At 58.5% G+C, this 57,671-nt stretch carries 53 protein-coding genes and 6 tRNA genes (1 of these 59 running past the window's edge); 36 read left to right on the top strand and 23 right to left on the bottom strand.

Annotated features, from left to right (window positions below):
• From H5T64_08910 to H5T64_08855, 12 genes are all read left to right on the top strand, one after another.
• A protein-coding gene (locus H5T64_08910; protein ID MBC7264459.1) for a hypothetical protein crosses the window boundary here: on the top strand, nt 1 shows a 1-nt sliver of it. The gene continues 365 nt to the left of window position 1, outside the view; just 1 of its 366 coding nucleotides falls inside the window; the start codon falls outside the window, past its left edge; only part of the stop codon is in view: it crosses the left edge, with 1 base visible at nt 1.
• Between the two features lie 99 nt (nt 2-100).
• Nucleotides 101-388 carry a ferredoxin family protein gene (locus H5T64_08905; GenBank protein MBC7264458.1) on the top strand — a complete coding sequence of 96 codons (288 nt, stop codon included), beginning with the start codon at nt 101-103 and terminating at the stop codon, nt 386-388.
• Nucleotides 389-478: 90 nt separating this feature from the next.
• Complete coding sequence (locus H5T64_08900) at nt 479-2,395, top strand: hypothetical protein (protein MBC7264457.1); 1,917 nt, start codon at nt 479-481, stop codon at nt 2,393-2,395.
• A gap of 15 nt (nt 2,396-2,410) precedes the next feature.
• Complete coding sequence (locus H5T64_08895) at nt 2,411-2,575, top strand: hypothetical protein (protein MBC7264456.1); 165 nt, start codon at nt 2,411-2,413, stop codon at nt 2,573-2,575.
• Nucleotides 2,576-2,608: 33 nt separating this feature from the next.
• The gene (locus H5T64_08890; GenBank protein MBC7264455.1) at nt 2,609-3,220 is read left to right on the top strand and encodes a hypothetical protein; all 612 of its coding nucleotides are present in this window, start codon (nt 2,609-2,611) and stop codon (nt 3,218-3,220) included.
• Between the two features lie 69 nt (nt 3,221-3,289).
• Nucleotides 3,290-4,051 (top strand): hypothetical protein, encoded by a 762-nt coding sequence (locus H5T64_08885; GenBank protein MBC7264454.1) that lies wholly within the window; start codon nt 3,290-3,292, stop codon nt 4,049-4,051.
• Between the two features lie 57 nt (nt 4,052-4,108).
• On the top strand, nt 4,109-4,642 hold the full coding sequence (locus H5T64_08880; GenBank protein ID MBC7264453.1) for a Fe-S cluster protein: 534 nt from the start codon (nt 4,109-4,111) through the stop codon (nt 4,640-4,642).
• A 43-nt stretch (nt 4,643-4,685) separates the two neighbouring features.
• The gene (locus H5T64_08875) at nt 4,686-5,195 is read left to right on the top strand and encodes a hypothetical protein (protein MBC7264452.1); all 510 of its coding nucleotides are present in this window, start codon (nt 4,686-4,688) and stop codon (nt 5,193-5,195) included.
• Between the two features lie 65 nt (nt 5,196-5,260).
• The gene (locus tag H5T64_08870) at nt 5,261-5,974 is read left to right on the top strand and encodes a DUF72 domain-containing protein (GenBank protein ID MBC7264451.1); all 714 of its coding nucleotides are present in this window, start codon (nt 5,261-5,263) and stop codon (nt 5,972-5,974) included.
• Between the two features lie 79 nt (nt 5,975-6,053).
• A tRNA-His gene (locus H5T64_08865) sits at nt 6,054-6,129 on the top strand.
• 40 nt (nt 6,130-6,169) lie between these two features.
• The gene (locus H5T64_08860; GenBank protein MBC7264450.1) at nt 6,170-7,525 is read left to right on the top strand and encodes a protein-glutamate O-methyltransferase family protein; all 1,356 of its coding nucleotides are present in this window, start codon (nt 6,170-6,172) and stop codon (nt 7,523-7,525) included.
• The gene (locus H5T64_08855) at nt 7,519-7,764 is read left to right on the top strand and encodes a hypothetical protein (GenBank protein ID MBC7264449.1); all 246 of its coding nucleotides are present in this window, start codon (nt 7,519-7,521) and stop codon (nt 7,762-7,764) included. The genes H5T64_08860 and H5T64_08855 overlap by 7 nt, the downstream gene beginning before the upstream one ends.
• A 67-nt stretch (nt 7,765-7,831) precedes the next feature.
• On the opposite strand, the gene H5T64_08850 is transcribed toward H5T64_08855, so the two are convergent.
• Both H5T64_08850 and H5T64_08845 read right to left on the bottom strand, forming a co-directional pair.
• Nucleotides 7,832-8,890 (bottom strand): C1 family peptidase, encoded by a 1,059-nt coding sequence (locus H5T64_08850; GenBank protein MBC7264448.1) that lies wholly within the window; start codon nt 8,888-8,890, stop codon nt 7,832-7,834.
• Nucleotides 8,891-8,924: 34 nt separating this feature from the next.
• The gene (locus H5T64_08845) at nt 8,925-9,212 is read right to left on the bottom strand and encodes a hypothetical protein (protein MBC7264447.1); all 288 of its coding nucleotides are present in this window, start codon (nt 9,210-9,212) and stop codon (nt 8,925-8,927) included.
• Between the two features lie 253 nt (nt 9,213-9,465).
• On the opposite strand from H5T64_08845, the gene H5T64_08840 reads away from it, so the two are divergent.
• From H5T64_08840 to H5T64_08780, 13 genes are all read left to right on the top strand, one after another.
• Nucleotides 9,466-11,415 carry a hypothetical protein gene (locus H5T64_08840; GenBank protein MBC7264446.1) on the top strand — a complete coding sequence of 650 codons (1,950 nt, stop codon included), beginning with the start codon at nt 9,466-9,468 and terminating at the stop codon, nt 11,413-11,415.
• A 146-nt stretch (nt 11,416-11,561) separates the two neighbouring features.
• On the top strand, nt 11,562-14,615 hold the full coding sequence (locus tag H5T64_08835; GenBank protein MBC7264445.1) for a S8 family serine peptidase: 3,054 nt from the start codon (nt 11,562-11,564) through the stop codon (nt 14,613-14,615).
• Between the two features lie 119 nt (nt 14,616-14,734).
• Nucleotides 14,735-15,541: a tRNA (adenine-N1)-methyltransferase gene (locus tag H5T64_08830; GenBank protein ID MBC7264444.1), complete on the top strand. Its 807-nt coding sequence runs from the start codon at nt 14,735-14,737 to the stop codon at nt 15,539-15,541.
• A 136-nt stretch (nt 15,542-15,677) separates the two neighbouring features.
• A complete protein-coding gene (locus tag H5T64_08825; GenBank protein ID MBC7264443.1) occupies nt 15,678-15,971 on the top strand; it encodes a hypothetical protein in 294 nt (97 codons plus the stop codon).
• Between the two features lie 33 nt (nt 15,972-16,004).
• Entirely contained in the window at nt 16,005-17,294 is a 1,290-nt protein-coding gene (locus tag H5T64_08820; protein MBC7264442.1) for a DUF58 domain-containing protein, read from the top strand.
• A gap of 5 nt (nt 17,295-17,299) precedes the next feature.
• Nucleotides 17,300-17,839, top strand: coding sequence for a GNAT family N-acetyltransferase (locus tag H5T64_08815; protein MBC7264441.1), 540 nt, complete (start codon nt 17,300-17,302; stop codon nt 17,837-17,839).
• A 512-nt stretch (nt 17,840-18,351) separates the two neighbouring features.
• Complete coding sequence (locus H5T64_08810; GenBank protein MBC7264440.1) at nt 18,352-18,807, top strand: PTS sugar transporter subunit IIA; 456 nt, start codon at nt 18,352-18,354, stop codon at nt 18,805-18,807.
• 65 nt (nt 18,808-18,872) lie between these two features.
• Nucleotides 18,873-20,156 (top strand): ribulose 1,5-bisphosphate carboxylase, encoded by a 1,284-nt coding sequence (locus H5T64_08805; protein ID MBC7264439.1) that lies wholly within the window; start codon nt 18,873-18,875, stop codon nt 20,154-20,156.
• Between the two features lie 36 nt (nt 20,157-20,192).
• On the top strand, nt 20,193-21,251 hold the full coding sequence (locus H5T64_08800; GenBank protein MBC7264438.1) for an alcohol dehydrogenase catalytic domain-containing protein: 1,059 nt from the start codon (nt 20,193-20,195) through the stop codon (nt 21,249-21,251).
• A gap of 109 nt (nt 21,252-21,360) precedes the next feature.
• Nucleotides 21,361-22,743: a PTS galactitol transporter subunit IIC gene (locus tag H5T64_08795; GenBank protein ID MBC7264437.1), complete on the top strand. Its 1,383-nt coding sequence runs from the start codon at nt 21,361-21,363 to the stop codon at nt 22,741-22,743.
• A 213-nt stretch (nt 22,744-22,956) separates the two neighbouring features.
• Entirely contained in the window at nt 22,957-23,556 is a 600-nt protein-coding gene (locus tag H5T64_08790; protein MBC7264436.1) for a class II aldolase/adducin family protein, read from the top strand.
• 27 nt (nt 23,557-23,583) lie between these two features.
• Nucleotides 23,584-23,871 carry a PTS sugar transporter subunit IIB gene (locus tag H5T64_08785; protein MBC7264435.1) on the top strand — a complete coding sequence of 96 codons (288 nt, stop codon included), beginning with the start codon at nt 23,584-23,586 and terminating at the stop codon, nt 23,869-23,871.
• Nucleotides 23,872-24,223: 352 nt separating this feature from the next.
• Complete coding sequence (locus tag H5T64_08780) at nt 24,224-24,688, top strand: hypothetical protein (GenBank protein MBC7264434.1); 465 nt, start codon at nt 24,224-24,226, stop codon at nt 24,686-24,688.
• An 86-nt stretch (nt 24,689-24,774) separates the two neighbouring features.
• Here the strand turns inward: H5T64_08780 and H5T64_08775 are convergent, their stop codons facing one another.
• The 7 genes from H5T64_08775 to H5T64_08745 form a co-directional block, all read right to left on the bottom strand.
• Entirely contained in the window at nt 24,775-26,859 is a 2,085-nt protein-coding gene (locus H5T64_08775) for a BglG family transcription antiterminator (GenBank protein ID MBC7264433.1), read from the bottom strand.
• Between the two features lie 79 nt (nt 26,860-26,938).
• Nucleotides 26,939-28,897, bottom strand: coding sequence for an aldehyde ferredoxin oxidoreductase family protein (locus H5T64_08770; protein ID MBC7264432.1), 1,959 nt, complete (start codon nt 28,895-28,897; stop codon nt 26,939-26,941).
• Between the two features lie 20 nt (nt 28,898-28,917).
• On the bottom strand, nt 28,918-29,553 hold the full coding sequence (locus H5T64_08765) for a class II aldolase/adducin family protein (protein ID MBC7264431.1): 636 nt from the start codon (nt 29,551-29,553) through the stop codon (nt 28,918-28,920).
• A 49-nt stretch (nt 29,554-29,602) separates the two neighbouring features.
• Nucleotides 29,603-31,108, bottom strand: a complete 1,506-nt coding sequence (locus tag H5T64_08760) for an FGGY-family carbohydrate kinase (protein MBC7264430.1) — start codon at nt 31,106-31,108, stop codon at nt 29,603-29,605.
• 31 nt (nt 31,109-31,139) lie between these two features.
• Nucleotides 31,140-32,153 (bottom strand): 3-phosphoglycerate dehydrogenase, encoded by a 1,014-nt coding sequence (locus H5T64_08755; protein MBC7264429.1) that lies wholly within the window; start codon nt 32,151-32,153, stop codon nt 31,140-31,142.
• A complete protein-coding gene (locus H5T64_08750) occupies nt 32,146-32,535 on the bottom strand; it encodes an SCP2 sterol-binding domain-containing protein (protein ID MBC7264428.1) in 390 nt (129 codons plus the stop codon). Before H5T64_08750 ends, H5T64_08755 begins: the two co-directional genes overlap by 8 nt.
• 26 nt (nt 32,536-32,561) lie before the next feature.
• Complete coding sequence (locus H5T64_08745; GenBank protein ID MBC7264427.1) at nt 32,562-33,326, bottom strand: GntR family transcriptional regulator; 765 nt, start codon at nt 33,324-33,326, stop codon at nt 32,562-32,564.
• 224 nt (nt 33,327-33,550) lie between these two features.
• Here H5T64_08745 and H5T64_08740 point away from each other — a divergent pair, with 224 nt between their 5' ends.
• On the top strand, nt 33,551-33,817 hold the full coding sequence (locus tag H5T64_08740; protein ID MBC7264426.1) for a hypothetical protein: 267 nt from the start codon (nt 33,551-33,553) through the stop codon (nt 33,815-33,817).
• 37 nt (nt 33,818-33,854) lie between these two features.
• Here H5T64_08740 and H5T64_08735 read toward each other — a convergent pair whose 3' ends face one another.
• From H5T64_08735 to H5T64_08710, 6 genes are all read right to left on the bottom strand, one after another.
• Nucleotides 33,855-35,741, bottom strand: a complete 1,887-nt coding sequence (locus H5T64_08735) for a hypothetical protein (GenBank protein MBC7264425.1) — start codon at nt 35,739-35,741, stop codon at nt 33,855-33,857.
• 218 nt (nt 35,742-35,959) lie between these two features.
• Nucleotides 35,960-36,032 (bottom strand) — tRNA-Arg (locus H5T64_08730).
• A gap of 8 nt (nt 36,033-36,040) precedes the next feature.
• Nucleotides 36,041-36,131 (bottom strand) — tRNA-Ser (locus H5T64_08725).
• A 30-nt stretch (nt 36,132-36,161) separates the two neighbouring features.
• Nucleotides 36,162-36,246, bottom strand: a tRNA-Ser gene (locus H5T64_08720).
• 39 nt (nt 36,247-36,285) lie between these two features.
• Nucleotides 36,286-36,732 (bottom strand): site-specific integrase, encoded by a 447-nt coding sequence (locus tag H5T64_08715; protein ID MBC7264424.1) that lies wholly within the window; start codon nt 36,730-36,732, stop codon nt 36,286-36,288.
• 70 nt (nt 36,733-36,802) lie between these two features.
• A tRNA-Lys gene (locus tag H5T64_08710) sits at nt 36,803-36,875 on the bottom strand.
• 211 nt (nt 36,876-37,086) lie between these two features.
• Here H5T64_08710 and hydA point away from each other — a divergent pair.
• The 6 genes from hydA to H5T64_08680 are packed head-to-tail and all read left to right on the top strand — an operon-like array spanning nt 37,087 to nt 42,984.
• Nucleotides 37,087-38,457 carry a dihydropyrimidinase gene (hydA, locus tag H5T64_08705; GenBank protein MBC7264423.1) on the top strand — a complete coding sequence of 457 codons (1,371 nt, stop codon included), beginning with the start codon at nt 37,087-37,089 and terminating at the stop codon, nt 38,455-38,457.
• A complete protein-coding gene (locus tag H5T64_08700; GenBank protein ID MBC7264422.1) occupies nt 38,454-39,257 on the top strand; it encodes an energy-coupling factor transporter transmembrane protein EcfT in 804 nt (267 codons plus the stop codon). The genes hydA and H5T64_08700 overlap by 4 nt, the downstream gene beginning before the upstream one ends.
• A gap of 19 nt (nt 39,258-39,276) precedes the next feature.
• Nucleotides 39,277-40,209 (top strand): ATP-binding cassette domain-containing protein, encoded by a 933-nt coding sequence (locus H5T64_08695; GenBank protein MBC7264421.1) that lies wholly within the window; start codon nt 39,277-39,279, stop codon nt 40,207-40,209.
• Complete coding sequence (locus tag H5T64_08690; protein MBC7264420.1) at nt 40,169-41,068, top strand: ATP-binding cassette domain-containing protein; 900 nt, start codon at nt 40,169-40,171, stop codon at nt 41,066-41,068. Before H5T64_08695 ends, H5T64_08690 begins: the two co-directional genes overlap by 41 nt.
• Nucleotides 41,043-42,269 (top strand): amidohydrolase, encoded by a 1,227-nt coding sequence (locus H5T64_08685; GenBank protein MBC7264419.1) that lies wholly within the window; start codon nt 41,043-41,045, stop codon nt 42,267-42,269. Before H5T64_08690 ends, H5T64_08685 begins: the two co-directional genes overlap by 26 nt.
• A gap of 1 nt (nt 42,270) precedes the next feature.
• The gene (locus H5T64_08680) at nt 42,271-42,984 is read left to right on the top strand and encodes a hypothetical protein (protein MBC7264418.1); all 714 of its coding nucleotides are present in this window, start codon (nt 42,271-42,273) and stop codon (nt 42,982-42,984) included.
• Between the two features lie 134 nt (nt 42,985-43,118).
• Here H5T64_08680 and H5T64_08675 read toward each other — a convergent pair whose 3' ends face one another.
• From H5T64_08675 to H5T64_08640, 8 genes are all read right to left on the bottom strand, one after another.
• Nucleotides 43,119-43,418, bottom strand: coding sequence for a hypothetical protein (locus tag H5T64_08675; protein MBC7264417.1), 300 nt, complete (start codon nt 43,416-43,418; stop codon nt 43,119-43,121).
• Nucleotides 43,415-44,578: a M48 family metallopeptidase gene (locus tag H5T64_08670; protein MBC7264416.1), complete on the bottom strand. Its 1,164-nt coding sequence runs from the start codon at nt 44,576-44,578 to the stop codon at nt 43,415-43,417. Before H5T64_08670 ends, H5T64_08675 begins: the two co-directional genes overlap by 4 nt.
• 17 nt (nt 44,579-44,595) lie before the next feature.
• Nucleotides 44,596-46,395, bottom strand: a complete 1,800-nt coding sequence (locus tag H5T64_08665; protein MBC7264415.1) for a hypothetical protein — start codon at nt 46,393-46,395, stop codon at nt 44,596-44,598.
• Nucleotides 46,396-46,405: 10 nt separating this feature from the next.
• Nucleotides 46,406-46,933 carry a nucleic acid-binding protein gene (locus H5T64_08660; GenBank protein ID MBC7264414.1) on the bottom strand — a complete coding sequence of 176 codons (528 nt, stop codon included), beginning with the start codon at nt 46,931-46,933 and terminating at the stop codon, nt 46,406-46,408.
• Nucleotides 46,915-47,163, bottom strand: coding sequence for a hypothetical protein (locus H5T64_08655; protein ID MBC7264413.1), 249 nt, complete (start codon nt 47,161-47,163; stop codon nt 46,915-46,917). Before H5T64_08655 ends, H5T64_08660 begins: the two co-directional genes overlap by 19 nt.
• Before the next feature lie 581 nt (nt 47,164-47,744).
• Nucleotides 47,745-47,963: a type II toxin-antitoxin system HicB family antitoxin gene (locus tag H5T64_08650; GenBank protein ID MBC7264412.1), complete on the bottom strand. Its 219-nt coding sequence runs from the start codon at nt 47,961-47,963 to the stop codon at nt 47,745-47,747.
• Between the two features lie 175 nt (nt 47,964-48,138).
• Nucleotides 48,139-50,226 (bottom strand): penicillin-binding protein 2, encoded by a 2,088-nt coding sequence (mrdA, locus tag H5T64_08645; protein MBC7264411.1) that lies wholly within the window; start codon nt 50,224-50,226, stop codon nt 48,139-48,141.
• A gap of 83 nt (nt 50,227-50,309) precedes the next feature.
• Nucleotides 50,310-50,382 (bottom strand) — tRNA-Arg (locus H5T64_08640).
• A gap of 216 nt (nt 50,383-50,598) precedes the next feature.
• On the opposite strand from H5T64_08640, the gene H5T64_08635 reads away from it, so the two are divergent.
• The 4 genes from H5T64_08635 to H5T64_08620 form a co-directional block, all read left to right on the top strand.
• Complete coding sequence (locus H5T64_08635; protein ID MBC7264410.1) at nt 50,599-52,326, top strand: YncE family protein; 1,728 nt, start codon at nt 50,599-50,601, stop codon at nt 52,324-52,326.
• A 231-nt stretch (nt 52,327-52,557) separates the two neighbouring features.
• Entirely contained in the window at nt 52,558-53,964 is a 1,407-nt protein-coding gene (locus H5T64_08630) for an MBL fold metallo-hydrolase (GenBank protein ID MBC7264409.1), read from the top strand.
• A gap of 374 nt (nt 53,965-54,338) precedes the next feature.
• Nucleotides 54,339-55,088, top strand: a complete 750-nt coding sequence (locus H5T64_08625) for a lysoplasmalogenase (GenBank protein ID MBC7264408.1) — start codon at nt 54,339-54,341, stop codon at nt 55,086-55,088.
• Nucleotides 55,089-55,137: 49 nt separating this feature from the next.
• Nucleotides 55,138-57,671: N-6 DNA methylase (locus tag H5T64_08620; GenBank protein ID MBC7264407.1), on the top strand; the 2,534-nt coding region annotated here is incomplete at its 3' end.

The raw sequence follows: 57,671 nt of genomic DNA, 5'->3' as shown, positions 1-57,671 counted from the left end.
GGTCCACAAGCACTACCAAGTTCTAAGCAACTGCGCCTGGTGGGAATACAAAGCCCGCCAGGCGCACAAAACAGCAATCAACCTGGAGGTTAATACTGTCATGAGTTCGAGAATCCCGAGAGAGAAAATCCCTTGGTATCCGACCATTGACTACGAAGTATGTGTCGGGTGCCAAGAATGCTTTAACTTCTGCGGAAATGGCGTCTTCGAATGGGATGATGATGAAAGTCATCCCCTTGTTACCAACCCGTACAACTGTGTAGTGGGATGTAGCGCCTGCGCCAACCTGTGCGAGGCTGGTGCCATCCACTTCCCGACCAAAGAGGAATTGGTGGCCGCCATGCGCGCAGCAGCGCAGGAGGTCTCGGCTGATCATTCTGGTGCGTAAAAGTGCTTGGAGCACGGACAAGCCATTCGTTGGTGTATGCCTGGCTCCAGCGGCAAACGGTAGATACGGGAACAGGAAGATGAACCTCAAATGAATCGTGTGGCAACTGGTGTGATCGTTCTCGCGATAGCGGGGCTTGTTTTCTGCAACTCTGTATTGGCTGACGAGCCGGTTGTGCGGGCGCTTCTTTTCTACGCTGAAGACTGTCCTCACTGCCAACGCGTCTTGCAAGAGATTGTGCCGCAACTTCAAATGGAGTATGGAGACCGGCTTGCAATCAAACTGTTGGAGATTTCCGACCCTGAAGTCTATTCGCAACTGCTGGCGCTGGAAGCCATCTACGGTGTGACCCCGGATATAGCCACGATCCCTGAGATGTTCGTGGGCGATACGGTTCTGCTTGGCGAAGAGGATATTCGCGCCCGGGCCGGCCAGGTGATCGCTGCCTATTTCGAAGCAGGGGGCACGGATTTCCCCGACCCTACCGCGTCCCCAGTTGCCACTCCGACTGCCCAGCCTGAATCCATTGTGCACCTGCGCTTCTTTTACAGCAGGAAGTGTCCGGAGTGTGCGGTTATCCGCGAGGAGGTGATCGGCGTCCTCCAAAGCCAGTACGGCGCGCGATTGGCAGTGATGGAGCACGATGTCGAGACATCGGTGGAGAACTACCGCTTGATCCGCGCATTGGAGGAAGCATACGGCGTCAAAAAGCCCTCTATGCCGGAAGTTTTCATCGGCAAACACGCGCTGATCGGGGAAGCAGAGATCAGAGAGAGGCTGCCTTTCCTGGTGTCGCAGTATCTTGAGTCCGGGGGTGCCCCATTGCCGACTCCAGATGAAATAGAGACGGTTACTGAGACCCCGTCGCGAGTCGAGGAGCGTTTCGAACGGCTGCCCGAAGAGGGGTGTCGGTGGTGCGGTTCCAGCGAAAGCGCAGGGTTGCCTCTTATCTACCTCGCCTATTTCTACCAGCCGGGTTGTCAGGAATGTGACCGGGCAGAACTAGATCTAAGATTTCTGAAAACTCGATATCCCCAACTGGTGGTAGTGTCCTTCGATGCCCGGGCTGAGGCTGCGCTGCTCGAATGGCTCGGCGAAGCCACTGCCGTTCCCGAAGAGAAGCGGCTGACTGCGCCGGCTGTTTTCGTGGGGAAGGATGCCTTAGTTGGCCAAGACGTAAATGCTCGAGAGATAGAATCGCTGTTGGCACGTTATGTGGCCACAGGTGCGGACCCGATCTGGCGCGATTTCGATCCCAACGCCTCCACCGAGAGCATTATCCGGCGCTTCCGATCGTTGGGGGTGCTCACCGTCATTGGGGCAGGGTTGCTGGACGGTGTGAACCCCTGCGCTTTCACAACCATCGTCTTCTTCATCTCCTACCTGGCTTTTATCGGACGCAAAGGGCGCGATATCATACTGGTGGGTGCGGCTTTCACCCTGGGCGTGTTCCTCACCTACCTACTAGTCGGTCTGGGAGCATTGAAATTCATCACCTCGCTGGCCTTCTTGAGCATTCTGTCCCGCCTGGTCTACTTGGCGACGGCACTCTTATGTGCTGCTTTCGCTATACTCAGCGCCTATGATTTCATCCAGGCTCGGCGCGGCCGCCCGGAAGAAATGCGTCTGCGGCTGCCCAAACGCGTTCACCAGCAGATACACCATACCATCCGCACCCAATCGCGATTGAGCGGTTTTGTGTGGGGAGCATTGGGAACGGGTGTCGTCGTCTCGTTATTGGAGTTGGCCTGCACTGGCCAGGTGTATTTGCCCACTATCATCTTTGTGGCTGGCGTGGCGGAGTTACGTGCTTACGGAGTCTTGTACTTGGTGCTGTATAATTTAATGTTTATTGCGCCATTGGTGATAGTTTTCTTGCTCGCCTTTTACGGCACTACGTCGCGGCAATTGGGATCTTTCCTGGAGCAGCACGTGGCCCCCGTCAAATTGCTCACCGCCATCCTCTTTGCTGCACTGGCCGTTTGGCTTTTCAGTAGTCTGCTTTAAGTAAAAGAGTGTGACGTGAGTCACGAATACGAGCGTGAAATAGAAATACATAGACCCAAGCAAGTCGTGTTTTGGATATCAGTGCTCATCCTTGTGGCTCTGTTTGCCTTGGCTTCTGAAGTGAAAGCCGACAGCCCACGCGCTGTGCTGTTCGAGCACTTCTGTTGGTACACTACTTGAGGGCCCTGTCCGAGTCCGTCCGCGGGTCGGGCGGTGGAACGTCTGGGAGCGGAATATTCGCGCCAACAATTGTTGATCTTGGAGTATGATCTGGCTTTCAATTACCAGTTGGGGCAGTCACGATTGGCCTACTATGCTGGATCATTTGACTGGCCTAACGTGATGGTGGATGGATTTTCTGGTCACATCACGGGTTACCAGCCTGACTATTACGCGGCCTATCGCCCGCTGATAGAAGCCGAACTCAGCAGGCCCAGCCCTATGGATATAGCTGCTACACGGACCTGGGAAGGCAACCAGTTGGCCCTTTCTGTGATCATTACACCTACGTGTTCCTCCACGATCGAAAATGCCCAGGTTTTCTTCGCCATATATACGCAGCGCAAGGTGGCTATGACCCCCTTCTACGCCCTACAGGTCATTGGCCCCCTTCCTGCCGGTAGTCTAGTGCCGGGACTGCGCAACACGTACTCGGCTTTGTCAGAACCAGTATCCGCCGAGGATCGTAGTTTGGTCGAGGCTATCGCCTTCGTACAAGATCCTGTGGGAGCACAGAAGGAAGTCTATCAGGCAACGATGGCGTTTGAAGCGCCACCTCGCTTCGTGGTTTGTCTGCCGGTTGTGATGAAGGGCAGCGCCTCGTAGGAATCGCGCTATGACAGCGGAACTCGGAAAACGGCAGCGAATGACCCCTCGGAAGGGGGTTTTGGAAATATGTCGCGTCCTAGCCTTGGCAGTATGTGCAATGGGGCTATATTGTGGTGGAACCGTGGGGACGAGAGCACAACCACCGGGACAGTGACCGACTGCTATCCCGACGCCGTGCGCGCCGACTGCCACACCCGAGCCAACAGCCACCGAGATTCCTTCGCCCACACTGTTAGTCTCGCCAACGGAACCACCTGCCTCTCCCACTGCTACCGAGGTGCCACCGACGGAAACGCTCTCGCCCACCACGGCAGCATCGCCTACGCCATCGCTGGCTCTTCCTACGGCCACCCAAGCACCGCCGACCGATGTCCCTTCGCCTACCAAGACGGTGTCGCCAACGAGAACATCGGTGCATCCCACGGCTACCAAGTTGCCGCCGGCGAAGGCACCGTCGAGCACGACGACGATGACGCCACCGGAAACCTGGACTGTAACGGCTACCAACACCGCTACTGCTACCGCCACGACAGCACCTACCAAAACGCCTACTATTACTCCCACGGTTACAATGTCGGTTACGAGTGTGCCAACCAGGATACCGAGCCTGGGCGTGATAACAGCAATGCCTACTCAGACCAAAACTGCACCTCCTACGGCAGAATTTACATCCACCCCAATACCAGGGCCTTCACACGCGCCGACCGAGACAATCGGGCAAACGGCAACCTTGGCAGAAGGGTTCTTTTTGCCTCTCGGGCTGAGTATCGTGGTCTTGCTGATGATCGTTCTGTGGCGTTCCCGGAAATCCAGATGATCGGAGGGTGACTGATGTCGAGCGTCGCTGCTTGCAGCCCGCTGTGTAAGAACTGAGAGGTATTTCATATGTTGATCGAAGGCTATGAGTTAACAGTCACGTCCCCGCCTTGTGATCCGGGTAGTGAGCGATGGAGTGCCTTCGCAGACCTATCTGTGGACATTGCGGAGGTCTTGCCCTATTTGAATGCAACCCTCAAAGGCGCGATCTACGATCACAAGGCGCAAATACTCACCTGGCGTATGGGCGGACGCGCAGTCTCCATCCGGCCGCGTCAGATCGCGGTCAGCAATCTGGAGGACCGCGAAGAGGCCCGAGCCGTGGTGGACCGCTTAGTGGAGATGGTGAACCGCACCTGGGAGAAGCGAGGAGAGATTGAACCCCGCTACGAGCGACGGGAGCCACCCAAGGCTTTAGATGTGTACCGCTTGCTGCCCGGTGAGAATTGCAAGGCCTGTGGGCAGCCCACCTGTTTCGTCTTTGCTCTGAAACTGGTCGCCGGGCAAGCCCACCTGAATCAGTGCCCACCGCTGTATACAGAGAAATATCGCCAATCACTTCATAAACTGGCCGAACTCTTTGGGGAGATGCCATCGTCATGATAGGCCAGGCAAAATACACTATTAACTTAGAGTGAAATCGGAGATGACAAACTCATCGGATTATCGGCAAATTCGGGTTGGCCACATGGTAGTCGGAATGACCGGGCTAACCGACATTTTCAAGAGCCTGCGGGATTCCGGCCGTGTGCCAACCGATGATCTCAAAAGCGAACTGCTTACCCTGGCTCGAAAGCACAACTACATCCCTGCTGCCGCAGAGAATGAATACGCCGAGGCATTGCTACGGGAGTACAACGCATTCTGCAGGAAAGGGGAGGGCGAGAGAGCCGCTCCTCAATACAAACCTTGGCGCGGCATACCCCGCGAACAAGTCCCTTGGTATCCCGTCATCCATGAAGAGCAGTGCGATGGCTGTGGCAAATGCCTGAAGTTCTGTTCCTTCGGCGTATATGCTTGGAACGAAGCCCAAGATAAGGTAGTGGTCGCCGAACCCTTCAACTGCATGGTAGGTTGCAACGCTTGTGCCGCCACCTGCGACCGCGATGCCATCTTTTTCCCGCCCCGCTCGATGTTGGAGGGTTTGAAGAAATAAAAGGTCAGTTGTTACGGCTGCGGGATCAGTGGCTCCTGTGGTATAATTTTCACCGGAGTTGATGGATGATCTTGGTTGGCTGTTGCGGATGGGCTGCGGCACGGGCTCGCTATGTCGAGCGCTTCGGGCTGGTAGAAATACAGCAGACATTCTACAAACCTCCCCAGGCGGCGACTGCCCAGCGCTGGCGAGAGGAAGTGCCATCCGACTTCCGCTTCACCATCAAGGCTTGGCAACTGATCACCCATGACCCGTCCAGCCCCACCTATCGCAAGGCTGGTGTACAAGTACCAGTCGACCAAGCCAGCCGATACGGCTTTTTCCGGCCAACGCCCGAGGTGGACGCCGCTTGGGAGCACACCTTGGAGATCGCCCGGGCGCTACGAGCCGATGTGGTCCTCTTCCAGTGTCCCGCCCGCTTCACCCCCACCGACGAACACGTCGCCGACCTACGAGCCTTCTTTCGGCGCATTGACCGCGCTGGGTTTGCTCTGGCCTGGGAGCCGCGCGGCGACTGGTCCGACGAGATAGTGCGCGCCCTCTGCCAGGAACTGGATCTTCTCCACGCCACCGACCCTTTTGTCCGTCCCTGTTTGCACGGTCGACCAGCCTACTTTCGCCTTCACGGGCGTGCAGGGTACCGCTACCGTTATACCGACGATGATCTGGCCCAACTAGCCCAGTGGAGTCGGGCTGCTGGCGATGCCTACGTTCTCTTCAACAATGTATCTATGTGGGAGGATGCTGGGCGGTTTCAGGCCTTGCTTGGTGATGGGTGATCTTCGCCGTTGCCCGCACGAAGGCTTTTGGGCGTTTTGCACCTTTGCCATTTTGCGCTATAATATCTTTTGAGAAATGGTGAGCGTAGCCGAGCGGTTAAGGCTCCTGGTTGTGGCCCAGGCGATCGAGGGTTCGAATCCCTCCGCTCACCCCAATTGATTGGCCTGCCCCGCCTATACGGGCGCAGGCCATTTATGTGGCACCGCGAATCATTGACATCTACCCTCACCTATGGTAGAATCCCACCTACCATGTCACTCCAGAGAGTTCTCGAGGATGCCAGGCGCTACCCCACTATAGAAGAACTCAACTGCTTAGTGGGCTCCGATGACCCCACACTTCCACCGCCTCTCCTGATTGCGGAATTGGGTTCCTTTGCCTATGATACCGTGCGCCAGCGTATCCCCCGCCTCATCCGCGACGTGGTGGCCCACAATGCCTTCCCCTCCTCCATTGCTCGCCGCATACTGGCCATTGAACGGGAGATCACAGGCCGGCATCCCGTCCGCCCGCTCACAGAAGATGCTCCCGATCGCGCTCTCTGGGACTGGGCCTGGACTCCCCATCGGGGCAAAAGTTGGTTTGAATTGCCTTGGTATTTCGCCGAGGCTTACCTGCACCGGCGCATTCTGGAGGCCACGGGGTACTTTCAGCCAGGGCCTTGGCAGGGTTTCGATCCTTACGCGGTCATTAAACGCGCTCATTACACCGAACCCAGTGGGGCCATCACTCAATTCACACCAGTCTATGAGTCGTTGGCCAGCCTGGACCGCGCCGACGCCCTTACCGCCCTCCTGCACTACAACCTGTGGAGCAACCGCGCGGACCTAAGTTACCGGGCTGTGGCCGAGCGAGCCAAAGGGGTGCCGGACATCGTTCGCGAACGCCAGAACTTGCTGATTGACGACACGCCCCGTGCTGTCGCTACCCTATCGGGTGGCCGACATCGGCGGGTGGACATTATCGCCGATAACGCCGGTCTGGAGCTACTCTATGACCTGGCCCTGGCCGATGCCTTGATACACCGCGCGGGAGTGCACGAGGTGGCGTTCCACCTGAAGGCACAGCCGTTTTACATCTCCGATGCGATGGTGGCCGACGTGTATGAGGCGCTGGAATTCCTGGCCGGGGCGGAGAGCACTGCAGTGCAAGCGCTGACGGCGGCCGTGCAGGATTACATTGCTGCTGGACGTGTGTGCTTGTTGGACCACTGGTTCTGGACCAGTCCGTTCTGCTATCCTGCGCTGTGGCCATCGCTACGGCAGGAACTGGGGCAGGCTGATCTCGTTGTGCTCAAGGGGGATCTCAACTATCGCCGGCTGGTGGGCGACCGGCATTGGCCCTGCACCACGCGTCTATCCGAGGTGGCGGCCTATTTCCCCGCTCCTTTCCTGTCCCTGCGCACGATGAAAGCGGAAGTGATACTGGACTTAACCCCGGAGCGAGTGAACCGATTATTTGAAGAGGATCCAAATTGGATGGTAAATGGGCAACGTGGGCTTATCCAGTTGGTGGAGCCCCAAAAGCAAACGGAGGGTAAGCAATGCTGAGAAAAGCAGTCATCGCTTTGGGAATCAGCGCAGTGATCACACTGTTCACTGGCCTGTTCGATGTGCGCCACTTATTAGGGGCGACGAACCGCGGCCTGCCTTTCACCTGGTTGACTCGCGTTGTCTACCCAGGTGCAGACTGGACGGTGAATTGGGTCAATCTGGTGCTGAATATCGTTATTTGGTTCGTGCTGGCATTCGTCGTTGGGCAGGTCTTGACCAGAGGTCCATCAACCTAAGCGCCCATCTACCGATTTCTGGCGGTATCTCTTGCACTGCGCGAGTAGGAGGAGCAGAGCCCTTTCCTCAGTCGTTACAGCTGAAAGCCTCCCAGCCGTAGTAGCGGATATAGTTGTAGGGGAGCGTCCCATAGCCGACGCCGAAGGGGCTTTCCACGCCCCAGCGCGTCCCCCAACTATTGCGCACGATAAAATAACCGCCGCCGGCAAATTCCGGGTCTGCGCCAAACCCCACGATGAGCACAGCATGACCACCACTGGCCCGCGTCCCAGGGACGGGCATCTGGATGTTGCCAGTGCGCCGCACCACGGGGTTCAGCAACCAACTCCTGTAGGCGGGAATGCTGACCGCCACTGGATAACCGTTCTCCAGCCGCTCCTGGATGTCCTCCACCGAACGCGGGTCTAAGACAAGCCCCTGCCGAACCTTGTATCGCGAGGCCTCTTCCATTGCCCCCTCTGGCGGTGGCCCCTGGCCTTCGTTGTCTTCCATAGGTTCAGGGTTATAAGGCCAGGTGGTGGCCAAACATATTCCGAATCGCACCGCGATGGGCACGGCGATCATGGCGAAAGTGCCATGGGACCGCGGGCGGTTATCGTTCTCCTTGCACAACCAGTAAAGGAACTGCTCTGAAAGGGCGACTTCCTCGCCGTTCTTGAGTTTGTAAGCGTACTCGCGCATCGCGACCACCGCGTAGGCCACACAAGTGCCGCGGCGCCCCTGATCCCGTACGGGTGGAAAATGGGCTACCAAATTCACTGCCCGTTCGCCCTGCGCTTCGGCCAGAGCAGCATTCGGCTGCTCCGGGATGAAGAACTGGGCTTCCATGTGAGCCAGTTGGCGTCGAGGCGGCAGCGCACCCATCGCATATTCCTCGGCTGCAAGGTCCACCTCTGCGGCTTCGGTGCCTGTCTCTGCGGCGACTTCCATCTGCGGAGGGGTTTGTGCACTCACCCACTTCTTCACTTTGGCAAAATCTGGGATATAGGGTGCTAATTTGTTTAGATAATAGGGAGGCAGGCCGAGCAACTCCTCGACCCGGGTGATGGAAAGCGCCTCTAGTGCCCGAATTTGATCTGGACTCAAGTCTGTCTGGCTCAATGGGGTTCCGATCTCTTTGACCACGCTCAATGCTCCTTTCTGGGACGGTTGTGTTGGACTAACGGTCTGCTTTGGTAGGCGGCAGCGCGCCGGTGACAAACTCCTCCTTCGGCGCTTTTAGGATGCGGCTGAGTTGCGACTCTGGGATCTCGGCGGTAGCCTCCTTCTTCAAGGTTCGTAACTCGCGGGTTTTGATGCCCAGATAACGCGCCAGATTGCGGGAGTCGAAATGCGCCAGGGCGATGAATTCCGGAACCGTGGTGATGGAGATTTCGGCAAGTTTTCTTTTCTGATCTATGGAGAGCCAACTCACGTTGGCAAGTCTTTTGCCCGTTTTCAGGTTCATACCTTCACCCCTTGACTGCTCTATCTCCTCGCTTGGTCTTCCACATTATCCATTGTACCCCATGAGGGCGGGGATGTCAAATGTCCTCGCTGGTTTCCCATCTTTTGGTGATTTGCCGATGGAATACCGAGGCAGTACAGAGCAAGGAAGTTCCACTCAGGTGCATGATGTAGACGATTTGTATCTTTTTTGTAACTGTGCTATAATAAATTTGTACCTCACCTCTACGTGAGGGCATAGCCTGGGGAGTGAAATGTCCACACGCTGTCGTTTAAGCACTCTCAAATTCGCGCTCGCCCTGGCCATAGCCCTGTCTCTGCTATGGTTTGCCCCCTGCCTAAGCCCCGCTGGAACTCGTTGCACCGTTGCAAGTGCAGAGCCTATTCATGCTGAGGCAGATTTCTATTACTTCTCCTTGCTTGACCTGACTGCCACCGGCACGTCATCTGCTTGGCTTCGTCTCCAATCCGGCGCAACGGTGGCTGCCGTCATTGTGCTCAACTGGAGCGGTGACGCCGACGTGCTCGTGGATGAGAGCAGTGGCGTTGGCTTAGCCCTTGCCAGTAATGGCACAATGGAAACGGTAACGGCTTCCGTCCGCGCTCTGATGCTCATTCAGTCCTTTGCCGGCACGACCGTTACCTTCGCCGTCGAGCAATCGTCTGGCGGCGACGTCACCGCCTGCATCGCCAATGGCAACGGACCTCAGGAAAATTGTGTTGCCACTATCCACACTGCTTCCAGCACCACCTTCACCGTGAACAGTGCCGACTTGGTGATCGGCGGACCCGTGCAGGCCGATTTGGACGACCTTCGCGCCACAAGGGGTCGCGCTGATCCAGTTCCCCCCGGGCCGCAGTTCCCTGAAGGCGTGGTGCGCACGCGAGTGGAAGTACACAGCACCTCCACCTGGGCCTCAGTCACGCTGGTACAGGGGGCGAAGATCCTGGCGGTGTACTTGGTGTCTGTGAACGGGTCAGGGGCCACAACCTCCGGCCATATCCTCTACCAAAGCGGGCCTAATGCACGGACTACCGCCAACCCAGAGCAGACAGCAGTGGTAGATGCCGTGTTCAGCAATGTAAGCATCACCGGCACCGTGGAGTGGCAGATAGAGCAGGGTAACGGCGGAACCACCCGCGTGGCAGTGTTCAACTACAACGGAGACCAACCTGTCCTCGTGGGTGAGATAGAGGTATCGAATACCACTCCACGAATTCTGGAAGTTGCAGGCGAGTTGCTATTGGCTTCTGGGCCAGTATCCCTGGATGAAGCACGGCGCGATGTGCCTCGCCTGACCTGGGCCACCTATCACGCGGATTATCAGCGCCTCGCCGATTGGGACAGCGAGATCTACGTTGATCGCCCCGCGTCACGCTATATCTCCAGCGACCCTGATGCTATTGCCCGACACGTGGCTCAGGCCAAAGCGGCGTTCCTAGACGGTTTCGTGTTGGCCAATTGGTCCCCAGGAAATGGAGCCGATTCCGTTTTGCCCCTCCTCCTAACCGAAGCCGAACGACAGGGGTTCTACGTGAGTGTATCGCTGGCGGGTCAATCTAACGCTTCGGGCCAGGTCAACATTGCTGGTGTGACCAGCGACTTGCGCTATCTACTCGATAACTACGGTGGCCACCCTGCCTATTATCGCCTGGGCGGGTTACCGGTAGTATGGGTCAGTGCAGCGGACAAGGTCTCGCCTGCCTTATGGGATTATATCTTCGAGCAGTTGTGGACCGAAGGCCGCGGAGCACTCTATATCGCCGATAGCACCAACCCAGATATATTGACTGCCTTCGATGGACTTATGCAAGAGGCGGTCTATCTTTATCATACGCTGCCGTCGGCAAATCAGCGATGGATGGTGGGAGTACGGGCCAATTCGGCTGTGGCGCCGAGGAGGCCTGCACGTCTGTGGGTGGCGACCCTGTCTCCGGGCAGTGACCAGCGGCGCATTGGTTACCCGGGCCAATATCGGCCTCGGCTGAATGGCGCTACTTACACGCTGTGCTACGAGGCAGCGCTTGCCAGCGCAGCAGATTGGCTGGTGATCAACTCGTGGAACGATTTCCGGAGCAACACCCACATCGAGCCCAGCGAGAATTACGCCCGCCAGTATTTGGACATCACAACAGGGATGATCGCTCGTTGGGGTAGACCATACCGGCTGTATTTCCCGATAATGGCTTGGCGAAGGTCGTGAAACTGTGGCCAGGTTTGCGATTGGGCGAAGGCGGCTGACAAACCGTGGAATACCGCGACAGCCTACCTTTTCTCCATTACCCAATTCGTTGACAGCCCCCGTTCCCTGTGCTAAAATCCCCATTGAACACCCCTGGAGGGAAGCCCGTGCGTCTGTCTGTGTTCAGCCGCATTGCGTTATCCTTGGCGTTGGCACTTACCGTGGCAGCGACCCTCTCCGCTGCCTCGCCACTTCCATCTGGGCATCCTCTTCCACCACCCCCTGTCTCGCCTGCCAAACACCCTCGCCTGGCGTCGTCCCTGGTAGCCCTGGCTGATGCTTACTCCCGCCAGGGCTTGCCTGGCGCAAGAGCCCTCGCCGCCCAGTCGGGTTTAGTGTTGCGAGATGCTACGGTCGAGGTGGTTGTGGAAACTGACCTCGACGCGATGGATGCCATCACCGCAAAGGCTCCCCTCGGCGCAACCGTTCAGGCCACATACGACAATCTAGTACAAATGTCCGTTCCCCTATCAGCACTCGCCGAACTGGCAGATCTGCCGGGTGTGCAGTACGTCCGCCCCCCAGCGCGCCCGGTGGTCAACGCCATCACCAGCGAGGGCGTGGCCCTCTCCAATGCCAACGCCTGGCATACTGCCGGCCACAAAGGCAGCGGGGTGAAAATCGCCGTTCTCGACGTGGGTTTCACCGGCTACCAGGGCTTGTTGGGCACTGAACTCCCACCTACCGTAACCGTTCGCTCCTTCACTTCCAGCGGTGATATCGGTGGCGGCGGTGAGGACCACGGCACTGCCTGCGCCGAGATCGTCCACGATATGGCCCCCCAGGCGTCGCTCTATCTGGTGAACTATGACTCCGACGTTTTCTTCTTGAACGCCGTGGACTGGCTCATCGCCCAGGGAGTGAGCATCATTTCCCATTCCGCCGGCCTACCCCGCGGTGGATCTGGCGATGGCACTGGTCTCATCTGCGACGCAGTTGCCCGAGCCACCAATGCGGGCATACTATGGGTGAACTCCGCCGGCAACTATGCGCAGCGCCACTACGACCTGATCTGGAGCGACCCCGAGGGCAACGGTTGGCTGAACTGGGCCATGGGCGATGAGACCAACGAGTTCGACGCCTCCGTCGGCGAGCCTATATACCTTTTCTTGCGCTGGGATGATCCTTGGGGCGGGGCAGGGAATGACTATGACCTATACCTCTACCGACAAACTGGCAGTGGGGAGCGAGTGCTCGTGGCCTCATCCACCAATAGCCAGAACGGCGACCCCGGCCACCAGCCTTGGGAAGAGATCACCATCACTGCCCCAGCGTCGGGCCGTTATCACGTGGCGGTGTGGAGAGTGCATAGTTCTCGTAATCCCAACTTCGACCTGTTCTTGTTCAACCCCACGGGCCGGATTCTGGAACACGTCACCGCGCGAAGCAGCCTGATCGTGCCCGCTGATGCACCTGCTTCCTTCACCGTCGGGGCAGTGCCTGTCTCCAATCCGGCCACCAGCGAGCCCTTCAGTTCCCGTGGGCCCACCCGAAGTGGCCTGATCAAGCCGGACATTGCCGCCTACAGTGGCGTCTCCACCAACCGCTATGGGTACAACGGCTTCGTCGGCACTTCTGCGGCCTGCCCGCATGTGGCGGGCGCAGCGGCGCTGGTGAGGGGCGCTAACCCAACCCGCCCCATGACTTACGTCCGCCAGTGCTTGGAGGACAATGCCAAAGACCTGGGCGCACCGGGCAAGGATAACGTGTTCGGCAGGGGGCGGCTCTATCTGGGTGCGCCGTTCACTTTGGTCACGCCGACGCCCACTCCTACAGTGACACCCCCACTACCTCCGACTGGCGACGAACGGGCCTATAACTGCGGTGGCCCGGCCTACACTGCTCCCAATGGCCTCACCTGGCTGGCCGATCAACCCTATGCACCCGGCAGTTGGGGTTTTATCGGTGGCGGGTCAGTCTCCACTACCGAACCCATCACCCTGACCGAGGAAGACCCCCTCTATCAGACCCAACGCGTCGGGATGTCGGGCTATGCCTTTGATCTGCCCAACGGCAACTATCTGATCGAACTGCGCTTCGCCGAATTGACCATCACCGAGATGCACCAGCGCGTGTTTGATGTGCGCGTGGAGGGTCAGACCATCCTGCGTTACATGGACATCTTCGCCCTGGCTGGGAACAAGACCGCCTACGCTCGCCAGTTGCTGGCAACGGTGAGCGACGGGCAGTTGAACATTGACTTTCCGCCTGTCATCGGCCAGGCTATGGTGAACGCCATCCTGATCCGCTCGGCCCCTACCATAACACCTACGCCGACGCTGCCTAACTGGTACGGCAACCTGTACATGCCCATCGTCCTGAAGTATTATCCGCCCCTGCCTGCCACGCCTATGTTGAACCCCATTGATAACGCCGACGGCGACAACCGCTACACCGTCTCCTGGACAACTGCGGCATGGGCCACCTCATACCACCTCCAAGAGGACGATAACAGTGCCTTCTCCTCGCCCCACGTTGTTTACAACGGCCCCGATACCAGCGTCGAGTTGACGGACCGCCCGCTGGGAGTTACTTATTACTACCGCGTCCGGGCCGAGAACGCCTACGGCAACAGTGCCTGGAGCAACATTCGCTCAGTGTACGTGCCCGGCTGTCCGGCCAAGCCGACCCTGAACGAGATCAGCGACCCCGAGGGAGATGGCAACTACACTGTCTCGTGGAGCGCCGACCTGAACGCCGAGACCTATACCCTCGAAGAGGACGACCACGTGCCCTTTACTAGCCCGGCGCAGGTGTACTCGGGGCCGGCCACCAGTGTCGCTCTCGCAGGGCGCAATCCTCTGGCCACCTATTTCTACCGCGTGCGGGCAACGGGTCATGGCTGCACCAGCCCCTGGAGCGACCTGAAGTCGCTCCCGCCCAACCGCGGCACCTGGCAGATTAACAACGAGACGGGTGGTGTGCTGACATTGGAGATCATCGGCCTGGGGGCGCGCAGTTTCAGTCCCGGCACGCATTACTGGAACCTGGCTCCCGGCATGTACACCTATAACGCGCGCTCCTGGTGTGGCACCCGCACAGGGCTGACCCTCCAGATCACTGCCTACCAGACCTCCGGCGCAAGCGAAGTCTGGACGTGCCAGGGAGGGGAGGAAAGTTCTTTGGTTCTCACCCTTTCTTTCTCTCTCAGTGGGAGGTGAGCTCTGGCCGGTTATTGCAATTCCATGATTTCGGCTTATACTTTTCGTGAACCCGTTCGCACCCCATTTCCATTTGGAGGACTGGCTGGCACTGTAGTGTCAGCCCTGTGGAGAACACCATGGCCCTGGCCCGCGAAAGCGATCTTCTCCTGATCCTAGCCAAAGACGGCAAGCGTTTCATCGTCCGGCTGGAGCGAGGGCAATTGCTCCACACCCACCGCGGCATCATCGCCCACGACGACCTGATCGGCGCGCCCCTGGGCCAGGTGCGCCAGACTCACTTGGGCTACCCCTACGTGGCCCTGCGGCCCTCCATCCACGACCTGGTGATGGACATCAAGCGCGCCTCGCAGATCGTCTATCCCAAAGAGGCGGGCTACATCCTGTTGAAACTGAACGTGGGACCTGGCAGCCGCGTTGTGGAGGGTGGGACGGGTAGCGGCGCGCTGACTATGGTGCTGGCCCATGCCGTGCGCCCCGACGGGCGGGTTTATACCTACGAGTCCCGCGAGGACATGTGCCGTCTGGCGGCCAAGAACCTGGCCAATGTGGGGCTGGCAGACGTGGTGGAGATCAAACAGCGCGACATCGCCACCGGCTTCGACGAGCGCGATGCGGACGCTGTGTTTTTGGATGTGCGCACACCCTGGCTCTACCTGGATCAGGCCCGCGAGGCGCTCTCGGACGGCGGTTTCTTCGGTGCCATCGTGCCCACAGCCAATCAGGTGAGCGAACTGATAGATGTATTGGGGCGCAAGGAGTTTATGGATATCGAGGTCTGCGAGATCCTGCTGCGTTCGTACAAGCCTGTCCCCACCCGCCTGCGCCCTGTCGATCGGATGGTGGCCCACACCGGCTACTTGGTCTTCGCCCGCAAATCGGAGAGCGTGAGGGAAGTTTTTCCAGAAGGTGCAGACGAGACATAAGGCCCGCGATTCGTTGCGCTAACATGAACGCTGCGTTTTTTGGCATTTGAGGTCGGGCGTGTTATACTTGAACCTGTAAACCGCACAGCGCCAGCCTCAGGGCGCTGTTACCTGAACCGAAGGAGGACATTTCATCATGGCGCACCGAGACCACGCCCACCCCAGGCGTTTGCTCTTAGCGGCCTTGGCGCTCGGCTTGATCCTGATCATCGCAGCGGGTTGCAGGATCGAGCGCGTGACCCCAGAACCGCAGGCTACTCACACGCCCGTTGTCCTGGCGACGGATACAGTGCCCCCGCCGCCCACAGGCCCAATTCGCATTATGACTGCCACACCCGAAACCCCACAAACCCCACTTCCACCGCCCACGGAAGGACCATACCCCGGCCCTCAACCCACCCCGACCGTCGGGCCGTATCCATCAGGGTAAAGCCTCCGCCCTGCAGAATAGGGTGAAATCGCGGTGAGAAGGAGTTGGGTCGCGCTGGCTATACTGGGGCTGGCGTTGCTCCTGGGCCTCGCCGCCCGGTCGAGCATGTCGCCGGTTGGCCAGCGCATCTGGTTTAGTATCTCTTATCTGTTCATCATCCTTTTTGTGCTCTCGTACTTCTGGACTTGGGTCAATGTGAACGGCGTGGAGATCATTCGCCAGACCCACGCAGAGCACACGCAGGTGGGCGGAGTGGTGGAAGAGCGCTTCGTGGTGCACAATGCCACCTTTCTGCCCAAACTCTGGCTGGAGGTACGCGACCACTCCACCTTGCCCCATCATCACACCAGCCGGGTCATCGCTTCTCTGGGCTCGCGGCAGCGACGCGGCTGGACAGTGAGGACCTTTTGCCGGCGACGGGGCCGCTTCATCCTCGGGCCCCTCACCATCATCAGCGGCGATCCCTTTGGCCTGTTTGAGCGGCGGCGCGAACTGAGCGACACTTCTACCATCGTCGTTTACCCCGCGACGGTAGACTTGCCCCGCTTTGCCATACCAATCGGCGATTTGCCCGGGGGCGGGACGATGCGTCGCCGCACCCACTATGTGACTACCAATGTCGCCGGTGTGCGCGATTACTACCCCGGGGATAGTTTCCACCGCATTCACTGGCCCTCCACAGCACGCACCGGACGCCTCATCGTCAAAGAGTTCGAACTAGACCCCACTGCAGATGTGTGGCTCTTCGTAGATATGCAGAGCCGCGTGCACTTCGGCTTGGTCACCGAAGAGATCGAGGTACCCGAACCCGCGCTGCTGGCGAAGAAACCGACTTCGCTGATGGACCCTACCACCGAAGAATATACCGTCACCATTGCGGCGTCCCTTGCCAAACACTTCCTCTCAGAGAACCGGGCAGTAGGGCTGGTGGCCTATGCGCAACAGCGCCAAGTGCTCCCTGCCGACCGAGGGGAGCGGCAGTTGAGCAAGATCCTGGAGATGTTAGCCGTTACTCGCGCCCAAGGTACCATCCCACTGGCTACTATCTTGTCAGCAGAAGGGGCTATGCTGGGACGAAATACCTCTGTCGTGGCCATTACGCCCTCCGCTGAAGTGGAGTGGGTCGAGGTCTTGCGAGATCTCAGCCGGCGAGACATCCGCGGGGTGGCCGTTGTGATCGATCCCGAGAGTTTCGGTGGACCAGTGGGCACAGAGCCGCTTCTCGCCGTCCTTGCGCAGAATGGGCTCCCCGCCTATCGGGTTCGTCAAGGAGACGATCTGAGGGTCGTGCTGAGTCAGCGCGCCTGGTGGGAAGGGGTATAGGCGCTATGAATTCCGAACTGTTTATCCGCAACGCTGTGTTGAAGGATCTGGAAGACTGTGCCTCTCTCGATGCTTCTGGTGAGACCGAACACGTCTGGCAGATGCGCTTGGGCGAGGTGGAGGGACAGTTGGAGATCACGTTCGTCCGCGTCCGGCTACCCTGGCCGATGGATGTGGCCTACCCTCGAGATTCCAGCGATCTTCTGGGAGATTTCCGCCGCCGAGAGTGCTTCCTGGTGGCCACAGACCGCCAGGCGGTGCGCGGCTTCATCACTCTGATGACTATTGGATGGAACAAGACAGCGTGGATCCATCACTTGGTGGTGGATAAAGCCTGGCGGCGGCGGGGGATTGGTTCCACGCTGCTCAATCGGGCGCTGGAGTGGGCCTCAGGCCAGCGGCTGCGGATGGTAACTGCCGAGGCGCAGACTAAAAACGACCCAGCCATCCAGTTCTACCAGAAGCACGGCTTCACCTTCTGCGGGTTCAACGACGATTATTACCCCAGCGGGGACATTGCCCTGTTCTATGCCAGGAAGTTGTGATGGCGGATGCCTCCGCGAGCCTGATCCGCGTCTTTATGGTGCGTATCCGTGGCTACGGTACCACTCCACTGCCTTACGCAACGCCAGCAAGTCCATGGTTTACACAAAGGGCGTTTGGATTGCGACGGCGCGTAAACCATGCCGCTCGATTGGCACACCCGGGTGCGGTATAGCGTGGCAGACAGAGGGGCTACCAAGCCGCTCAAGGTGCGCCCACCGTCCACGGTGGGCGCACTGAGTTTGCCGGAATTAGTATAGTTTTGTAACAACCCCTTGCGCGCAAAAACAGTAGATTTAGGCTTAACCGACTGGCGTTTTTGTGGTATCCTTTAGTATAGAATAACTTGTCTTTCATTTACTCAGAACTAGCAGACGGTATTGATAAATTCTGAGCGACTACCAACCTGTAAGTGGGAAAAAACATCGCAGCGATTGTGATTACGTTTTTTTCCTGGAAGTCCTAATTAACTCTTTTGGACCGAAGGTGAATGATGCCTGATGGACGTGAAGTGATGATTGAGGAGGACTTGGTCTTTATTGATCTTGAGGCCAGAAACAGGGAGGAAGTGATTGGGAAAATGGCGGGAAGTTTAGTGAAAAAAGGCTATGTTACTGACGGATTTGTTGAGGCCGTGTTAGAAAGAGAGTGTAAGTTCCCTACAGGTTTGCCTAGTGCCATTCCGGTGGCTATACCCCATGAGGATGCGAAGTACTGTAAGCGGTCTGCACTTGCAGTCGCTACTCTCAAAGAGCCCGTCGCGTTCCGAGAGATGGGTAATCCCGAAAATGAACTTCCGGTCCGGCTCGTATTCTTATTTGCCTTGAATGACCCGGATATGCAAGTAACCTGGTTGCAGAAATTGTCTACACTTTTAGGGTGCACGCACTTTCTTGAGAGGGTCCTGTCGACGACAGAGCGCCGGGCTTTGGTCATGGAGCTCGAAAAAGCCTTGGGGAAAGGAGAATAAGAACGGAATTCCGCACACCTTTTCCTTCTCGAGTTGCTGTGAGCAGAAAGGAGGAAACTACCTTAATGAAAACGCTATATGACCCGAATATCTTTGAAAACACCATGGAGGGTATCACTCCAGAAGATTATATAATAGCTACCTATTATTTTGAACAGGAAGCGTACGAGCACTTAGAGGTTGTGGGTTATATGGCACTCGAAGCCTCGACGGGGGGATGGATTGACTTTCCGGGCGAGACGCCGCAAGTGAGAGAGGCGCTCAGCGCCCGGGTTGTTGGCTATTATCCCGTTGAAAGCCAACACGAGGGTTGGCAGGCTGCTGTCGTACGGCTGGCATTTCCCATGCGCGGGCCCACAGGGTATTTAGGTAGCACTGCTGCTATGCTGACTGGGATTGGCGGGAATATCTTGGGCATGCCAGGGGAAATTAAACTATTAGATATAGACCTGCCTGCCGCCTTCGTCAAGCAACTTCCTGGCCCGAAGTTCGGGGTTTCTGGGATACGCAAATTGCTTGAAGTCCCCCAACGCCCTCTTGTAAACTGCATGATCAAACCAAAAGTCGGACTGACGCCTAAACAAATTGGCAATCTTTGTTATGAGGTTGCTGTGGCCGGTGTAGACACTATCAAAGACGACGAAATGATTAGTGAAACCTACAACTGTAGTTTCAGGGAGCGGCTTATGGAGGTCATGGCTGCTCTGAAGCGAGCCGAAGAGGAAACGGGCAAGAAAGTGCTCTATTTTATTAGCACGACAGATACGGTTCGCAAGCAACTTGAGAAAGCCAAATGGGCAGTTGAGCATGGCGCCAATGCATTGATGGTCAACTTCATCTCTGGCATCGAGATGCTCAGAGCTGTTGCCGAAGATCCCAATATCAATGTGCCACTGCTGTTCCATCCTTGTGGTATGTCAGGCTACACTGGCATAAGCCCTATGGTGTGGAACAAGCTCGCTAGGTTCGCTGGTGCGGATGTGGCTCTATCAGGTGGTACCTGGGGAAAGTGGGGAGAGGGTGGAGCCTTTGCCCCAACAATTCGAAGCAAGCACATTCTGCAGGCGCCTATACCGGGCATAGAACGCATATTCATTCTTTCCTCGGCCGTACCAGGCTTAGTACCCACTGTCATTGAGAGTTACGGTCTGGATGTCATGGTGGGGGGGGGGGGGGCGGTGCATGGCCATCCCTCCGGGTCTGCGGCGGGAGTCAAAGCGCTTCGGCAAGCAATTGATGCTGTCATGTCTGATATTCCGCTCGAGGAAGCGGCTAAAGAACATAAAGAACTGGGCGAAGCAGTTGCACTATGGGGCATCTATAAGAGGCCTGCAACGAAGCGATACTAAAGACTAGTCCCAACCACGGAGAGGAAGAGATTTGTCATGGGCAAAACCTTTCGACGTGCTCTAGTATACGGCGAGGGGGATGTGCGAATTGTAGAACTACCAATGATTGTCCCTAAGGATGACGAAGTGTTGATTCGCGTGAAAGAAGCGTCTGTTTGCCCCAGCGATTTGAGAATCTTCCGTGGGCTAGTTAAAGCTCCTCCTCCTGACAAACCCCAGCACCCAGGCCATGAGTATGCTGGTATTGTTGAAGCAGTGGGCAAAAATGTGAAGAGAATTAAACCGGGCATGCGCGTTGTACCCCAGTCGTGGACGCCGTGCTTTCAGTGTGAGAACTGCCGGGAGTTTCTATACTCTCACTGCGAGAACTTACAGAATAATCACGGCGGATTTGGTGAGTACGCCGTGGTAAAAGAGAGTTCTGTTTTGGAGATCCCGGAGGGGACATCGTTCGGCGATGCTTCGGTCACGGAGCCACTAGCGAGCATATTCAGGGCTGACCAGGAGAGAAGTAAAGTCACTCTAGGTAAGAAGGTGGTTGTGATAGGGCTTGGGCCTATGGGCTGTATGCATGTGCAGGTATGCCATCTATTAGGTGCCCAGGTGATGGGCATTGATTTGATCCAAAGTCGGTGTGATATAGCCAAGGAGATGGGTGCTGACATAGTGATAAATGCTTCGAAGACCGATCCCATCGAAGCGGTCAGGCATTGGACGAAATGGGCGCCGGGCCCATCCGGGCGCGGCGCGGACGTGGTTATAGTCACTGTGGGCGGCAGTGCTCAAGCTGCTGCGACAGAACAAGCTTTACAGATGGCCGGCGTATACTCCATTGTCAATATTTATGCTGGCACTTATCCTGAGGACTTGAGAATCACCGTAGAACCTAATACGATTCACTATCGAGAGATTCATCTGACCGGCACGCGCAGCTACAGCCCTAAGTACTTCAAGCGCGCGCTCGAGTTGATCAACAGTGGTCGAGTTCAAGTATCTAAGATTCGCCGGCCAGTGCTACCTTTTGAGGAGATTGATAGGGCTTTCCGCATCCATGGGACACCGGAAGCAATGAAAGTGGGATTGATCATGTCATAAGCAAAACCGAGCTTTTGGCGTTGTGTAAGGAGGTGATGCAATTCGACAAATAACGGGTTATTTGATTTTTGGCAAGACGATTTCTACAATTTGAGAGGAGGGTAGATCGATGGAAGCGGTAAGAACTGTCGTAAAATGGCTACTGGATGCAGGGGCTCCAGTGATGATGCCCATTGTGATCACCGTCTTTGGCCTTGTTATGCGCCAGGGATTTGGCCGATCATTCAAGGCTGGTCTCATGACCGGGATGGGTTTGATCGGCATCAGTACTATCGTCTCACTAATCACAGGAAGTATGGGGCCTGCGGCCAAGGCCATGGTAGATAACTTGCACTTACAATTCAAGGCCCTGGATATCGGCGGCCTCGCGGCAATGACCTGGGCGGTTCCTACCTCGATGTTTATCATACCCCTAATTCTAGTAGTGAACCTCATTATGTTAGCCCTTAACCTTACCAAGACTTTCCACATTGACATCTGGAATTACTGGCACTTTGCTTTTGCTGCTGCAGTCCCTTACCTGTTGACCCAGAATGTTCCGCTTTCCCTCGCCATTGCCGTTTTGACTGCTTACGTTACTTACAAGTTGGCTGACTGGGCTTACCCGGCGTGTGCCGACCCTCAAACTTTTAACATCCCTGGCATCACACTCGCGCATTCTGGCACGATTGCTTGGGCGCCTTATGTCTACGCTATCAATAAGGTGTTGGATAAGATCCCAGGTGTCAGGGACTGGAAGGCAACCCCAGAGGATCTTGCGAAGCGCTTCGGCGTATTCGGCGAACCCTCGGTTATTGGTTTGATTATGGGCATCGTCATTGGTGCTCTGGCTAGGTACAACTTGCAGGGAATCTTGAAACTGGGTGTGACTATGGCCGCTGGTCTGATCATCATGCCCAGAGTGATCAGCCTAATTGTAGAGGGGCTGATCCCCTTGGCAGATGGCATCCGCGACTATGTTACCCAGCGTTTCCCTGGCCGTGAGATCTATATTGGCATGGATGCGGCGCTGATCGTGGGTCACCCCACCACTCTCGCTGTGTCTTATTTCTTGGTGCCCATCACTTTGCTGCTGGCGATAATCCTACCTGGGAATGGGACTCTGCCTTACTCTATGCTGGCATCCATTTTCTTCCCCATCTGTTGGGCGGTAGCTCCTTCCAAGGGGAATGTGGTCCGCACTCTGATCGGCGGTCTCTTTATCATGGCCGTCATTCTGTACGGGACCACAATAGTTGCCGAATACGCGCACGAAGGGTTCAAGCTGATTGGGGCCAAACTACCCGAGGGCATGTTGGCCACTGATATGCTAGCCGGCAGACAATTCTTCCCTTGGGTGCTGGTCCTGATCATGCAGCCGTTGGTAGGAAAGGGGGCTATGTGGCAGCTCCTCGTGGGCATCTTTATCTTGGCTACTTACTTCCTGATCTGGTGGTGGGTGCGGGACGAACCTGCTCGCTGCGCCGCAATTGATATGGAGGCTGAAAAGTAGAGCATGGTCACACCAGACCATGGGGGACGTGAGACCGCCTACGAGCCCTTAGCACGGGCGGGCTTTGACAGTTCCCCATGGTCTGGATATAATAATTGGTTAGTAAGTGAATTTGTCATACTTGCCTGTTTGGAAGATGGAGAGATGCCTGTAAGGGGCCTTGTGTGTTTGGCCCCTTGCAAGTTGTAGAATGACTGACTTGGAGGGGGTATTATGGATGAAAAAGAAAGAGAGTTGAGAGAAAGATTGACCAAGGCTGGGAGAGAACTGCTCGAACACGGTTTGCTCGAGCGTGATGGTAATCTGAGTGTGCGTTTGCCCAATTCAGATCAGATGCTGATTACCCCGGCGGGTGTTAAGGCTGGACAAGTAACGCCAGAGATGCTTGTAGTTGTGGACTTCGAGGGAAAAGTTATCCGCGGTGAGCTCAAACCGTCCTCCGGTGTGCCAATGCACAAGATCATTTACAACTTACGTCCTGATGTGCAATGTGTCATCCACTCGCACAGCCCTTTCGCGACAGCATTCGCAGTAGCAGGGATGCCTATTCCGTATGCTCTGGAAATCATGGAAACACTGGGTGGCGCGGTCCCTTGTGCCGAGTATGCACCCTTGGGAACTGAACTCCTTGCACAAAACATAGGCAGGGTGCTCGGGCAAGCAAATGCTGTGTTGCTGAAGAACCACGGGGTGTTGGTTGCAGGACAAACCATCGAACTCGCCGTTAAGAACGTCCTCACTCTAGAAAAGGCGGCACAGATCGTCTTCTACGCGCAGGCTATGGGAAGTGTGACGACGCTACCTCAGCATTAACGTGGGAAAACGGAAAGGAGCGGTCACGTGAAGAAGAAATATTCAATCGCTATCTGTTGCGGAGCGAACATAGCTACCTCTACGATTGTTACCAATCGTGTGAAAGAGTGGCTGACGAACGAAGGCATCAGAGCGGAATTTATCAAGTGTAAGATAAATGAGTTGCCAAATTACAAGCCAGACATCGTTATTTCAACAACGCCCGTTCCCGATCCGGGGTGCCCGGTGTTCAATGGGGTCCCATTTGTGACCAACACCAATACTGGACCTGTCAAGCAGCAGATATTGGACTGTCTCAAAGCGATGGAAGACTAGCATCCAACTATGCGACCTGGGGAAACCTAGCGGAAAGTTTCCTTTCTTCTCTATGTGTGTATGTCCTTGCTCCAAGTTTGTGGATCTTGCGCGAGAGTGAGCGAAACTTTTATGAAAGAGTGTGAATACCGCTTGATACCCAAGTTCGGGCCTTATATCGTATGCAGACGCGTTAACAGGCATCTAAGCAAGACTGAATCCAAAATCTGTCTTAACACTGAGAAATGCCCCTTGGAGGATTTCTTCAAAGAACAAGAGAAGAAGTTCAAAAACCGCCCTTAATGGACGGGGGGCGGTTGCCTACCAATTGGATTTTTCTAACCTCGTCACAACGAAATTGAAGGAGACGAGGATGACAACTACGCGGCTTCTGGATACGTTGGTTAGTGATGCCATGATCTCTTTGCTTGGTTGCGCGTTCCTGGGGCTTGGCATACTAGCCCGTTTGGGTGTTTACAAAAACTGGTATTGGAGACCTCAATCTCAACTTGTCTATACCTTTATGCCGGTTGGGATTCTGCTTATAGGTTACGGCAACCGTCAGGTGTTGCTAAGAGTTCTAGGTTGGCCCCTCTGCATGGTCTGGACAGGATTCCTTATTTATGTTGCATTTACATTTGGCAAGTATCCCCCGGTTTGGATCAAGCCAGGGTGGGTACAATGGCTGGAAGCAGAATACGGTGAATATTTGACGGATTTGCGCAAAGATGCCCAGTACAGCCTGAGATGGCTTTACGCGATCAAGTCAAGGCAGGGCATGGAGAAATGGATTCGAGACATCCGGGAACACTCTCAGCAGCAGAAAATTCAGACATAGCGCATCCCCTAGTGGGGATTCAATAGCCGTCCTGAGCGAAACCGGCAAACCACGGGCACATAAGTGCTTCCCCTTCCTGTTGTTGGTCATTCATTAAAAAACGAATTAGATATCAGATCTACGACCTGGTACACGTCGACTGCATTATGGATCTTATCTACGGCTTCCTGGGTTTCCAAAAGTTGCTGTAGTTGTCCTAACGCCTTCAGGTGTGAGTAGTTGTCTACAGCGCCCAGAGCAATGGCTATATCGACCGGATCGTGGTTAGGATGCCCAAAGGCGACCGGTTCTCGCAACGTTACCAGACTCATGCATACCTGCTTGACTCCATTCTCGGGAAGCGCGTGAAGCAGAGCGATCCCTGGCCAAGCGACCATGTAAGGACCATATTGCAGTATCATGTCTTTCATTGCCTGGATGTAGCTGGCTTCTATCGCTCCAATGTCAAGCAGCAATTTACCCGCTCGGGAAACCACTTCTGGCCAGCTATGAACGGGTATCTTAAGCCTAATTGTATCAGCAGTGAGGAGATGCGGCAAGGAGGGCTCATTCGTTTTGTAGAGCACAGCCTGCTTTCTTGAAGCGATCGGGGCATCTTCTTTGCTTAGAAACGCCCTGAGTTTAGCTATACTTTCATCGTTCAAAAGAGGATTGACCACTATAGTAGGGAGGTCTCTGACCTCCACTGGTACGGTGGAGATTATTGCGTCTATCTCGCTCAAGTCAGGTGATTTCTCTACTTCCGAGGCTGATACCACCCCCACAATCTCGACCTGGGGAAACTCCGCTTGTATTCTGGACTCCAGCAGCGAGGCCGTAGCGATACCTGCATGACAAACGATTAAAACCCGTCGATTCGCCCGCCTAGGGACACGTAACCGTTCCATTGCGGCTGCAAGGTGCATAGTAATGTAGCCGACGACCTCCATTGGCACTGGCTTTCTCAGCCTGTCACCAAGAAATGTGCAACTTTCCCAAGCAACTTGATAGATACGGGGATACTGTCTTCGAATGTTCATCAATAGGGGGTTTCTGATAGGCATGTCATATCGCAGGTGCTCTAGCAACCATGTCAGATCGGCCACCAAGTTGTGAATCAACTCTTGATCAACCAGCAGACAGGGGTGCAAAGAAAAAGAAACCCTCTCCAGTATAGTGCGAACGATGGTAGGTACCTCTGGTGCAATCCCCTCGTTCTCTGCTTTTTTCCCAGCGGTAGTACCTACGCCTTGTGCTCTCTCGGCACCCAAGAACCGCATTGCAATGTAAGCGACATCTGACTCGGTAAGTGAGACACCCGTGTAGTCTTTGACCCTTTCGGCCACTTTCTTTGCCACAAGGAACTCCTGCCGTTTCTTCACTTGTTCTATAAATTCGGGGGAAACGTCTAAGTGTCGTCCCTGCCGAGCTCGTTGCATTAGAATAGCGAGATGCAATACAGTGACAATATACGCTCTGTCTGTAAATCGCATATCAATATCGGTTGCCGCCAGTGCAACTAATAACCTAGAATGCCTCAAATCTAGATTGTCGAGGAACGCACGTGCATAATGTTGAATACCAGCGTTACTCCATGTTAGTGCCGACTGGGTCGCCTTAGAGCCTGTGCATGAAGGCAGTAAAAAGGCCTCCCCTATACTCTCAAGCAAGAGGTTCACGATTGCTTCCTGAAAATCTTTCTCCCGTCCGCTCACCGTGAAGCCAAAATTTGGTCTCCTGACCAGAGAGAGATCGTACTTCCGAAGCCATTTCGCAACACTGTCCAGGTCTTTCAAAACAGTGCTGCGCGAGACGCTCAATTCGCACGCCATTTGCTGGGCCAGCAACGGCAGATTACTAGTCAAGAGGTATAAGGTAAGAACATGTAATCGCTCAGTGCGTGACAATAGAGGGGCATAACCAGTCAGGCCGCTTAATTCTCTAATGAGACGTTTCTTGGTCTGACGAGGGGCATCAATTAGGGTTCCCCAGCCGGGTTTCGCTACTAAGCGAGCGCCTCTACTCTGCAACCATTTTTCGGCAACACGAAGTCTGTAGCGCACCGTACGTGGGGTCATGCTGAGCCGAGACGCGATGTCAGATGCAGTCAATGGCATCTCAGACTGCAGGAGTAGCATGAGAATACTACGGGAACGACTGTCTAAGTGTGATCGTAGTCGTACCTCACTCACGCTATCCTCCTCTGTGCGCGTCATCCTTTTGCACACTATAGTTGTACTTGTTCGGACCTCTTGAGCTGCTGTTTAATAATTATAATTTGCTTGATATCTCCCTGTCAATATCAATCTCCTTCACCATCTCCGACAGCGGCCAGCCCGTCGCCGGATCGATGCCCATGGCCTCAAAATAACCCCTGGCCATTGCCTCCATATCCAGTATTATGCCCGCCACCGGCCCTATCTCCTGCGGTGGTTCGCCCCGCTCGCGGGCTGGAAGAGGGAACTGGGCTGGCAATCCCTCGCGGGCGTTGAAAACGTGACGTAGCACCTGGATGCGCTTGCCGGCGCGGAAGAACTCCGCCTCGTCGAATCCCCAGCCGGTGGCGGCGTTCAGCCATTCCAGAAAGGGCGGGGATCCCATCATCAGCGCGAAGTGACATAATCCTAGGGAATCGAAGGCCCGCAGCACCGAGATGACGATCGCCATCGTCTTGCCTTTGGCCGCGTAGTCGTAGCGAGCAGCGGGCTTGCACCCCTGCAACGCAAAGTAGGGAGCGAATGCCGGTCCCCCGGCGATGCCAGAAAGGGTCGAGGTATGCCGTCCGGGAGCAGGGTCCACCTGGTAGCCCAAGGCCACATTCGGCTCATAGAGGCCGCGGTGCATTGCCAATTCCTGTCCGCCAGCGTGCATAGCGGCTGCTTGAGCCTCCGGCCCTAGGCGCTCCGCTGCCCGTCGCACCCCGTCGGCCAGCCATTCCCCCAGGCCTGGCTCCCGCCGTGCGATGCGGCGCACCAGTTCGACGAGCGCTTCCCCATCGCCCCAGCGCAAAGGCAGTTCAGTGGCCAATTCTTGCGGCAGCCATCCCTTTTCGTAGCACTCCATAGCGAAGGCGATGGCCACACCCACGGAGATAGTGTCCAGCCCTGCCAGGTTGCAGAGTTGGTTGCATTGCTCCACCACCCGCAGATCGCTGTTCATCACCAACGGGCCCAATGCGGCCAAGGTCTCATATTCTGGCTTGCGGCCGGTCGTGCCATCGGGGAGACGGATGATCCCGCCGCAAGCCACCGGGCAGGAGTGGCAGGCGTACGGCTTGATCTTGTCGCGGATGACCGCCTCATCGCTCAACCGTTCGGAGAGCGGGAGGGGGAAATCACGGAAACCGATGCCGGTCCAATTGCGCACCGGTGTGTCACCGAGTTCGACCAGGGCTGCGGTCCCTGCTGCCGTGCCGTAGCGGCGATAGGAGTCAATCACCATCTGGACCGGTCCGCCACTGAGTCTGGCGCGGAGGCGGCGGAGGAGGGGCAGAAAGCGGGCGAGGAAGCCCGGGATAAGAGAGGCCCAGCGCGATGGACGGCTCTGGAACAGACGGCGGTACACTGCGTTTGCTTTCCCAAACGCCTGAGGGTCGGCCAGAGGAGGGTGCCCCTTGCCACGCACGGCGACGGCTTTCAGCCGCTTGGCTCCCATCACCGCACCCAGGCCACAGCGGGCCGCGATCCGCTCACCATCCGTGACAATGGCTGCCAGGAGCGAGCCTTGCTCGCCCGCTGGGCCGATGCACGCCACCTGCACATCGGGCGAAGTGGCTTGGCGAATCGTCTCCCGGGTCTGAGCAGAGTCCAGGCCCCAGAGTTCTCCTGCGTCGCGCAGTTCCACACGCTCTGCATCCACGTAGAGGTACACAGGATGTTCCGCAGCACCCCTGATGAAAACCCCATCATAGCCTGTGCCGCGCAGGGCTGGGCCGAAATGTCCACCGCAGTTGGCATCGCCCCATCCCCCAGTCAATGGCGACTTGCCCACAACCATATAGCGCCCGCTGAAAAGCGCTCCGCTGCCAGTGAGAAGCCCGGGCAGGAACCCCAGGATATTGTCCGGCCCGAGTGGGTCGGCTCCACGAGGCATTCGTTCGTAAAGTATGTACGCGCCCAGGCCATAGCCACCCAGATAGTGACGATAGACGTCTTCGGGCAAGGTCTCCGCCTCTATACGGCCAGTAGAAAGATCAACGAAGAGGACTTTTCCCCGGTAGCCATTCGGCATTGTTCATCTTCTCCCTCAGCTCAGGCCACGCCTGCCGCTTGCAAGAAGGCAAGCGCCTCCTGCGGCAGGGTAGCCGGTTCTTGCCCAAACAGACGACAGGCCAACAAGATGCGAACGACCTCTTCCAGGGCCAAGGCTCGGTTTGCTGCCTGGCGCAAAGTCCAACCAACGGTGAGTAGACCGTGGCACTGGAGCAGCACCGCCGGGCTGTGCTCCAACGCCTGCACCACGTTCTGAATTAACTTGGGTGTGCCGGGCAATCCGTAGGGAACGATTTGGGTATGAATGAACGGCGCAGCGTCCACCGTGATGGCCGGGATCTTGCCGCCTACTAGTCCCAGCGCAGTGCTCAGCGGAGCATGGCTGTGGATGATCCCCTCCACGTCGGAGCGCGCAGCGTAGATCGCCAAATGCATAGGCGTCTCGACGGATGGTCGCTGCCGGCGGTTCGCAGGCTTGCCCGCGCTGTTGACTTTGACGATGTCCTCTGGCTTCAGCCCGCCCTTGTAGAGCATAGTCGGCGTGACGAGAAAAGCGTCTTCTTCATCGGTGATGCGCACTGAGAGGTTGCCACCGGTAGGAGTGATCAATTGCGCAGCGAACAGTTCTTCGAGGATAGACACGATCTCCAGACGCAATTCTTCTTCTGATGACATACTCTATCTCCTCCAGAAATCTTTGCATCGAAGGCGGATTTCTGACTGGCTACTGTAAACCGCGTGCCTTCTCGAACAATCCCAACCACTTCCGGTAGAGGCCGCGGTAGCGGCGTGCAGAAGACGGATCCGGCTCGACCAGCGGCTCCCAGTGGACCATTGCCTGCGCAGCCGATCGTAAATCTGGGAACGCGCCCGCGCCCACGGCGGCGCAGATGGCCGCTCCGACGCTACTGGCCTCGCGCACCAGGGGCACGCGCACCGGGCGATTGCATACATCGGCGACGATTTGCACCAAGGTGGCCGAATGTGTCAGCCCCCCGCACAGATTCAGACTTAGAGCCACCCTGCCGCTGATCTCCTCCAATTGCTCTACGTTGCCGCGTGTGGCGTAGGCCACGTTCTCCAGGACGGCGCGGGCGAACATCCCCCGGGTGAGGGGCCTCTCAAGCGCTCCGACGAAGGGGAATACGAACAGCGAGGGCGGCGGGAACGGCAGTGAACTGAAGTCGGCCACCTGCGGTCCCAGCACAGCCATCACACCACCAGCGGTGGCGGTGGCTGCCTCGCGCTCCAGCCGCTCGAAGTCTGGACCACCCGCCTCGGAAGGGGCGAACGTTTCTGAGAACCAACGGTAGGCGGCCCCTGCTATGCCGCCATTGCTCTCCAGAACCCAGTGGTCTGGCACGACATAGGCTCCAGTGTGCACGCGGTGGAGTGCATCGAAGACGGGTGCGGAAAGCACCATCTGTACGGGCAAAGTGGTCCCAGCGATGACCGTTGTGGTGCCGTCGTCGAAAGCAGCACAGCCCAGACAAGCAGCCTGTGAATCGCCTGCCCCGATTGCAACCGGAATGCCAACTGGCAGGCTAAGGGCTTTGGCGGCTTGCGGGGTCAGCGTGCCCGCCACTGTGCCGGGGGAAGCGCACGGGGGGCAGATCTCCGTTGCGAAGTCCAACGCTCGGACTAACTCCTCCGACCACTGGCAGCGACTGACATCGAAGAGCAGCGAGGAGCTGGCATTGGTTGGCTCCGAATAGGTGCAACCGCACAGCCGGTAGATCAGCCAATCGCTGATCATCTGGATCCTGGCTATGCGTGCATACACCTCTGGGCGGTGAATGCGGAACCACCACAGCCGCGCCGCGGCATCCAGTCCGAGCGGCCAACGCCCGCAGGTGCGGTAAATCAATTCCCCAAATTGCCTGGCGATCTCTTCAGCGTGTAATACTCCGCGGGCGTCGCGGTTTGTGCTACAATGAACTTCTTTACCCTGCGCGTCGAGGAAAACGACGCCATCACGTTGGCTGGTGGCACTAATGGCGCATACCAAATCCGGCGCTATTCCTGCTCGCGACAACGCCCGTCGAGTGGTCCGCGCCAATGTGGTCCACATCTCACCCGGATCGAACTCCGAACCGAAGGGTTCATCGGCGGGCACGTGGAAAGTCCACTCCTCGGCCGCTGCGCCAAGCAGATTTCCTTCCAGATCCAGGATCACAGTGCGACCTGAGCCGCTACCAGCATCGAGCGCCACGACACAATCGCGTTTCACATCCATTCCTCCATTGGGAAGTGCGACTGCACTATGGCCAGCGGAAGTGCTCCAACACCTCGGGATTGACAATGTTCTCCGGTCGCTGGCCCTCAAATAGACGCACCAAATCGGCGACAACCAATCGCGTCTGATGAATCACCACTTCACGCGTGTTGCCACCGATGTGCGGTGTGGCGATCACGTTTGGCAGAGTGAGCAGCGGGTGATTAGGTGACGGTGGCTCGTCGGCGAACACATCTAGTGCTGCGCCCGCCAGATGCCCGTCGCGCAACGCACGATAGAGCGCCCCCTCATCGGTCAAAGCAGCGCGGGCAGTATTGACAAAATACGCGCCTTTTTTCATCAGGCGGAACTCCCGCTCGCCGAACATGCCGGCCGTTTCGTCGGTGACCACCGTGTGCAGGCTGACGATGTCGGACGTGGCCAATAGGGCGTCGAGGCTTACGAGAGAGACGCCGATTTGGTGAGCCTGGTGGGCGGGGACGTAGGGGTCGTAAGCCACCACATGCGCCCCAAAGGCTTGTAGCCGTTTCGCTACCCGCTGTCCAACAGCGCCCAACCCGATCAGCCCCACGGTCTTCTCCCACAGTTCGACACCTTTGTACTCGAAAAAGGCGCGGGCCAACTTCTCCATGCCGTCGCCAGGCTGGCGCAGGATAGCGGCCACGGGCAAGAAATGACGTAGGAGGGCGAGCATGAAAAGCAACGTCAGGTCTGCCACAGCATCGGCATTGCGGCCAGGGGCCCGCAGCACTGGAATGCCCCGCTCCGTCGCTGCGGCCACGTCAATGTTGACCGGGTCACCCCGACAACTGGCGATGACCTTTAGATCGGGGGTCTTGGCCAAGACATATCTCTTGACCTGATCCACCTCGGTAACCAGGATGTGTACGCCTTGAAGGGCCTGCACCAGTTTCTGCCCCGCCAATACGCGCGACTCATCGCCGAAACAACTGTAGGTTACCTCGCCGTAGCGACGCAGGGTCTCCAGGCCCTCTTCGTCGAATTGGGCAGTGATCAGGATATTCAGCCGCTTACGCACTGCTCTTCGCCTGCTGATAAAGGCGTGTGAAATCAGCCATTAGCCCCTGCAGGCGCATGGCGGCCATCACATTGCCCGAGAATGCCAGATCGCCTTTCATCGCAGCCTTGGCCGCGGCCACCTTGCCGGTGAAGACATCATCGAGGACATCGCTGTCCATAGTCAGTTGAATCATAGGCTCCTCAGGCGGTTCACCCAGTCCTGCCTCCACTTTGCCGTTCAGGAAATTGGTGTAGAAGGAGACCTCCAGATCGGGGAACTCATACCCAATAGTGAGGGTCTGGCCTTTGCTGGCGGTGATGAAAGCCGGGTCGCTTTGAACCAACTCGGCCAACTTCGCCAGGACTTTCTCCAGGGCTTCCTTAGACTCAAATGCGGGCATTGGATCCTCCTTTTTCTAAGAATATTCTACAATAGCGTTTCACCTAACTGTTGGCGCGAAAGGCGAACAACGGAACGGAATCTGTCGCCACGGTGAGCGGTGTGCGTGAACTCAATTGGCTTTTCTTCGGCGTCGAAACTGAGGCGAGTGCACAGAACAATGGGCACACCTTCACGGATCCCCAACGCTTCCGCCTCGTAAGCGCTGGAGACCGATAGTTCGGTCGTCTCCACGGCGTATGCGGGCACGATATGGTATTCTTTTTCTAAGAGGCGGTAGATGCTGTGGTTGGTCAGGTCCTGTTCAGCCAATGTGGGGAAGCGGTGATGGGGATAGAAGGAGGTCTCTAAAGACATTGGCTCTCCATCCGCTAACCGCAGGCGCACGATCTTGACAACCGGCTCACCGACTGCAAGTTGCAATTGCCGTGCCACTCCCGGCGACGCGGGTACCACCTCCTGGCTACGGATATGAGCCCCTGCTCTGAGACCCAGCCGCTGCAGGATCTCGGTGTAACTGAGCAGCGGGAACCGCTCTCCCGTGAAGACGGCCTTCGGAGCGGCGACGAACGTGCCCTTGCCTTGACGGCGCACAACCAACCCCTCATTCGCCAGCTGTGTGAGAGCCAGGCGTGCCGTCATACGCGAGACCCCACACTCGGTGCAGATCTGCTCCTCGGTTGGCAGGGCATCGCCAGGTTTGAGGATGCCCTCCGCGATCTGCTCGCGCAATTGCTCGCGGATCTGATAGTAGAGTGGGATCGGGCTAGCGCGGTCAATATTGATGGACACCGCACATCTCCAGAGATTTTGTATATACATTATACCATTTATGCCGAAAGTTGTCAATTGCTGCGCGAGCGTTGACATCTTCCAAAACCTGTGTTATACTATATAACAAGAGAGATGGGATGGGTCACTCGCGACCTGCGTATGTGGAAGGAGCGGCCTGATAACCGGCTTCGGACACCTCATTGGTAGAAGCCAGTTACAGACCAATCAGAAAGGGGGGAGTCGTGGATGCCCTGTTCCAGAGTTTCCTGGCCCTCTTTGACCCGATCACCAGTTCACGACTGCTCGCGGCAGTAGGACTCGTGGCTATGGTGGTAACGGTATTGCTTTTGGTGACAAAAGGGACAGAGAAGACAGCGGACGGCATGGACAAAATCACAAAAGGGTTGATGCAGCTTTGCTTCGGCCTGTTTATGCTCGTCGCGGCTCTATTTATTGCAGTTTTGGCCTACATACTGAGCGAAGGCACTCTCGCGCACATCCGGCATTGATTGCCCCGAATGGGAAGATCTCACCATTAGCCAGTTGCTATATGCCAACGGCTCTGGGTACGTAGAGCACGAGCGAGATTATGGAGTCGGTCGCCGCAAATATGACAAAGGCGACCAGAACCGCTTTGCGTTCGGAGCGCCGGATGTAGACCCCCATCGCCAACAGGCTGATGGCGGCGATCAGAAGGGGAAAGCCGAAGACGATCAGGTCCTCAAATTGTGGCCCCACAACATCCAGGAGCGGGGCATATCTCAGAAACGCCGGAACCGCGAACAACTTGGATAGAAGATAGAGTGATATGGCAACGGTCAGGCCGACCCATCCGCTCTTGATCCGCAAGTCGCTGTCCGGTTGGGAGAAGTAGAAAAGGACCAGCCAGACAGAGGGCAGAAGCAGCCATAGGATCAGCATGGGGAAGAAAGAGAACGCGGCTACAGCGCCCCAGATCCTTCCCGCCAGGGAAGTGATAATATCCTCGACTGTGATGCGATTTAGCGCACTCTTCACCGAGGGGGAAGTGCTGGCGTAGTACACATCGTACACTCCGAATCCAGCGGCGTCCAGCCAGGCGAGATGAATGGCACCCTGGTCATCTGTAACTGCAAACGGACGCATAGAAGACGAGCGAGTTACGCCCGCCACTTCCAGGCCCTTCCACCGGCCATCTTTCAGCACCACAAAGGCGATCTGCACCAGACCTTCAGCGTGTTCAGACAGGGCCATCATGCTGCTGACCACTATCCCTACCTCTTCCCGCTGGCCCGGAATGGGGCAGGGCATGTACGTGTACTCAACAGTCATGTGGTATGGGACCACATATCCGTAAGGAAGCCGTTCACATCCGGGCGCTCTAATGATGCGGATGAATTCCTCATCCACGCCAATCTCTCCGGAGACCTCGCGGTAATAGCCGAGATGCTGATAATTGAAAGCACCGCTAACGGGCACGTACTCCGGTCGTGCTGACCCCGGAATCTCCAGAGCAACCACTTTATATACACTTGGGTTGCCGATAGGGAAGATTGCGCAATACGTCTGTGCAGTGCCTGGTGTTAACCCTCCTGCCCTGCGCTCTTGCGACCAGAAGATGTACACGTGCCCGGAGTCGAGCCCGATCTCCGGTGGGTAGAGGATCACCCCAGTGCCACCAGGAAACGCGGCGATCAGGCTGGATTCACCGAAATGAAGGTTTTGCGGATCAAAGGTGGCATAGAAGACCTCTTCTCCCCCCTCGGTTCCAGTCTTATGCCAGGTTAAGTGGACGATCCCGTTCGCGTCCGCAGCGCAGGCGGGGTGCTCTCCGTCAGCGCCAAGAGCGCGCGGGGCCAGCAGCATCTCACCCGAAGTCCCTATGCGAGCGTGATAAAGCCCCGGAATACTTGCAGCAACATCCGACCAGAATATGTCCAGAACCCCGACCATTGCTTCGGCAACGGAATAGCCGGTGATCTCACTTTCCGCATCCGAAAGCCTCTGTGGCCCGGACAGGATCTCCCCTTCCGCGGTGATGCGAGCGTGATAAACCCCTGGACGGCCTTCTCTCTCGCGGTCCAGCCAGAAGAGGTGGAAACCGCCTTGACTGTCGGGCAAAAGTTTGGGGTGACTGGGTTGATGGGGGGCTAAAGCCAGAGTTCGGGAACTGGCAACCTGGCCTTCGTCGTTGATGCGGACGAACTGGAAGTGCCACTGACCCTCCGTCCTCGTCAGCCAGGTGAGAATGGCGCATCTGTCCTCGGGATGCCAGGCAATACCAGGGCGGTTATTGATAGTGGCCTTCCCCAGCAACTTTCCCCGGCTCCAATCGGGGCCTGCAAAATCACTTTTGTCGGCGGTCAGGCCACAGCCGGCGGGGATAAGCGCGGTCAGGGCGAGCGCGAACACAAGGAGAACCTTGTGTGTGAAACCGCACCCTGTCCTTCTCATAAACCCTCCTGGGGGCACACCATAAACTGCCCCCTGTTACCGGCAGGCCGCTTCAGCCCTGCAGGGGCTGATAATCTGAGCATTCCATCATATACATATTTGCCGAGCATTGGAGGTTCAATGACTTGCCCAGCCTGATTGGAAAGCCTTTCACGTCAAAAGGGGCTCCCTGAAACAGAGCCCCCTCTGACTTGGCTCAAGCCAATTGCACCCTCAGGCACCCGTGGCAGGACTCGAACCTGTGACCTCAGCGTCCGCAGCGCTGCGCTCTATCCCCTGAGCTACACGGGCGCACCCAGCGGGGAGGCAGGGATTCGAACCCTGGGTAGAGCTTATTGGCCCTACAACCACTTAGCAGGCGGCCCCGATCGACCACTCCGGCACCTCCCCACGCTGTGCGGCTGTGAAAGTGAACCGCTGCGGAGGGAGAGGGATTCGAACCCCCGGTGGGTTACCCCACAACGGTTTTCAAGACCGTCGCAATCGTCCGCTCTGCCATCCCTCCAGCGCATAGTATACTCCACGCGGGGCGCTTCTGTCAAACTCAGTGGTAATTGTACGTGGCGAACGGGATCGTTATCACCCTGCGGATCACGTAACAGGAGTAAAGCGGCTCTAACAGCATTTGCGGGACCTTTGGCGGCCTCACCTTGCGTATGGGGTTGACCCAGCCGTCCGGCTCGGTTTCAATCTCCCGCCAGCTGAGAAAAGCCCTAACCGCCCGATAGGCGGCATGCACCCCGCCAGGATTGCGAGTACGGCCCAGGTACAGGGGATAGTTTCGCAGGTGGTGAGAAGTCAGACCCAGGATCTCACTAATCCCCGCGTCTGCAAGCAAATCTCGTAGGTGGTGCAGTTCGTCTCCGTAATATTGGATAGTCCGGGGAGACAGCCCCCGCGCTTTCCGATCTAGCAGAAACGCGGCTACATCAATGCCCAAACTGCTGCTGGAAACTAGCCGAATCAGTTGGTCTTTTTTCGGCGCCCACATAGCAACGCTCCCTTCTTACCACCATGGGTAGTAGGGAGCGGGAAAAGAAATACCACATATCGTGTATTTATGAGCCGCACAGGACTCGAACCTGTAACCCACTGATTAAGAGTCAGTTGCTCTGCCAGTTGAGCTAGCGGCCCACATTCTATAATGACCAGCCACAATTATAGGGGCAAACCGCCAGGGTGTCAAACCGCGCGTTTCCACGCACATTTCGCCCTTCTGCGCAACTATTGTACAATAAGCGCGCTTATGAAAACCGCGGAGACGCTGAGGTCGCAGAGAGATTGATGAAACTCTGCGAACTCGGTGCCTCAGCGGTAAGACCATACTACGCACAGGAGTGTAGCGTTGGACACGGTCATCAAAGGCAGCACCATTGTCACCGCGGCGGAAACCTACCAGGCCGATGTGGGCATCGTCGGCGAACGCATCGCTGCCATCGGACACGACCTTCGCGGTGAAAACATCCTCGATGCGACTGGCAAATACCTCATCCCAGGGGCGATTGATCCCCACGTGCACATGCAATTGCCCGTCGCAGGCACGGTGTCCAGTGATGATTTCGCCACTGGCACCATCGCTGCTGCCTGCGGAGGCACGACGACCATTGTGGACTTCGTGGAGGCGAAGGGTGGCCAGTCCCTCTTGGAGGCTCTGGCGGCACGCCGCGCCGAAGCCGACGATCGCGTGGCCATTGACTATGGACTGCACATGACGCTGGCCAACGATGACAAGGAGACTCTGGCCGAGATACCCGCGGTCGTAGACGCGGGTTGCACCACCTTCAAACTGTACATGGCCTACGAGGGCCTGCGGCTGCGAGATGAGCAACTCCTGCGAGTGCTCGCTGCCTTGGGTCAACACGGCGCACTGCCAATCGTCCACGCCGAAAATCACGCCGCCATTGCATACCTCGTGGAGCGCTTCCGCCGCCAAGGGCACACCGAACCCCGCTACCACCCTCTCACCCGCCCAGCCTTGATGGAAGGCGAGGCCACCGGCCGCGTCCTGGCTCTTGCAGCCCTCACCGCTACACCGCTGTACATCGTTCATGTTTCCTGCAAAGAGGCACTTGCCGTTGTCGAACGTGCTCAGACCCGGGGACAGGCTGCTTACGGTGAAACTTGTCCGCAGTACCTCCTCCTGACCGCAGACGAATACGACCGCCCCGACTTCGAGGGCGCTAAATTCGTGATGTCGCCACCGCCCCGCTCGGCGGCTGACCAGGAGGCGTTGTGGAACGCACTGCGCTATGGGGTGCTCCAAGTGGTAGCGACTGACCACTGCCCATTCTTCTTTGTCGGACAGAAGGAACTGGGCCGCCACGACTTCTCGCGCATTCCCGGGGGTATTCCCGGTGTAGAAACACGGCTGGCACTTCTCTACACGTTCGGAGTGGGGGCAGGTCGTCTCTCCCTCCAGCGGTGGGTAGAGGTTTGTTGCACCGCCCCGGCGCGCATTTTCGGCCTGGCACCACAGAAGGGCAGCATCGCTATCGGCGCCGATGCGGACCTGGTGATCTTCGACCCGCAGCGCGAGGTAACGCTCTCCTACCAGACACTGCACCAACACGTGGATTATTGCCCATACGAGGGCCTGCGGCTGCGCGGTTATCCGGACACAGTGCTCTCAAGGGGAAGGGTCGTTGTCCAAAAGGGCGAATTCGTCGGTCAGAGCGGTTGGGGGCGGTTTGTGGCCCGGAAGAGACCGGTACTATGAGTGTGGCTGTGCAATATCAGGCAGGTGAGAGTTTCCTTCACCGCATCGACCCACGAGTCAAACTCGCATTCCTGGCGATTTTCACGGCAGTGATTTTTGCGACAAACAATCTGTGGTCGGCTTCCACCGTCCTGGTTACGATATTCTTCATCTGGGTAGGGGCGGGCTTGCCGCTGCGCGTTCTTTACGGTTACTACCGGGTTATGGTCGGGTTCCTTGCCTTCCTCTTGATCGTGCAGGCGTTCCTTTACCCCGGCGTTACTGCCTACTTTGGTCCGCTAATCCCTCGCTGGGTGCCCCTTTTCGGTGGCCTGGGTATCCTCACGCGCGAGGGCATCCTCTTTGGGCTCCTGCTTGCTACCCGTCTCCTGGCTATGGTCTCCCTCCTGCCACTGGTGACTCTGACTACACCGATACACTCCCTGGTCTTGGGTTTAGTGCGTCTGGGCCTACCCTACCAACTCGCCTACACTATCACCACCGCACTGAACCTGGTCCCTGTCCTGCGCGACGAGGCTCGCACGATTATGGATGCCCAACGGCTACGTGCCCTAACCGTGTTTGAGAAAGGCAATATGTTACAGAAGATTCTCGCCTACCCGCCATTGGTCATTCCGCTGGTCATTGGGGCTATGCGCCGGGCCCAACTGATGTCCGTGGCTATGGATGCACGCGCTTTCGGCGCGTGGCGCAATCGCACCTACATCCAAGATATCCGTATGACCACTTGGGATTGGATTTTCCTGATCATGCTCATCATCTATGGCCTTGGCATCCTGGCGCTGAATTTTGCCTTATGAGGCGAATATCGGAGAAAGCGTGAACGACCGGGAGCCTGTTATCATCGTGCGTAATCTATCGTATCGCTACCCGCGGGGCAAAGACTACGCCTTGCGCGATCTGACGCTGACCATCTATCGCGGGGAATTCGTCGCCATTCTGGGCGAGAACGGCGCTGGCAAGAGCACCTTCTGCCAGACACTCAACGGTGTCCTCCCTAACTCCCGCGGAGGGCGAATGAGTGGCTCTGTCATCATTTGCGGGTTCGACACGCAGCAAGTCGGCGTTCCAGAACTGGCACAGCGAGTGGGCATCGTCTTGGAGGACCCAGAGACGCAACTTTTCACCACCACCGTGCTTCACGAGGTGGCATTTGGTCCGGAGAACCTGGGTCTGCCGCGGGATGAGATCTTGCAACGTGTTGTCTGGGCCTTGCGTGTGGTGCGGCTGGAGGGCTATGAAAATCGCCTGCCCAGCACCCTCTCCGGCGGAGAGAAACAACGGTTAGCCATTGCGGCTGCCTTGGCTATGCGGCCTGAAGTGTTAGTGCTCGACGAAGCCACTTCGCAATTGGACCCCGTGGGCAGTTATGAGATTTTCTCGGTGACGAAAGCCTTGAACCGGCAACACGGCATGACCGTCGTGATGGCCACCGACCGGGCGGAGGAAGTGGCTGAGTTTGCCGATCGCGTTTTTGTCTTACACCGGGGAGAACTCATCGCAGAGGGCCCGCCAGCAGCAATATTCTCCGACGCAACATTGAACGCTCAGGCGATGTTACGCTTGCCCCAAGTATCGCAGTTGGCAATGCATTTGGCCCAGCACGGCGCACCCTTGGCCAGGTTCCCGGTTACTGTGCCGGAGGCTATCGCTGTGCTGGGGGAAGAGTTGAGCCTTACCGCTGCACCTATGCTGTATTCACCTAACGCTGATGACTATCCATCACGAGGTGAAAGTGGCTCCCACTCCTGATATCTTGGTGGAGCATTTGGATTACGTCTATCAGCCGCATGGCACTGTCGCCCTGCGCGACGTCAGCCTGAGCATTGAGCCAGGAGAGTTCGTGGCTATTATCGGCCAGAACGGTGCAGGCAAAACCACCCTGCTCAAGAACATCCTCGGCCTGCTTACTCCCACGCGCGGACGCGTTCTCGTGCAAGGGCTGGACACCCGCGACGCTACCGTGGCCGAATTGGCGACCCGGGCCGGACTCGTCCTGCAGAACCCCGACCAGCAACTGTTCGCTGAAACGGTGGAGAAAGAGGTAGCCTTTGGTCCAACCAACCTGGGGCTGAGCGCAGAAGAGGTGAGGGCACGCACGGATGAGGCTATCGCCTTGGTGGGTCTGGAGCAACAGCGACGGGAGTTCCCCCCCGCACTATGCAAGGGTGACCGCGCTAAAGTGGTCATCGCTGCAGTGCTGGCCATGCGACCGCGGATCATTCTTTTGGACGAACCCACAACCGGCCAGGACGATCGCGGTTGCCACCAGATCATGGAGATCGCTCGCACCCTGAACAAAGCTGGGCACACCATCGTCATGGTCACGCATTATATGGCTCTCGTGGCTGAATACGCCCCGCGCACGATTGTCATGTGCCAGGGGGAGATCATCTTAGATGACAGCACTCGGCGCGTCTTCGCCCAACCTCACCTCCTTCAGCGCACCCATTTGATGCCGCCACAAATCACGCAACTGGCCCAGGCCATGCCTGAGAAATGGGGGTTTCCACGCGACGTGCTAACCGTCAGGGAAATGGGCGAACGTATTCTCGCCAGAAGAGAAGGTGATAGGAGTCACTACTGTGCACCCCACACTGGAAAAGGCTAAACAACTGCAAGACCACCTGGTCTCCGTTCGGCGGCGTATCCACCGCCACCCAGAGTTGGGCTTCCAGGAGGTAGAGACTGCGCGCCTCGTGGCCGACGAACTTGCCGTCTTGGGCACCACGCCCAAGATGGGTGTAGGCGGGACAGGCGTGGTGGCCGAGGTGGGGGCTGGTGAGGGGCCTACGGTGGCCTTGCGAGCCGACATGGATGCGCTACCGATACAGGAACGAAACACCGTCTCCTACGCCTCTGAGGTCCCTGGGGTGATGCATGCTTGTGGCCACGATGCCCACGTGGCGGCATTGTTGGGTGCAGCATCCCTGCTACGAGAAATGGATTTGCCTGGACGAGTGCGCCTGATCTTCCAGCCTGCCGAAGAGACCGTGGACGACGAAGGGCGAAGCGGAGCGCAACGCCTCCTGGAGGCAGGTGTTATGGAGGGCGTAGATGCAGTGATGGCCGCGCATATGGTGGGTGATACGCCTGTGGGGACGATGCTGGTCTCGCCAGGGCCAATCCTGGCCGCCACCGATACTTTTGAACTCGCTATCCTCGGCCAGGCTTGTCATGGGGCTTACCCGCACCGCGGCATTGACGCTATCGTGCTGGCTGCCCAGGTGGTCAATGCGATCCAGAGCATTATGGCGCGGCGCATTGATCCTATGGAAGTGGGCGTGATCACAGTGGGCACCATCTCGGGAGGGCGCAAATCCAATATCTTGGCCGACCACGTCGTGTTGACTGGCACTATTCGCAGTTTCAACCCCCAGGTGCGCCAGCAAATACTGGACGGATTGCGGGAAGCCTGTGAACTGACCCGTTGTCAGGGTGGAGATTACGAGTTGCGCATCTCCGGTGGTCATCCGGCCACCGTCAATGACGTTGCTTTGACAGAATTGATCCGGCGCGTGGCGGGACAGGTGTTGGGACTCCACGTGTTGCCAGAAAAGCCCAGCCCCGTCTCTGAGGATTTTGGTTTGTTGGCCCGCCACGTACCAGGCGTGTACTTCCTCGTTGGAGCGCGTCCGAAAGACGGTGTGCCACGCCAGACCCACACGTCACACTTCGACATTGATGAGGATGCCATCCCGTTTGCCACCGCCCTTTTAGTCGAGGCAGCGCGTCATTACCTGCTCGAGCGGGCGGATTCGGAGATAACAAAATCGGTGCTTGCACTCACGCATACTACTCAGGAGGAATGAAATGTCGAGGAAATCTATGCCGGTCCACATGGCTGTCATTGCAGTGTGGGCAGCGGTACTCGCGGCGGCCAGCCTTCTGCCATCCTTCCCCATATTGGGGACGGGTGGCTCATTCAGCATCGCTTCGGCGCTGGTCTCGTTGTCAGGTGTGTTTTTCGGGCCACTAGCCGGGGGGCTCTGTGCTGCCATCGGCTCCATCATCGGGGGACTGCTCGCCCCGAACACCTTCTGGGCCGGACCGCCCACTTTCCTCGTACCCACGGCGGGCGCGATCGCCGCTGGCTTCGCTATGCGCAGGCAATGGCTGGTCCCACTGGTAGCGATCATCGTCTTGGGCTTGGCCTGGTATCTCTTTCCGTTGGGGCGTCAGGCCTGGTTCATGCCCACAGTTTACCTGCTGGGGGTGGTGGCCATAGGTTTATTGGCGACGGTTTTCAAAGGCTGGCTATCCAGTACCAATCCCACCCGGCTGTTTGTGGCGGTGTTCCTGACTACCCTGACCGGCATCGTGGTTTCTCAGACGGTCGGGAACCTGTTAGCGCTGAACCTGTTCAAATTGCCTCGCGCACTGTGGGCCACCCTGGTTTTCATTGCTCCAGTGGAACGCCTGACCTTCGCCTTAGGGGCAGCAGTGGTGGGCACGCCGCTCTTGATTGGCTTGCCCAAGGTAGGCGTGCCTGTCGGCCCAGCGCTCTATGAACCAGAAGAGGGGTAGAAGCACGAATCAAGGGCAGGTATCGGACCGTCCCTTTTGCCTCGCCACCGGAACAACTTGTAGTTGTCCTAAGTGGGGGTAATCTCCAGACTGCGACCAGCGGATCGCCATCTGGAGACGGCTCCCACGCGGAATTATTCCACCCAACCGCGTTCGCGGATGGCCGCCAGGAGGTCAGGCCCTGGCTCTCCTGCCTCACCGTACTCCTCGTAAGCCCGACGCGGTGAGACGCCCCTGAAAACGGGTGCTCTTTCCAGCGCCTCCCAGAGAGCATCGAGGTCCTGGCGCATAGTACCCAGGACGTAGGAGATTACCAGCCCTTTCTCCAATGAGTTGCGGAATGGGCCTTCGCAGCGCTCGTATTCGGCCAAGAAGTCCTCCACGACCGTCATCAGTTCGGTGAGGAAATCGAATGTGCCATCGGGTCTGATCATTGCGTGCCCTCTTTCTCTCTCTGAAATGCCATCGCCCGCGTGATACGCCGTCCGGGCGCAGGATGGGTGTACAGCAAGGCTTCAACCCAAGCCTCTGGCCAAAGGACAGCCAGGTTCTGGTTCACCAATTTCACCTCGCTGGAGATGAAGGCATTGGCGTTGCCGGTCATCACTAGTGCATAGCCGTCCGCCAGGCTCTCCCGCCAGCGCGAGTAGGCGTTGGTCAGCGGCGTGGTGAGGACGCTGAAGCCACCCAGTACTGCCGCCAGGATGGGGAATGCTGCCACGTCGCCCGGCGCAGCGAATCCCGCTCGCGCCAGCCCCCAACGAAGGGTCAGGTGGCTCAAATACAAGACGATAATCGTATGAAATACGTCCAACACGATGCTCCATCCGATGTCATGGTGCACATGGTGGGCCAACTCGTGGGCCAGGATGGTCTCGATCTCATCGGGAGTGTATTGGTCTAGCAAGGTATCCCCCAGCACGATGCGGCGGGTGCCGAAGAGTCCCATCAGCATGGCGTTGGCCGCTCGCGTGCGGGTGCTCATATCCATCACGAAGACGCCGCGCACCCTCTGTCCCGCCCGACGGGCTAAGTTCTCCAGCCGCTCAGCCAGAACCTCGTCGGCCAAGGGGCGCAGTTTCCAGAAGATGGGCATGATGAGTATGGGGGCCAGCGTCGCCAGGACGACCTGCACGAAGAGCAGGAAAGCGGCCATATAAAGCCACCAGGTCTCAGGCGCCATCCGCAGCAAAGCGTACAGGACTTCCATCACCAGCAGGGTCATGGCCCCACCGAGGGCACTGCTTTTGACCATATCCACGATCCAGCCACGCCGGGTCTGGGTGGAGAGGCCATAGCGGTGGGGCAGCACAAAGCCACTGTAATAACCCAGCGGTGCCAGAAGGAGCCCATAGGCGGCAAAGAAGACGATGGTGTATCCAGCCACTACGAATAGAGGCCACTGAGACAGAGTTGCCAGCCGCTCGCGCACCGCCACCGAGAGGCCACTGAACAGCCAAAGGAGGACATAGGCCGCGCTCAATGCCAGGTCGAGGGCCAACAAGCGATAGCGGAGACGCGCGTATTCCTGCGCCACTCGCTGGCGGTCGGGGTCAATGCCCGGGATATCGGTTACTGGCTGTTGTTCGCTCATGGTTACTTTCCCCTTGCTCATTGCCCGGACGAGGGCGGCGGGTAGGCTGGCGTCTCGGGGGCGGGATAGCCGCCCGGTACAGGGGGCGCGGTGGGCAGGGCAGGTGTGATCGTGCCCGTCGCCACAGGGTATCCGGGTGCTGTCGCTGTGGGGAGGGGCGTCGGTGGCATGGTCTCCGTTAGCACTGGCGGTGCAACCTCCGTTTTAGTCGGCCAGGGCGATGGGACCTCTGTGATGGGAGGCGGGGGCGTCTCGGGCGCGGGTGGCTCGGCGTATCGCACCGTTCGCAGGTCGTAGCCGTCCACCGGGCCTGCCTCCAAGCCCAGCACGGTGGCGCGATGGGCCGTCACCTGAGCCGGGGCGTACAGGAAAACAGCCACAGCGTCGTCCAGTAGTTGGGATTGCATGGCCTCATAGACCTGAGCCCGCACGAGGGTGTCATTCAGGGCCCCTGCCTTGGCGACCAGTGCATCGTAATCGGTACTCCCGTACCCAGAATAATTGTCCGGAGAGTCGCTTGCGTAGCGCCAAAGCATAGACTCTGGGGCCAAGCGGGCCGTGTGACCTACCAGGGCCAGGTCGTAGTCGCGGTCGCCGAATACTCGACGGGAGAATGTCGCCCAATCCAATTCCTGCACGGTGGCCTGGATACCTACCTGGCCCAGTTGTGAGGCTACCACCTGGGCTGCTCGGACGTGAGCAGGATAGGCCCGCGCCGCCAGGATGCTTACCCTGAGATTGACGTGGGCCTCCGCCAGCAACATCCTGGCTTTCCAGAGGTCGGGTGGATAGCGGGCAGCGAAGTCCTGGTAGAATGGGCTGGACGGTGGCAGCGGCCCGACAACCGGATACCCGTAGCCGCCCTCGGCCTCGCGGACTAGTAGGGCCCGGTCTACTGCATAGCAAAGGGCCTGGCGCACACGGGGGTCGTCGAACGGCGGTCGGGCATGGTTTATGGCGAGCATGACCACCGCGCCCAGGGGCACCGGTCGGATAACGAAGCCGTTTTGGGCTAAAGTTGGCACCCGCTCAGGCGCGATAGCCAGGGCTACGTCTATCGCCCCGCGCTCCAGTTCCTTCGCTCGCACCTCCGCATTTGGCAGGATGCGGAAGATCACCTCAGCCAGTGCTGGGACGCCGGGCCCCTGGTAATAGTCCTCGTTGCGCACCAGGCGCACGTAGTCATCTCGCACCCAACCGGCGAAGCGGAAGGGTCCTGTGCCAACTGGGTGCTCAGCCAGCGAATCCCCGCTGTCCGCAGGGACGATGCCCGCTCGCGGGTCCGCCAGGATCTCGGCGAAGGAGGCACAGGGTCGGGTGAGGGTGAAGACCACCGTTGAATCGCCGATGGCGCGCACGCTGCGGATGATGGCGAACGGGTCGGGCCAGCCATACTGCTCGGTGTCCTCGGTCAGCCGGCGGAAGGTGTGGGCCACGTCGGCGGCGGTGAGGGTATGGCCGTCGTGGAAGTGCACGTCGGGGCGGATAGTGAAGGTCCACGCATCGCCCTGGGGTGAGACCACCCAGGAGGTGGCCAGTGCGGGCCGGATACGCCCCTTGGTGTCCACGTCCACCAGGGTATCATACAGGCAGCGGGCGATATGCGAGGCAGCACCATAGGCGGCTGCTGGGTCGAGGCTATCTACTGCAGCATCCAGGCCGACGATGAGCGTGCCGCCCGGGGGCGCTGGGGTCAGCGAGGGGAAAGGCCCCGGCGCCGGAGCGGTGGGTGTGATGGGAAGGGCGGTCGGCCCAGGGCTGGCCTGGCAGCCGATGGCGAGGAGCAAGATGGGAAGGATCAAGTGACGGGGATTCACAGGTGTCACATCAGCCTTGACCAGAGTGCTTGCGCAGTTGTTCGATCGCCAGTTCCACAATCGTCCGTGTGGCAAAAAGACTGCTCACGTCGTAGAGATCCGTGATGTGCTGTTCTGCATCGGCCAGTGAGATGTGTCCCAATCGGTAAGCCCGGACCACGATACCCAAGGAGCCTACTGCTGTCAGATTCAGACGCTTGGCGGCATCCCGTACAGCCAGGTCATCGGTTAACAGAATGGAGACACCTATCTGCTGGCAAAGATAAAGGCATTCGCGTTCGCCATCGTGCAGATCCTCAAGACTGTTTTCCTGTGTGAACCGCGTGACCTCTGACTGTGACAAGGTGTGCCGCTGAACAGTGCTTAGTTTTAGAACATCATCCCGTGGAACGCGATCCTGTTCGACAGTCTCCGACCACACTGCGTCTGGGATGTGCAAAGCATCGAAGATACGCAAGAGCGGCAGGCAGCCGATCTCGGTCAGGTGGATGAGCGGGCCAGCGTCTGCTACAGCGATACTCAGTTCCCCAGTGCCCACGCCAGGTCCTCCATCATTGCTTTGTGCTGGCGTTCGGCTAACTCCACCCAATCAATGCCCACGGCTTCGATGGCCTCATCACGGGCGATCTCCCCGCGCAGGTAGCGGCCCAAGATGCGCTCCCGCCATAACTGCCGTAGGCCAGTCTGGAAGGCCAAAGTCATCACCTCAGCCTCGGATTTTTGTGTCTCACGCATTAGTTTCTCCAAATAAGTCAACGCGTTTGTCATCGTTTTGTCCCTCCGCCAGTCCGCCAAACAAAATTCAGCCACTTAAGGATAAGTGCCTTGCCCCATCCGCAGGCCCTTATAGGAGATACAGCCGGATTATAGCGCAGCCGGTTGTCCTAGACAAGTGGAGTACGTGCTCCGCGCTGCATCAAAGTTGCGCCATAGGCGGCCGCTGGGTCGAGGCTATCTACCGGGGCATCCAGGCCGACGATGAGCGTGCCGCCCGGGGCGCTGGGGTCAGCGAGGGGAAAGGGCCTGGCGCCGGAGCGGTGAGCGTGATGGGAAGGGCGGTCGGCCCAGGGCTGGCCTGGCAGCCGATGGCGAGAAGGAGGATGAGGAGGGTGAGAGTTATGAGTCGGTGGGGGTTCACAGGCATTCGTTTCCGGCAGTCTATCCTTAGGGTGTCGGGATCCCGAGGTCTTTGCAGATCTTACGAGCAAGTTTGTCCACAATCTCAGTGTGTCGTGGCACCGACGATGTTCTTCTATTGGCTGGGTTCCAATACACAGAATGCTTCTCACCTTCGCGCAACAACTCACAGCCGTACAGTCTGAGATGCTTCAGTAAGGCGCGGCGCTTCATTACACAGGCACCATCAACTCTTCTCGCACAACACCTTTGCCCGCAGTTTCGCGGCGCGCTAACTCTCGGTTGGCCTCAATGACGAGACGCACGGCCTCTTTCAGGTTCTCGCGCGCTTCCTCCAAGGTTCGGCCTTGCGTATTGGCACCTGGCAATTCCTCCACATACCCAATCCACCATTCTCCCTCTTGTTCAAAAACCGCGGTGAACTTTTCCATCTTCCCACCTCCTTCCTCCAATCAGCGCCATGACACAAACTCGAGAATTTACGCTATATTGTATTATACGTCCACTTCTGAATCACGCCAACCCTTTTTCGAATTCCGTATATGTAGCCGTCTCCAGACGGCGATTTGCTGGTCGCAACCCGTAGGGGCGTAGCATGCGACGCCCCTACATCCCGAAGAACGCCTCCAATACTTGGCGGAAGATGGGGGCGGCTACCAGGTTGCCCTGGCCGCCGTGCTCGACCACGACGGCCACCGCAATCTGCGGGTTCTCGGCCGGGGCGTAGCCAAGAAACCAGGCGTGAGTTGCCCCCGGGGGCGCTTCGGCAGTGCCCGTCTTGCCCGCCGTGGATACGGTGAAGCCCGCCAAGGTATTCCGTGCCGTGCCCCGCTGCGCCACAGCCACCAGCGCCTGGCGAATCACCTCCAGGTTGCCTGGCGACACCGGCAACTGACGGATCACCTGTGGCTCGAAGATCTGTTCGCCGCCCGTCGGCGAAACAATGCGACGCACCAAGCGCGGCGTGTAGAGCGTCCCCCCGTTGGCCACTGCAGCGATCAAATTTGCTGCTTGCAATGGCGTGACCTGCAAGTACCCCTGCCCAATGGCCAAGTTCACCGCATCGCTCACCGCCCAACTGCGTGGGGTATTAGCATCCACCCAGGCAGGGTCGGGCACCAAGCCAGTCGCTTCTTCCAGCCATTGGATGCCGGTAGTCGCTCCCAGGCCGAAGGCGCGGGCCATACGGGGCAGCGCCGTCGGGTCGTGGGCGTCGAGCGCCTTGCCCACTTCCCAGAAGACAGTGTTACAGGAGTGCACCAGCCCGTTGAACAGGTTGATGTCGCCGTGCCCAGTGTGGGCCTCGGCCCAGATCCAGCAGGCTCGCGGCCAGCCGTCGCCCAGTTCCCATTGCCCGGCACAGTAATAGTGTGAATCCGCCGTCAGCCCCAATTCCTCCATGCCTGCAGCCATGGTCACAATCTTGAAAGTCGAGCCCAGTGGATATAGGCCCAGGGTGGCTCGATTGAGGAGGGGATGGTTGGGGTCGTTGAGCAGCGCGGCCCACTGCTCGGCCGTGAGCCCAGCAGTGAGGTTGCCGGGGTCGTAGCCAGGGCTCGAGGCCATGGCCAGCACATCGCCGGTCTGAGGGTCCAAGGCCACAATGGCCCCGTTGCGCCCGGCCAGGGCAGCCTCGGCTGCACGCTGGAGTTTCGTATCCAGCGTAGTGTAGACCGAACTGGAAGGCGTGGCTTGGCGCTGGGCGATGATGTTCACGATCTGGCCCTCCGGCGAGATAATAGCCAGCGTCGCGCCGTGCCCGCCAGCCAGATACTCCTCTGCCGAACGCTCCAGCCCTGCGGCGCCGACGATGTCGCCCGCGCGGTAGCCCCTCGGCTCCAACACCGACAAGTCATCGGGCTGGATTTCGCCCAGATAGCCTATCACTTGTCCGGCCAAAGAGCCGTTGGGGTAGATGCGCACGTCCAACTCCCGCACCGCCACGCCCGCTAACCCATCGAGCACCGCCCTCTCCACCACGTATTGCTCAGGCCACAACTCGCCCACGGGCATGAACCAGTCGGGCCGGCCAGCACTGGCATACTTGGCGCGCACCTGGTCTGGCGTGAGTCGAAAGATGCGGCCCAATTCGTTTACCAGGCGGGCCTCATCCTCGATCTGCCCGGGGACTACGCCGATCGCCAGTTTCTTGCCTAACGTAGCCAAGGGCAAACCGTCGCGGTCGTAGATGCTTCCTCTGGCAGGGGTGTTGCGGAAGAGATGGACCAAGTTATCCCCGCTCAAGGTGGGGAAGATAGCAGCGGGGGTCCAGTCCACATCCCAGTGCCAGTCGCGCCAGGAGAGATGCAGGCTGTTGTCGAGCACAATCTGACCCACTAATTGCGTCTCCATAAGCACGCGGAATGCGACAGTGGCCGTCTCCCCGTCCACCTGGCCCGACCCGCGCTGGGTTTTGACGGCGGTGATAGTAGCCTCCTGGGCGATGTTACGGTAGCGGGTGACAAAGCGCTCGCGGGAGATAGTCTCCTTCGCGCTGGGGGAGAGGAGATCATACATGCCTTCGTAGTCCCACCTCTCCCAGGCGGAAAGGAAGTCGCTGGCGGTGGCTAATGCGCTTTCGAGGGTAGGCGCGGGAGTGGGTGTGGGCGCAGGGCGCAAGAAGGGGATGTTGCTACAGGCGGTGGTGAGGAGAAGGACCCCGATCATCCATCGGACTGCGAACCGAACGCTCATATCGCTCCGTCTTTGCCGCCAAGGTCTGAATGAGGGTGCACCATTTGGCGGCAAGCAAGTGCTCTCTGTCAACTGCATCTCAGCACCCCTGGTGCGATTCGAACGCACGACACATGGCTTAGAAGGCCACTGCTCTGTCCACTGAGCTACAGGGGCTCATCTTTATTTTTATTTTACCATGAAAATGCACCAAACGCAAAGGCATACCAGCGAGTAACGAGTGGCACTGGCTGTGCAGTTGACAGCCTGCCCCAACCGTGCTACAATGCTCACTAATCCGGCCGCCCCGCCCGCATTATGCCAAACTGCTCCCCCATCCCCACTGGGCCAGGCCGGGCCAGAAATCCAAAACAAGGAGGATGCACAGACGACATGAAAAGAGGACTGTTCCCCATCCTTCTCCTCGCCCTGAGCCTGGTACTACTTCAGGCGCACACCTCGACTTCAGCCCAAGGAATCCCCCCGGTAGGCATCAACCTGGTCCAGAACGGGGATTTCGAGGGCTCTTATTACATGTACGGCGATGGAGAGGTCGCTGAGTTCTGGGTGCCCTATGTGGGAGCCCAGTATCGCCCTGTTCCCCGCTTCTATCGCTCCACCCACGCTTTCGCCGGCCAGTACGCCCAGGCCATCGAGAGCGAAGGCACCCCCTACCGGGCAGGCATTTTCCAGACCACCCTCACCACCATCCTGCCGGGCGGTGGTCCTGGCGTTCGCATCCAGGCTGGCGAGGTCTATCGGGCCAAAGCATGGGTCAAAACCGCCTGGAATGGCCTGACGGGCACCCAGAAGCCCAACAAGATGGCCAAGCGCATCGGCATCCACCCCCGTGGCGTGGCCAACCCCGATTCGATTCAGGTGGTGTGGAGCGATTGGAACTGGAGCGACAAGGAATGGAGTTTCCTGCGCGTTACCGCCACCGCCCAGGCCGACCGCCTCGTGGTCTTCGTGGAGGTCTTGGTGGAAGACGCCCAGGGCGTTTGCACCACCTACATTGACGATGTGTGGATGGACTTGGAAGGCTCTGGCCCCACCCCGACGCCCACCACCCAGCCCTCGCCCACCATCACCCCAACGCCCACTGTCTCGCCCACTCCCGTATTCTACGTCGAGAACACATTGCCAGTGGGCTTCCGACCCTACGGCGTCGCGGTGGACACGACGACGAACAAATACTACGTCGCCAACAATGGTAGCCAAAGCCTGGCCATCATTGATGGCAACCAGAACTGGCGCGTCAGTATCCGGGGCAGCGCGGACCATAGTCCCAACGAACTGGCGGTGGACCCCGGCCTCGGCCGCCTCTTCGTTACCAACACCGACGCCGATTTGGTCACCGTCTTCGACACCGCGGGTCCGAACTTCATCAATTCCATCGCCCTGGAGACAGGGAGCCAGCCACAGGGCATCATTGTGAACCCGTCCACCCATAAGGTCTATGTGGCCAATGCGGGGCGTGGTACAGTGACGGTCATCAATGGCAACACCCTTAGCGTGATCAAAGAGATCAGTGTGGGTACCGAGCCGGTGCGATTGGCGTTGGACGAGGCGGCAAACAAGGTCTATGTGTCCAACTACGGCGGATTCGCTTTCAATCGTAGCACCGTCGCTGTCATCAATGCCAACACGGACACCTTGGTCAAGACCATTCCCCTGGCCCAAAACGTGCTGGACCCGAATTTCGCCCCGCGCCCCTACGGCATCGGCGTGCAACCCCAGTCTCATAAGGTCTACGTCGCCTCCACCTACGGCAAACTGATCATCATGGACGGCAACACCGATACCGTGGAACGCCTGGTGGACCCACCTGACATCGGCAACGGCCTCTACGCCCTTGCTGTGGACACCGCCACGAACAACGTCTGGGTGACGACGGTCCCCACCAATAAGGTGTATGTGTACAACGCCAACATCAACCATTGGGTCGCCACGTTCAACGTCGGCCAGGCTCCCCGGCAGGGCATCGCCGCCAACCCAGTCACCAAATACGTGATGGTTTCCAACACCGGAGATGACAGCGTCACAGTGCTCAAAGATTTCGGCGCGTACCAGCGCCTCAAGTTGTGGCTGCCGATCTTGCTGAAGCCAGGGTCCACATAAGTTGCTGCAACGCTCGTTCGGGGGCTGCTCCCAGAAAAGGGACGGCTCCTTTTTCTTCGAAACTGTTTCACATAGCGTGCTGGTGACTTGAGAGCCGTAGGCCAGCCTTCACCAGACAACTTAGTCAGAACCAAGACCAGGAAGACTACAGCCCAAGCATAAGGAAACAGTTCATCATAGAAATCGGCTGAGAATTGTATAGCGTGGCCCACAGACTCCGGAGGGTAAAGCGTGATGAACGGCAAACGGGCGCGGCTTCTGTTACTGGCCCTATTCGCCGGCCTATTATGGGCGGTTGTGGGCCGGGTCCTGGCCTCGCCGCCGACCCAGTCGCCTAACGCACCACACCAAGTTGGTCCGCCAGCATCGGTTACCTTCTTCGACGTGGGTCAGGGGGATGCGATCTGGGTCCGCACCCCGGACGGTTGGGATATCCTCGTGGATGGCGGTCCCGTCAGCGCTGGAACGGTCATCGCCGACTATCTGATGACCCGCGGCATCACGGATGTCGAGGTAGTGGTGCTGACCCATGCCCACCAGGATCACGTGGGTGGACTGAGCGCTATCCTCAGAACGTTCCCGGTGCAACAGGTGGTACATAACGGAGAGGACTGTGACACCCGAGCCTGTCAGGACTTCTTCGACCTGGTCGCCGCCTGCGCAATCCCAACAGTGATCGCGCGGACCGGCGACATCCTCACCTGGGGCACGGCGATGACCACCACGGTTCTCCATCCCTCTGCCCTCACTGCGGACACCAACAACAACTCCATCGTCCTGCGCGCTTCCTACGGGGCGGTGGATTTCCTCCTGACCGGCGATGTAGAGGCGGCCGGGGAGACGGCGATGCTCGCCTCGGGACTGCGGCTGGACGCCGAGATCCTGAAGGTGGCGCATCATGGCAGCCGCACCTCTTCGACCGAGCCTTTCCTGACCGCAGTAGGGCCGGCGGTGGCCATCATCTCCGTGGGAGCCGGGAACCGGGATGGGCATCCCCACCAAGAGGTGTTGGATCGGCTGCAGGCGACAGGAGCGACTATCTACCGAACGGATATCTACGGCACGGTAACGGTAACGACCACCGGCATCACCTACACCGTTCACGCGGATCGGATACCCCGGCTCTGGCTACCGCTGCTGATCAAAGTGGATCGCGTGGCCACGCCCCTGCCCACTGAGACCTCGACCCCGACCATCACCCCGACCCGAACCCACACTCCCACGCCGACTCAAACGGCCACCCGCACCTCCACCCCCACCCACACGCCCACCCGCACAGCCACGCCGACGATGACCCCCACCCCCTACGGCGTGCTGCGCATCATAGACCTCGTATACAAGGGACGGGATGAATACGTGGAGATCTACAACGAGGGGCCATTCGCGCAGGTGATGAAGGATTGGAAAATCCAGTCTGTGGAGGGAGACCAGTGGTATACCTTCCCACCAGATTTTGTACTGGAGGCTTTATCTTGGGTGCGAGTGCACAGCGGGGCGGACGCTCAACCATCTAACCCGCCAACTGACCTCTTCTGGATGAAGGGCTATGTTTGGAATGACGATGGGGATAAGGCAATATTGTGGAATGCGGCGGGGGAAGAGGTGCATAGTTGGTGTTACAAAGCCGGGTGCCCGTAGTAACAATACCTGGCGGTTGAAACCGCGCCTCCAGGACCCCGTGGGCCGGGCGTCCCCCTACGGGGACGCTGAAGGTTCCCGTCCACGCAGGTGGACGGCTGGCACGGATGTGCCCCCCATTGTTCAGCGGCAGTTGCACTGCCGCGAGTTGGCTTCTACTGCCGGCAGTGCAACTGCTGGAGAACAATAGGACGCCGAAGGTTCCCGTCCACGCAGGTGGACGGATGGCACGGATGTGCCCTCCAGGGGCGATTTCAATCGCCTGAGTGGTGCAGCAAACAAACCCCCGTCGTACTTGCGGCCACCAATGCCTTGCGTTATAATAGGTGTTAACAAGCAGTCTCTCTGCCCAGCGCAGGCCAATGGAGGTGACCATGTATCCATTCCTCATCCCTCAACCCTATCGCGGGCTGCTGTACGTGCTGCTATTCTCGTGGGCGATGCTGCTCGTCTTCGGCTTCGCCTTCGGGCCGCTCAACGAGACCCGCACCAACCGCATCCCGCTGCCCAACCGCATGGCCTCCTCGTTCATTCTCGTGTTGTGCGCGGTGATATGGTGGCGGGCCGGCGCGGGTGTGAGGCCGCTGGCCGGCTACACCGCGCTCATCGTAGTGGGCATGGCCTGCGGCTTCCTGGGCGACCTGATTATGGCCGCCGAGATCATCCCCATGCCGGAGCGGGTTATCTACGGCATGGTGGCCTTCGGCCTGGGGCACATCTTCTACATCGCCGCCTACCTGCGATTGGGTGGGGCGCTGGGGCTGACCGACGGGCGGGCGCGAATCCTCTCGCTGGCCGCGCTTTTCATAGTGGCCCTGGCCACCTGGTGGGCCCTGATCCGCGGCCCACAGGCCCCGGCGGTGCTGAATTACGGCTCGCTGGGCTATGCCCTGCTCCTATCGGCAATGGTTGGACTGGCCGTGGCCCTGGCCGTGCAGGAGCCACGCTTCATCCCCCTGGCCTTGGGGGCGATCCTATTCCTGGTCTCCGACACCATCCTGGGCAACGAACTTTTCCGGGGCAACGTCTGGACTCTGGTGGGCGATGTGGTGTGGCTGACCTACATCGCGGGCCAGGCGTTGATCGTGTTCTCCACGGCCAGTGCGTTGTATGTAGCACCGTAGGGGCGCGGCATTGCCGTGCCCCTACCATAGGGTTATCAATGGAGGGGCGATGGGCGAACGTTCCATCACCGAACAATACGAGTACATTCGCCGGGTGAGCCCGGAGTTCGCGCAGCGTATCCAGACAGCGGCTCGGGAGGCCCGCAACGAAGCTGAGTTCGAGCACGCCATGAACAACGCCATCGCCGCCATTGCCGACGACCTGGGCGTGAGCGTAACCTTCCGCCAGGAGTACACCCTGGCCACCGGGCGCGCCGACGCCGTGTACAACCGCTTCGTCATCGAGTACGAACCGCCGGGTTCCCTGCGCGACTCCTTGGACCACGGCCACACCCGGCACGCCGTCCAGCAAACCAAAGATTACATCGCGGGACTGGCGAGCAAAGAGCGCCACGGCCGCGACCGCCTGTTGGGTGCCGTCATTGACGGGCACTACGTCATCTTCGTCCGCTACCACGAGGGCCACTACCTCACCGAACAACCGCTGGCGGTCAACCGCGCCTCGGCCGAGCGGTTCCTGCGCTCCCTCTTTTCCTTGGCCTCGGGGCGCGCCCTGATCCCCGACAACCTGGTGGAGGACTTCGGCAGCCAGAACATCTACAGCCAGCGAGTAACGCGGGCCTTCTACAATGCCCTGGAAGCCCACGCCGAGGGCCTGCCCGCGAGTCTCTACGCCCAATGGCGCCTCTTCTTCGGCGAGGTGGCCGGCTACGAGGCCGCCGAAGGCAAACTCAAGCACAAGGGAGAGTTGCACGAGTTCGCGCGGGGCATGGGGCTCAAGCCCGGCCAGGTGGACGCACCGCGCCTGTTCTTCGCCATCCACACCTACTTCTCGTTCCTGGTCAAAAACATCGCCCGGCTGGTTCTACAAGCGCACGCCGGCGGGGCCCTCGGCACCACGCCGCTGACCACCATCGCCAACCTCCAGGGCGAAGCGTTACGCCACGAACTGAAAGGGATGGAGGAAGGCGACATCTTCCGCGCCCTGGGGCTGAAAAACCTCCTGGAGGGCGATTTCTTCTCCTGGTATCTGAGCGCCTGGGACGATGAAGTGGAGGAGGCGCTGCGCGATACCCTGGGCCGCCTGGCGGAGTACAATCCCGCCACCGTGCAGGATGACCCTCACTCGGCCCGCGACCTACTCAAGAAACTGTACCACTACCTTTTGCCGCGCGAGATCCGCCACGACCTGGGCGAGTTCTACACCCCGGACTGGCTGGCCGAGCGCCTCCTGACCCAGTTGAACGAGCCGCTCTTCCTGCCACCCAAACCCGGCAAGCGCATCCCCACACCCAACAAGCGCCTGCTGGATCCCGCCTGCGGCTCCGGCACCTTCCTGGTGCTGGCCATCCGCGGCCTCAAAGCCAACTGCCAGGAGGCCGGCCTGGCCGAAGCGGACACGCTGGAGATCATCCTGAACAGCGTAGTGGGGATTGACCTCAACCCACTGGCGGTGCTGGCGGCGCGGGTGAACTACCTGCTGGCCATCGCCGATCTCCTGCCCTACCGCCGCCGCGAGGTGGAAATCCCCATCTATCTGGCCGATAGCATCCTGACCCCGTCTAGGGGGCGCGAATTGACGGACTACAACCGGCGCATCTTGGACACCGCAGTAGGGGAACTCCCCGTGCCCGAGGTGATTGACTCCCGCCCGGAGATGGACCGCCTGACCGCCATCCTGGAGGAATACGTGAAGGGCGACTTCAGCCCGGAGGCTTTCCTGCAGCGCTGCCGGGCGGAACTGCCCGACGTGGCCGCCCATCCGGAAAGCGAGGCGGCGCTGGCGGAACTCTACGGGCGGCTGACGGATCTGCACCGCCGGGGGCTGGATAGCATCTGGGCGCGGGTGCTCAAGAACGCCTTCATGCCCCTCTTCCTGGAACCCTTCGACTACGTGGTGGGCAATCCGCCCTGGATCAACTGGGAGAGTTTGCCCCAGGGATACAGAGAACAAAGCGCGCCTCTGTGGCAGGATTACGGATTGTTTGTCCACTCGGGCATGGACACCATCCTGGGAAAGGGCAAGAAAGATATATCCACGCTGATGGCTTATGTAGCCATTGACCGCTATCTGAAGGAGGGTGGGAAACTGGGCTTCGTCATCACCCAGAGCGTGTGGAAGACCGCAGGCGCTGGCCAGGGCTTCCGCCGCTTCACACTCCCCTCTCCCGCTAGCGGGAGAGGGGCCGGGGGTGAGGGCATTCCCCTGCGGGTGCTGCACGTGGACGACCTGAGCAGCCTGCAGGTGTTTGAAGGGGCGACCAATCGCACCAGCGTCTTCGTGGTGCAGAAGGGCCAGCCCACGCGCTACCCGGTGCCCTACACCTACTGGCAGAAGAAGGCGCGGGGCAAGGGCCTGGACTACGACAGCACCCTGGAAGAGGTCATGGCCCTGACCCGCAGGCTGGGGTTTGAGGCCGCGCCGGTGAACGCCGATGACCCCACCAGCGCCTGGCTCACCGCCCGCCCCAAGGCCCTGAACGCCGTGCGCAAAATGCTGGGCAGGTCGGACTATCAGGCCCGCGAAGGAGTCAACACAGGTGGCGCCAATGCGGTCTACTGGATGGAAATCCTGACCGAGCG

It is taken from the genome of Chloroflexota bacterium (assembly GCA_014360825.1).
Classification (GTDB): Bacteria; Chloroflexota; Anaerolineae; order UBA2200; family JACIWT01; genus JACIWT01.
The sequence above is the reverse complement of the archived record's forward strand: the minus strand, read 5'-3'. Positions and strand labels throughout refer to the sequence as shown.

Coding starts and splice junctions, on each gene's coding strand:
- H5T64_08795 (MBC7264437.1), top strand. CDS start 21,361: ATGGAAGCGGTAAGAACTGTCGTAAAATGGCTACTGGATGCAGGGGCT.
- H5T64_08810 (MBC7264440.1), top strand. CDS start 18,352: ATGATTGAGGAGGACTTGGTCTTTATTGATCTTGAGGCCAGAAACAGG.
- H5T64_08735 (MBC7264425.1), bottom strand. CDS start 35,741: ATGAGAAGGACAGGGTGCGGTTTCACACACAAGGTTCTCCTTGTGTTC.
- H5T64_08880 (MBC7264453.1), top strand. CDS start 4,109: ATGTTGATCGAAGGCTATGAGTTAACAGTCACGTCCCCGCCTTGTGAT.
- H5T64_08900 (MBC7264457.1), top strand. CDS start 479: ATGAATCGTGTGGCAACTGGTGTGATCGTTCTCGCGATAGCGGGGCTT.
- H5T64_08845 (MBC7264447.1), bottom strand. CDS start 9,212: ATGAACCTGAAAACGGGCAAAAGACTTGCCAACGTGAGTTGGCTCTCC.
- H5T64_08655 (MBC7264413.1), bottom strand. CDS start 47,163: ATGACAAACGCGTTGACTTATTTGGAGAAACTAATGCGTGAGACACAA.
- H5T64_08805 (MBC7264439.1), top strand. CDS start 18,873: ATGAAAACGCTATATGACCCGAATATCTTTGAAAACACCATGGAGGGT.
- H5T64_08670 (MBC7264416.1), bottom strand. CDS start 44,578: ATGAGCGAACAACAGCCAGTAACCGATATCCCGGGCATTGACCCCGAC.
- H5T64_08870 (MBC7264451.1), top strand. CDS start 5,261: ATGATCTTGGTTGGCTGTTGCGGATGGGCTGCGGCACGGGCTCGCTAT.
- H5T64_08875 (MBC7264452.1), top strand. CDS start 4,686: ATGACAAACTCATCGGATTATCGGCAAATTCGGGTTGGCCACATGGTA.
- H5T64_08650 (MBC7264412.1), bottom strand. CDS start 47,963: ATGGAAAAGTTCACCGCGGTTTTTGAACAAGAGGGAGAATGGTGGATT.
- H5T64_08885 (MBC7264454.1), top strand. CDS start 3,290: ATGTCGCGTCCTAGCCTTGGCAGTATGTGCAATGGGGCTATATTGTGG.
- mrdA (MBC7264411.1), bottom strand. CDS start 50,226: ATGAGCGTTCGGTTCGCAGTCCGATGGATGATCGGGGTCCTTCTCCTC.
- H5T64_08770 (MBC7264432.1), bottom strand. CDS start 28,897: ATGCCGAATGGCTACCGGGGAAAAGTCCTCTTCGTTGATCTTTCTACT.
- H5T64_08790 (MBC7264436.1), top strand. CDS start 22,957: ATGGATGAAAAAGAAAGAGAGTTGAGAGAAAGATTGACCAAGGCTGGG.
- H5T64_08765 (MBC7264431.1), bottom strand. CDS start 29,553: ATGTCATCAGAAGAAGAATTGCGTCTGGAGATCGTGTCTATCCTCGAA.
- H5T64_08635 (MBC7264410.1), top strand. CDS start 50,599: ATGAAAAGAGGACTGTTCCCCATCCTTCTCCTCGCCCTGAGCCTGGTA.
- H5T64_08690 (MBC7264420.1), top strand. CDS start 40,169: ATGACTATCCATCACGAGGTGAAAGTGGCTCCCACTCCTGATATCTTG.
- H5T64_08860 (MBC7264450.1), top strand. CDS start 6,170: ATGTGGCACCGCGAATCATTGACATCTACCCTCACCTATGGTAGAATC.
- H5T64_08750 (MBC7264428.1), bottom strand. CDS start 32,535: ATGCCCGCATTTGAGTCTAAGGAAGCCCTGGAGAAAGTCCTGGCGAAG.
- H5T64_08625 (MBC7264408.1), top strand. CDS start 54,339: ATGTATCCATTCCTCATCCCTCAACCCTATCGCGGGCTGCTGTACGTG.
- H5T64_08715 (MBC7264424.1), bottom strand. CDS start 36,732: ATGTGGGCGCCGAAAAAAGACCAACTGATTCGGCTAGTTTCCAGCAGC.
- H5T64_08855 (MBC7264449.1), top strand. CDS start 7,519: ATGCTGAGAAAAGCAGTCATCGCTTTGGGAATCAGCGCAGTGATCACA.
- H5T64_08815 (MBC7264441.1), top strand. CDS start 17,300: ATGAATTCCGAACTGTTTATCCGCAACGCTGTGTTGAAGGATCTGGAA.
- H5T64_08675 (MBC7264417.1), bottom strand. CDS start 43,418: ATGATCAGACCCGATGGCACATTCGATTTCCTCACCGAACTGATGACG.
- H5T64_08800 (MBC7264438.1), top strand. CDS start 20,193: ATGGGCAAAACCTTTCGACGTGCTCTAGTATACGGCGAGGGGGATGTG.
- H5T64_08840 (MBC7264446.1), top strand. CDS start 9,466: ATGTCCACACGCTGTCGTTTAAGCACTCTCAAATTCGCGCTCGCCCTG.
- H5T64_08700 (MBC7264422.1), top strand. CDS start 38,454: ATGAGTGTGGCTGTGCAATATCAGGCAGGTGAGAGTTTCCTTCACCGC.
- H5T64_08780 (MBC7264434.1), top strand. CDS start 24,224: ATGACAACTACGCGGCTTCTGGATACGTTGGTTAGTGATGCCATGATC.
- H5T64_08905 (MBC7264458.1), top strand. CDS start 101: ATGAGTTCGAGAATCCCGAGAGAGAAAATCCCTTGGTATCCGACCATT.
- H5T64_08680 (MBC7264418.1), top strand. CDS start 42,271: ATGTCGAGGAAATCTATGCCGGTCCACATGGCTGTCATTGCAGTGTGG.
- H5T64_08825 (MBC7264443.1), top strand. CDS start 15,678: ATGGCGCACCGAGACCACGCCCACCCCAGGCGTTTGCTCTTAGCGGCC.
- H5T64_08830 (MBC7264444.1), top strand. CDS start 14,735: ATGGCCCTGGCCCGCGAAAGCGATCTTCTCCTGATCCTAGCCAAAGAC.